This is a genomic window from Edaphobacter aggregans DSM 19364 (genome assembly GCF_000745965.1).
In the GTDB taxonomy this organism is placed as follows: Bacteria; Acidobacteriota; Terriglobia; order Terriglobales; family Acidobacteriaceae; genus Edaphobacter; species Edaphobacter aggregans.
On record NZ_JQKI01000050.1, the window covers coordinates 1 to 45,420 of the forward strand.

The window sequence follows — 45,420 nt, forward strand, 5'->3', positions numbered from 1 at the left end:
CCTAGTGCGGCTAGTTGTTCTCCATCTTGTTCGACGATGAAAAAAGCACTCTTTACTCGTGGATCGGTACTCGATTCTGCGTCCGCAGCAATCGTGACCAACCTGCCACCAGGCTTGAGAAGATCCCAGGACCTGTCCAGGGTTTCTCCGCCCACGGTATCGAAGATTACATCGACTAGGCCCGCCTCTTCAAAACGGCGCTCCCGATAATCGATGACCTCATTGGCTCCAAGCTGCCCTACAAAATCGACGTTCGCCTTGGACGACGTGGCAATCACATACGCTCCTTGCGAATTTGCAAGTTGAACCGCGAAAAGTCCCACCGCGCCCGCCCCTCCGTGTATAAGAACTCGTTCGCCTTTCTGTAATTTTGCTCGGAGATGCAGTCCCTGCCATGCCGTCAGCAAGCCAATCGGGGCTGAGGCAGCTTCGATGTGGGAGAGAGAAGATGGCTTCAGAGAAAGATTCGATGGTTTTGTTATGCAGAACTCAGCCGTAGCACCCTCTGCGAACCAATCGTTCAAGCCAAAAACAGTATCTCCCAGGCTGTAGCTGGTTGCTCCCGCACCTAACCCTGCAACTGTGCCTGAGAATTCATGTCCGGGAATCGCCTTGGATCGGGCTGTACCGTCCGCATAGTGGCTGGTGGGATACCAAAGCTTCTCCGTAGGGGTCACTCCAGCGGCGAAGACCTGAATCAAGATTTCGCCCGCTTGCGGCTCGGGAATGGGACGTCTTACCGGCTGCAGGTGCAGTTCGTCTGTAAACTCCATTGCTTTCATCTCTGCCATTGCTTCACTCCGTGGAATTCGTCGCAGAATCGCCTTCACAGGCCCTTGACCGAAATCTGAATTCTCGAAGCTGCGCCCTGCCATCGGCCTCAGTCCCATCACCTGAACGTAGTCTTTCGTCACCTGCATCCCCTGCATGGACTGACTGCCGTCATTGCGAATCAAGAAATTAAAGGTCCAGTTATACGCAGCGATTCCGTCGAATGATTTCGCTTCTTTCTGCCAACCCATCCACTGTTGCGCCGCCCAGCCGCGCGGGCTGTCCATTTTCTGCCCATCCGCGCGCACCGTCGGAATCAGCATGAGTTGCTCCGGCTTCTGGTACGGCGGCGGTGTCAGCAACACGCCCTGAATCAAGCTGAAGACCGCAGAAGTCGCGCCAATCCCCAGAGCCAGCGTCAGCGCTGCAATCAGACTAAAACCTGGCCGCTTGATCAGCATCCGAATCGCAAACCGCAACTCTTGCAACATGGATCACCTATTCCGTTTTGGGGTTCCGGGAACTGCCGTTCCGGCATTGTCGAGAGTTAAAACGTTAGTTGGACTGTCTTTGTTCCTTCATTCATCCGATTGGATGAGGGAATGGAATCCTTGTCCGGTTTGGTTGGAGCGATGCAATTGTATTTCTTTGCCAGCTGATTCATTTGGTGCCAAATCGCCAAGTCGCTCATGGAGGAACCGATTAGCTGCCGATATGTCGGCAGCGCGACTGAAATCAAGTGAGCGGACGGGATGGGAAACACAGTTGCTGTAGTGTTGAATCATGAAGAAATCGCTGAGCTTCTCAGTGCTGATTGCGGCCACGATGGCCTTCGCCCAGAGACCCGATCCCCTCACGTTTGTTGACCCGTTAATTGGTACTGGCCCAGAGGGGCACACGTTTCCGGGAGCGACTGCGCCATTCGGCATGGTGCAGCTCTCGCCGGATACGCAGATTCGGCCATTCAAACAAAGCTATAAGTGGGCGGCTGGTTATCGATACGAAGATACGACGATCCTGGGGTTCTCGCATACGCATTTTTCAGGCTCGGGCCATAGCGATCTTGGGGATGTCCTCCTCATGCCGCTGAGCGGCGAGAGCGTACCGCTTGAGCCGGGCGATCTGGAAAAGACCCGACCCGGATATCGCTCGCGTTACTCGCATACGAGCGAACATGCCGAACCGGGCTACTACTCCGTATTCCTTCAGGACTCCGGAGTGCAAGCGGAGTTGACCGCGAGCGAACGAGTCGGTGAGCACCGATACACTTTTGCCGAGGGAGCGAAACGTCATCTCCTGCTCGACCTGCGTGGCAGCATCTATAACTATCCCGGGAAAGTGCTATGGTCCCGGATAAGGGTGCGCAAAAACGGCACAGTAACCGGAATGCGGGAGACTCGCGGGTGGGCGCCAGGAAGGCAGCTATTCTTTGCGATCCGATTCTCCACGGCAATGTCGGGACATACACTCTATAACAAGGAAGAAGATCCCCCACCGTATCACGGCTTCAAAACGCCTGGAACATCACCGGAGGATACCCTGAGCGTGGAAGGACGAGGGCTGGAAGCGGTATTCGATTTTGCGCCTTCATCCGCCCCGCTGATAGTCAAAGTAGCTATCTCGCCAGTAAGCGAAGAAAACGCAATCGCGAATATGGACGCAGAGACACCGGGATTTGACTTTGACGGTATACGCGCCAAGACCCAACAAATGTGGCGTGAGGAACTATCGCGCGTCGAATTCAGTGCCTCGCCCTCGACGGAGAAGTCACTCTATACAGCTCTTTATCACGCGATGATGGCGCCCAGTACAAGCATGGATGTAAACGGCGAATATCGCGGACCCGACAACCAGGTTCATCGCGCTGAAGGATTCCGCTTCGTGTCCTCGTTGTCGTTGTGGGATACATATCGCGCGGAACAACCACTCATGACGCTTTTACAACCGGAACGGCGCACCAACGACCTGGTGCGATCCATGATTGCTTCACAGCAGGAGAGTCCCTTCGGGATTCTGCCGGTGTGGCAGTTTGAGGGGTTAGAGACTTGGTGCATGATCGGCTATCACTCGGCGCCGATTATCAGCGACGCGTATATGAAGGGAATTCGAGGCTACGATGCCGGGATCGCTCTTGAAGCGATGGTAGCGAGCGCAACCTATGCGCCCTATGGCAATCTCGCAGCTTACATGAAGCTTGGCTATGTGCCTGTCGACCACGACGACGAAGCGGCGTCCAAGACAGTCGAGTACGCCTTCGATGATTGGACAATTGCCCGCATGGCCAAAGTAATGGGCAAGAAGACGGTTGCCGCCACGTTTGAGAAGCGAGCCGCATTCTGGCGAAACAGCTTCAACGCAGTGGATGGGTTCTTGGAGCCGCGTCTGGAAAACGGGGATTATCGCAAGCCCTTTGATCCGGCCAAGGCTGGTGCAGGCAGCGGGTTTACAGAAGGCAATGCGTGGCAGTATTCCTGGTATCAACCGCAGGATGAGCGAGGACTCATCGAGCTGTTGGGTGGCAATCAAAGATTGATTGCTAAGCTGGATACCATGTTTGACCAAAAGGTGGATCCGGCGATGTATGCAAATGTCGAAGACATCTCCGGAATGATAGGTCAGTACATTCACGGCAATGAACCAAGCCATCACCTTGCTTATCTCTACATGTACGCAGGCGCGCCATTGAAGACTCAGGCACGGCTGAAGCAGATCGTCGACTCGCAATACAAGCCGTCACCGGATGGTCTTGTGGGCAATGATGATCTGGGACAAATGTCCGCATGGCTGGTATTCACTTCCCTGGGTTTCTATCCGGTAGCGCCGGGTTCAAACGAGTACGTGTTAGGCCGCCCGTTCGTTGACCGGGCGGTGCTCCATTTGCCGAACGGCAACCTGCTGACAATCAAAAGCGTGAACTTGACCGAGGCGCAGGGCTTTCTAAAGGACGTTGTGCTGAATGGCCACTCGCTCGATCGCAGCTACGTGACACATGAGGAACTGATGAACGGAGGCGAACTGAAGTTTATCTTCAGCAACGAAAAGGATGCAGAGTGGTCACGTCGCATCCTGCACGCGCCATACTCAGATTCAGCGCCCCAATAATGCAATGGGCGATACCTGCAGATTTCCACCGGGCCGAGCGTTGCCAGGACTTTGTCTGAACTGTTGCAGCGTCCCGTTTCAGCTCAAGAAGCGCCTCGCGATAGCTGGGAGGCTCTGTTCCGTTTGCATGGTATGAAGAACCCAGTCCCACTGATGTGTATGTTCAATGGATTCAACTAAGGTTGGATCCAGTTCGAACGCGATCGTGAAACAACTCTCAAAGGAATTCTCTCATTGCGCGATGTGCTGGGGATGCTCACCAGCACATCTGAATGAAGCTTTGAGGTAGTTCTGTGTCTGCAGACTCGGTTCGGTTGCCGGTTTGGATGCAACCGTTGGATATCTCATCAGTGGGATTCCCGCGGAACCGCTGTTCCACGGCAACCAACCAGAAAGTCCAGATCCGCTCCCTGAGAAGCCTGCAATACATGCTGAACATACATCTGTTGATATCCGCCATTGAGTTTCGGCAGCACAGGCTTCCACCTGGCGCTTCGTCGCGCTAACTCCTCGTCTGATAGATCCACAGTCAGACGTCTGGACTCCACGTCGAGTTCGATCACATCCCCGTCTTCGATAAGTCCCAGGGGGCCACCAGCAGCGGCCTCTGGACAAACATGGAGGATCACCGTGCCGTAAGCCGTGCCGCTCATGCGAGCGTCAGAGATCCGCACCATGTCGGTGATCCCCTTTGCGAGAAGCTTGGGAGGAAGCCCCATATTGCCAACCTCTGCCATGCCCGGGTAGCCCTTTGGCCCGCAATTTTGTAAGACGAGCACTGAGTTCTCGTCGACCTGCAGGTTTGGATCGGCTATCCGTTCCCGATAGTGTTCAATCGTCTTGAAGACGACAGCCGGACCACGGTGGCGAAGCAAGTGTGGTGACGCAGCCGAGGGCTTCAGAACCGCGCCACCAGGGGCAAGGTTTCCGCGAAGCACAGCGATACCACCCTGTTCGACAAGCGGATTGTCGAAAGGACGAATAACCTCTTCATTCCAATTCGTGGCGTCTTTGCAGTTCTCGGCGATTCCATTCCCGGTCACCGTCAGGGCGTCATCGTGCAACATGTCGCGTTCCGAAAGAGCTTTAATGACGACGGGTAGGCCGCCAGCATAGCAATAGTCTTCCATCAGGAATCGACCAGAGGGCATTAGATCGACGAGGGTAGGAGTGTCACGTCCAATCCGATCCCAGTCCTCGAGTGTCATCGGCACACCGATCCGGCCCGCGATTGCAAGGAGATGAATCACTGCGTTCGTTGATCCCCCAAGAGCCCCGTTTACGCGAATTGCGTTCTCGAAGGCCTCTCTCGTAAGGATCTTCGACAAAGTGAGGTCCTCGCGAACCATCTCGACTATGCGCCGACCCGACATTTGAGCGAGGACCGACCGCCTCGAGTCGACTGCTGGAATCGAGGAGTTGTAGGGCAAGGAGAGTCCAAGCGATTCCGACATTCCACTCATGGTGGAGGCAGTTCCCATCGACATACAGTGCCCGGCAGATCGGTGCATGCAGGATTCAGCTTCGGTAAATTCCTGAAGAGTCATCTTGCCCGCATTCAGGTCCTCACTGAACCTCCAGAGGTCAGTGCCAGAGCCGATGTCTTTACCACGGAATTTCCCGTTGAGCATCGGGCCACCCGAGACCACGATTGCAGGCACATCACAGCTTGCGGCTCCCATCACGAGAGATGCTGTGGTCTTGTCACAACCACACATGAGCACCACGCCATCAATGGGATTGCCGCGGATGCTCTCTTCGACGTCCATACTGACCAGGTTGCGGAAGAGCATCGCGGTTGGACGCAAGTTCGTTTCGCCAGTGGACATGACGGGAAACTCGAGAGGAAATCCGCCTGCTTCCCATATCCCATTCTTCACACGCTCTGCGAGGGCGCGGAGATGTGCGTTGCAGGGAGTCAATTCAGACCAGGTATTGCAAATGCCAATCACCGGACGGCCATCGAAGACATCTCCCGGGAATCCCTGATTTCTCATCCAGCTCCGGTGGATGAAGCCATCTTTGCCGGCGCGGCCGAACCACTCTGCGGATCGAAACTTCCGTGTTTCTGACGACATTTCTTAGCTCCAATGACAATTAATTTGAGGCCCGACCATTGAGCACGCTGTGATCTTCGGAGCGGCTATTAAAACTATACATATGATCTTACGGTAGACTACTGACTTATTAGGTATATATATGATCTTTACAGCCTTTTTTCATGTTGCAAGACCCGAGCTAAGCAGGCTTTGGGATCACTTCGCAGGGAAACCGACGCATGACCTCAGCCTCACCCTTTCTCATTCTTCGAGATGCTCCTCAATCCGGTCAAAGACACCCGCACGAAGGCTTTTCCTCGGTCCAGAGCCTCCAATCGAAACTTCGGAACACAGTACAGGGTGAGGTGCGCTTCGATGATGCATAGCGTGCCCTATGCCACTGACCCCTCGAACTATCGCCAGGTGCCGATCGGACTCGCTGTTCCTCGGAATTACGAAAAGTTATAGCAACCATTGCCGCCTGTCGAGTGGTTGGTGCACCGGTGTTGTCGCAAGGGGGGGACCAGCCTCGGTGGTCAATGTTGCAATGTAGCGGTCGTGATGGATTTCTCGAAGTGCATGCATTCGATCGTCGAACTGGATCCGGTCGGGCGAAGGGCTCGTGTTCAGCCGGGCATCGTGCTCGATGCGTTATGCCTCGAAGCGGAAAAACATGAACTTACGTTCGCTCCGAGCGTCTTTCAGGATGAATTGATCAGCTTCTTCCCGAACGAGGAGCGAGCGCATCGCCTGAGTAAGCAGACCATCATGCTGAGTGAAATGCTCTCCCGAAGCACTTCGAAGTGGACACATCCACTGCTTAACGGCCGTAAGATCGTCGTCCATGGTCACTATCACCAGAAAGCCCTCATGACGATGAACGACGAGATGAAGCTGCTGCGATCTACCGGCGCCGAGGTCAGCCTCCTTGATTCTGGATGCTGTGGCATGGCAGGTCCATTTGGTTTCGAGAAAGATAAATTTGAAGTGTCTCAGACACTTGCAGAACGTACTACTCCCCTCCGTTCGAGCGGCTGGTGAGGGTACTATTCTTGTCACCAACGGTTTCAGTTGTCGCGAACAAATCAAGCAGAATACCGATCGCAGAGCGGTTCACCTCGCTGCGGTTCTCGCCGGCGATTGTTAAGTAAATCTTGAGGGTGAACAAAGGATCCCGATGTCCTACGAATCAAAGAGAGCCGATGTATCGGAGCAAGTCGAACTGATCGCCGACTACGCGTGCGAGACGGGAGAATGTCCCCTTTGGCATCCGATGGAAAGCCGGCTCTACTGGACCGATATCCCTCGTGGCCGTATGTTTCGTTTCGATCCGGTCAGCCGCAGACATGAACAGTTCTATGAGGGACGACCAGTGGGCGGGTTCACCATCCAAAGCGATGGATCGCTACTGCTATTTATGGATTGTGGGACGATTGCTGTCTGGCGGGAGGGCACGCTCGTTGAGATCGTGCCGCATATCCAGTCGGAACTGGATTCGCGATTCAACGACGTCATAGCTGACCCACGGGGACGCGTTTTCTGCGGGACGATGTCGAGCGATGCTCATAAGGGGAGACTCTATCGCCTTGAACTCGATGGTTCGCTTCACCTCGTGCTCGAGGAGATCGGCTGTCCGAACGGGATGGCCTTTACCCTCGATGGCAAGGGGTTCTATTTCACGGATTCGTTTGCGCGTGAGATTTATCACTTCGACTATTCCGTCGAAGACGGGAAGCTTTCCAATCAGCGCGTGTTTGCTCGGTTTGGGGATGCGCTCGGCCTGCCGGATGGCGCTACGCTCGACAGCGAAGGGAGACTGTGGACTGCCCTCTGGGATGGCGGTGCAGTCGTTCGCCTTGGGCTCGCAGGGGAAGTCGAGTCAGAGGTAGCGATTCCTACCCGGAAGGCGTCGAGCCTGACGTTCGGGGGGAGCGACTACAAGGACATGTACATCACGACGGCCGGCGGTAACATCCGGGACGTGGATGGGCAGTTTGCAGGAGCTCTATTCCGCAAAAAGTGCGACGTCTCAGGACGTCCAGAGTTTTTCTCGCAAGTCGTAGTTTCAGCTCACAGGAATCATCAAGAGTGAGAAATCACGCTTGATCTCAAATGCAACGGCCCTCTGATCAGAGGACTGGAAAGGGATAACGATGTCAGGAATTCTTGATGGCAAGACTGCTCTCATTACCGCCGCAGGACAAGGAATCGGACGAGCGGCCGCTCTCAGTTTCGCCAAGGCTGGTGCCGCGGTATGGGCAACGGACATCAACCAGGTCGCCCTCGATGCACTCAAAGCCGAGCAGCCCGGCGTCGAGATTCGTATTCTCGACGTAACGAATACGGATGCTGTCAACGGACTGGCCCTTGAAACCGGAACGCTCGACGTCCTGTTCAATTGCGCCGGGTACGTTCATCAAGGCAGCATCTTCGACTGCTCGAAGAAGGATTGGGACTTCTCGTTCGATTTGAATGTTGCTTCGATGTATCGTACCTGTCGCGCGTTTCTGCCTGGGATGATCGCCGCCGGGAGAGGAAGCATCATCAATATGTCGTCTGTCGTATCGAGTTTGAAGGGCGCACCCAACCGGTTTGTCTACGCCACCTCCAAAGCTGCAGTCATCGGGCTCACTAGGGCGATTGCCGCGGACTTTGTTTCGAAGGGCATCCGTTGTAATGCTCTGTGTCCTGGCACTATCGAGACGCCGTCGCTGGGTGACAGGATTGCGAGTCAGGGCAACGTCGACGCGGTGCGCGCCAGCTTTATCGCTCGTCAGCCGATGGGGCGATTGGGAAAGCCTGAAGAGATTGCCGCCGCTGCCTTGTATCTGGCCTCGGATCAATCCGCATTCACGACAGGTCAAGCCCTTGTGATCGATGGGGGTTGGAGCATTTAGGCTTCAATAAAGGTAGCGGAGGTCCTATCAACGAGAGCGGCTCTGCGGAAATCTCTAGTAACCATTGACCTTGAATCGAAAGACGGCGTCGCTGAGGTAAATAGGTATACATATAATCAAACAGTGAGCCATCCCATAACAAAGAGTCCTAAACCTCTCGGCGTGTTTGCCAAGCAGAACCTGCATGGTCAGATCGCCGAGTATCTGGGAACTAAGATCGTGAGCGGCGAGCATGTGGCTGGTGAGATTCTTCCCACTGAGGCGTCCTTAGGTGCCTCTCTTGGAGTGAGTAGAACAGCCATTCGCGAAGCGATCAAGGTGCTTTCGTCGAAAGGGCTTGTTGAAGTCCGGCGAAAGACGGGTAGTCGCGTCAGATCGCAACGGGACTGGAATGCTCTCGATCCGGACGTGATCTCCTGGCAGTTCGCAGGGGATGGGATACCAACAGGCGCCATCAACGATCTGACTGAACTTCGCAGAATCATTGAGCCTGCGTGCGCTCGGCTTGCGGCCAAGCGAGCTACGGCTGAGGAACTTGCAGAGATTGAGAAGGCCTTGATCAAGATGGAGCAAGCTGCAGGGAAAACCGAGGCCTCAGTGGAGGCTGACCTGAATTTTCACCTTGCAATCCTCGAAGCTACCCATAATTCATTCATGCGGCCATTTGGCGCCCTGATACAGGCGGCACTACGAGCAAGTTTTCGGCTGACGAATGCGGACACGGCAGCGTATCGCCTCTCACTCACAAAGCATCGTGCAGTTCTTGCATCGATAAGAAATGGCAAGCCTGAAGAAGCCGATGTTGCGATGCAAGCAGTTCTGCGCGGATCGCAGCGCGACATAGAGAATGCTTTGCGTCTGCCGGCCCCATCCCGTGTCTTGGGGCAGGAAAAGAAGAAATCTCACGGACGCAAAGGGTCTTGATCTCAGAGTGATCCTTTCGCGGGCGCGCCCCCCCATGTAACGAGCAACCCCCTGAACTATACTTGGTCGCCATCTAGCGACCGAGGGAGCGGTACGGGCGTATCGGCGGTGGAAACGGAAAGTTCTAATTATTGCCCGAAGTCGGTGATGTTGGCGCAATTTTGCCTCAATTAGTTCAATATCGTGATAACCTACATTTCCATTCGCACAGGACGCTTGGCATTATCTCGATACCTGGCGTAATATGGGCTGCGAAAGATAAGTGACTTTCTGAATGACCCGTCGGTCACGATTCGGAATCCTGTGATCGTCAAGACATCTTTGCTCTTTTGCCTACGAAGTTGAGTCCGACCATTTATGAAGAAAATCGGTATGGGCATAATCGGCCCCGGATTCGTCGCGACCCATCACATAGATGCCGTGAGACGCCTGGGAAACGTCGAGGTTCTCGCAGTTGCAGGCTCGACACAGGAGTCCGCAGATGCGAAGGCCAGGGAATTGAGAATCGACCGGGCTTATGAAACGTACCAGGATCTGATCGATGATCCCGAGATCCAAGTCGTTCATAACACTACGCCAAATTACCTGCATTATGCGATCAGCATGGCGGCAATTGCCGCCGGGAAACACGTGATCTCGGACAAACCGCTCGCCATGAACTCTGCCGAAGGCCGATTGTTGCTGGACGCCGCGAGTGAAGCTGGGGTCGCCCATGTCGTCACCTTCAACTACCGCGGCAATCCGCTGATACAACATGCCCGTTCGATGGTTGCCGGCGGAGAGCTGGGACCGTTGTGCTTCGTACATGGTCATTATTTGCAGGATTGGATGACCAGCCCGAGCGTCTACTCTTGGAGGTCTGACCCCAAAAAGGGAGGCTCAAGCTCTGCGCTCACAGACATCGGTTCTCACTGGTGCGACCTCGCAGAACATGTCGTCGGCAGTAGGATCAAGGCGGTCCTTGCTGACCTGACCACGGTAGTTCCCGTCCGATACTCCGCAGGTAAGTCTGCCGAGGCATTCACCAAAGGCGACCATAAGATCTCGGCAGAGGTCCACGTGGAGAGTGAGGATCTTGCAAGCGTCCTGATTCGCTTTGAGAATGGGGCCAAGGGCAGCTTCTCCGTTGGCCAGGTTCTTCCAGGCAATAAGAACAACATCCAGTTGGAAATAAGTGGAAGGGAGTCCTCCCTCCGCTGGCAACAAGAGCGCCAGAACGAGCTGTGGATCGGATATCACGATCAGCCGAATCGTGTGATGGCAAAAGATCCAGCATTCGTCTCTGACGGCGCTCGCAGGTATGTCCACTTACCCGGAGGCCATCAGGAAGCCTGGTCGGATGCATTCTTCAACGTGATTCGTGACGCCTATGAATGGATATCAGCGGGCGCTGGACCAGAAGCAAAACCTGACGCTCTTGCGACGTTTGCGGATGGATATCGAGCTCATTGCCTGATCGACGCTATGATTGCCAGTCATGCCGAAGGTGGACGATGGACAGAGGTTGAAAGTCACTCTGCCAGAGCAGCCACTGCAAGCCTGCAAACAAAGTAAGAGCTCATTTTCTGCGTGAGGGAGGAGGAGTATTGAAGCTTGGAATCTTTACCCCGGTTTTCGGCAATCTTTCTGCCGAGCAGATGTTAGTTGAGGTTCGCAAGTATGAGAAAGTCAGCGCGATTGAACTAGGAACCGGAGGATGGCCGGGAGCAAGTCACGTGGACGTCGATGGGCTGCTGGCGAACCGGGGTAGTTTGCACGAGTTCAAGAGCAAGATCCGAGACGCTGGTCTCTTTATCAGCGCTCTCTCCTGTCACGGAAACCCGATTCATCCCCTTCCCTCAATAGCGAAGAGAGACGACGAAGTCTTTCGAAAGACCGTTGATCTTGCAGCGGCGCTTGAGGTGCCAACAGTAGTCACCTTCTCTGGGTGTCCCGGCGCCGGACCGCGCGATGAAAGTCCAAACTGGATCATTGCTCCATGGCCGCCAGAGTACCTGGATGCGCTTGCCTGGCAGTGGGAGACTAAGTTAATTCCCTATTGGCAGGAGGCGGCAGGATATGCGACCGAGCGTGGACTCAAAATAGCGTTGGAAGCGCATCCCGGCTTCTGTGTCTACAACCCGGAGACGCTTTTGAGACTCAGGGCAGCTTGTGGTCCCTCGATTGGGATAAACCTCGATCCTAGTCATCTGTTCTGGCAAGGGATCGACATCCCGGTCGCCATCGACTCCCTTGGGGAAGCTATCTTCCATGTGCATGCGAAGGATATCGCTTTCAATAATTCCCAACTGCGTAAAAATGGCGTGCTTGATGGCAAGAGCTACCTTCGGATGCAGGAGCGGTCTTGGATATTTCGCAGCGTGGGATGGGGACATGGAGAGTCGGAGTGGAAGCAGATCATTTCGGCGCTGCGTTTGGCTGGGTATGACCACGTCGTGAGCATTGAACATGAGGATGCCTTGGCGTCCGTTGTTGAGGGACTGAGCTCCGCCGTCAACTTTCTCTCGGGAGTCGTACTTACCGACCCGCCAGTCGAGGCATGGTGGGTCTAGCGGCAATATCGATCTCCGTTACCGGACTTGCTCGCTTAGCACTTAGAAGATGAGGGCCGTTTGTATCGTCAGCCTGCAACTGATGGACTTGCCAGAGCCTGATGGAATCCCTGAATGATGTCGTCTTCGTCTTGCCGACTCAAACAGGAAGGGATGGTGAAAAGAATACTGCGCCTGACCAAATCGTCGGCGACCGGATTTGTTCCTTTCTCATAGGAGACCTCCGATCCTCGATTCTCCTCGAGTGTCCAGGGAGTTCCCCGGTTGTCAGTTCCGCGCTTACGAACCAGACTGGCGATGTTGTAGTAGATGTGTAATCCGTAATCGGCGAGAACGACGTTGCTGGTGTCTGGGCTGGAGGATGCGATCCCGTTAGCTCTCATCGATCTGCACGTTTCCCGCGCCGTTGCCTCATCCGGATAGGTGGTGATCAGGAACCCTCCCGTATCTCCGGTTGGATCGATGATCTTCCTCGGACGAACCTGGGGCAAAGCTTTGAGGGATTCTAGTATGCGATATTTGCTGCTGCGCATCTTGGAGATCACCTGCGGGAGTTTACGCAGCTGCACGCGCAGAATGGCTCCCCGCAGTTCGTCTAACCGATAGCCTCTCCCCCAAGTTGTAATCTCGGCCTCGTCACAAGAGAATAGGCCGTCCGCAGTCCTGGTATATCCGGCATCGTGAGTCGCAACGGCTCGCTGGTATAGGTGCTCATCATTGCTTACAACGCAGCCGGCTTCTCCACATGTCATATTCTTGTTTGTCTGAAAGCTGAAGACGCCGATGTCTCCGAAGGTGCCGATCGACCGACCTCCGATCGTGCCGCCTACACATTGCGCGCAATCCTCTATCAAAAAAAGCTTGTGACTGAGTGCGACATCAAGCAATCGTGAGATGTCGACATGTCCACCATTCATATGGACTGCGATGACCGCCGTGGTGCGCGGCGTCACGCGTTCGCGGACGGACTCTGGATCGATGCAAAAGCTATCGTCGATGTCAGCCAGTACCGGGATCGCGCCAACATTGACCACAGCTGCGGCAACCGCTATCCACATGTAAGCCGGAATGATCACCTCTTGTCCTGGACCAACGCCAAGGGCGCCAAGTGCTGTGATCAGGCCTCCCGTGCCGCTTGTAACTGCCAAGGCGTGCTTGACACCCAGAAACGCAGAAAACTCCGACTCGAAGGCGTTCACTTCCGCCTGAGGAGTGAGCGAATAGTAGCGGTAAAGTGATTTACTTCGGATGACCCGGACTGCTGCCTCGACCTCCTGCTCGTCCATCCCATGCACGCCCGGAAACTCGCGAGGCAGAGGTTCTGTTCGGATCGGCTTGTTTGCCTGGATATGATTTCCCGCTTTCTTCTCTAGCAGCTGACTCATTGTCCTCCGCAGTCCCTGGGGCCCTTCAGCTTTCAAATTGGATCAAGTCACGGTTGTATCTTTTCGGATGTATCATAGTCAAACGACAGTTTTCATGGGGCGGGACGGTGCTCTTCGTGCTCGGCCGCGATCTCCTGGCCGCTGTTGAAGCGTACGGGTTGGGCCGTCGCATGAAGCCCAGGATTGACTCTTTGGATATTCCGATTACATGCCTACAACCACACCTGCAACAGTTCGACCACGATCAAAGAAGCACTCACCTGCGGAGCTGAACGTCCTCACGCTCATCCACGGGAAACCTGGAATATCCCGGGTTGAGCTCGCTCAAGAGTGTGGCATGAGTACAGGCTCTGTGAGCGCCATCGTTCAATCCCTGATCGACAGAAATCTTGTTTCAGAAGGCCAGCAGGTATCGTCAAAGTCTGGCCGGCGACGCATCGCGCTTCGGCTACGTTCGGAATTGGGCTATGTTGTCGGTGTCGATCTGGGCACTTTTTTTGAACGGATCGTCATCACCGATATTGGAGGCGAAGTCATCTACAGCACCGAATTAGAGAGCGGCATGGGAGCCGGGCGAGAAGAACTTCTCCGACGGACCTTTTCCGCCGTTCGAGAGGCGATTGCGGCTGCTCCAATTGATGGCCGGCCCTTCCTCGGGATTGGATTAGGACATTCTGGCGTCATTGATTCGCAGAGAGGTGTGGTCCTCGCCTTTCCAAGGCCCGGCCAGACAGAACAATGGAAAAACGTCCCGCTGCAGAAGATGCTCGAGGACGAATTTGGCGTCCCTGCACTCCTTGAAGACAGTGTGAGAACTATTGCAATGTCCGAAGCTCAATATGGAGCGGGCGCAGATTTGGAAGACTACATCTACGTGTACGTCGGGATGGGTGTAGGTTCGGCGATCTTTATAAACGGTACGCTCTATCGCGGCTCCGGCGGAAGTGCTGGAGAGTTCGGTCATATCACTGTCGCGGAGGATGGCCCTCTCTGTTGCTGCGGAAATACTGGATGTCTCGAGGCCGTTGCTTCCTGTGCGGCAATCATCGAGACTGTAAAGGCTGCCATCAAGATGGGCGTCGCGACCAAGGTCAATGAGATGGCAGAAGGGAACCTCGATCGAATCAGCATCGAGATGATTGCCGAAGCGAGAGACCAGAACGATAGTCTGGCCTTCCGCGTCATGAGCCAGGCGGCTTCTCACATCGGAGCTGCGTGCGCCGATCTGGTGAACCTGCTGAACCCCTCAGCAATCGTATTCGGCGGAGGGTTGTTTCGTGGCAAAGCAGACTTCTTCCTGGACCATCTGAGAAGAACGATACGGCAACGTTCCCTTGAGAAGCTGGCCAATGAAGTTACCTTGGTTGCGTCAGCGCTCGACACCAACGCAGGGGCACGAGGCGCTGCCCACCTCATTTCGGGTAAGTTGATTGAGTCCGTATATGCGGACAGTCTGTGAGTTAGTGCTGCACTACCTGAAGCAACCGCACTCAGCTCTCATACCCATCCTCCGTCGACGATATAGCTCTGATTCGTGATGGCAGAGCTATCCGCTGAGCCTAAGAACAAGACTGTTCGAGCAACGTCCTCCGGCATCAAGCTCCGTTTCAGAGCCTGGCGCCCCATGATCTCTGCTTCGTATTCGGGAGTCCACCAGAGCCGCCGTTGGCGTTCGGTCAGAATAGCGCCAGGAAGCACACTGTTCACCCGTATATTCGCTTCGCCGAGTTCGTGGGCCATCGCTCGGGTTAGTCCAACGATGGCAGCCTTCGCGGTAACGTAGGCCGGCAAGCCAGTGGAAGGAATCATCCATGCAATCGAACTCATGTTGATGATCGAGCCTCCTCCGGCTGCCCGCATGCCCGGAACCACAGATTGGATGGCGAAAAAATGGTGGCGCAGGTTGATGGCCATCCTGTTATCCCAGTATTCGGGCGTGACGTCCGATAGCTCATGGCGATCGTCGTTTGCGGCGTTATTTACGAGAATGCGGACAGTGCCAAGGCGGCCTTCCATCTCCGCAAGGGTGGTTCGCAATGCTGGAATATCGGTTAGATCGCAGCTCAGAAACAGTGGCGTGTGTGCGCACTGACCTTTGAGCCTTTCTATTAGCTCCTGAGCATCGTTTGCTGCAAGATCAACAAACCCGACTTTAGAGCCCTGAAGCGCGAACTGCTCGACCATTGTCGCGCCTATTCCGGTCGCGCCTCCTGTGATCAGAACCACTCGGTCTCGCAGACTGGGATAGTGAGCGAACTCTTCATGGGCATCCATCACTAATTACGCTCCGTTGGGAATGTGTTGTGCGTGTCAGTCTCACCCGGATCCGATATGACGAGTTGGTTCTGTTCACCCAGCCCCTCGATGCCAAGTCGAATGCGATTTCCAGGTCTCAGAAAGATCGGGGGCTTCTGTGCCATGCCCACCCCTGGAGGCGTTCCGGTCGAGATGATGTCTCCCGGTTGCAAGCTCATAAAGCGGCTCAGATAACTAATGAGATGAGCAACACCAAAGACCATCGTTCGTGTGCTGCCATCCTGGTATCGTTGTCCATCTTTCTCGAGCCACATCCCCAGATTCTGCGGGTCAGGAATCTCGTCGGGGGTAACGAGCCACGGGCCGATTGGTCCGAATGTATCTGCGCTCTTCCCTTTGGTCCATTGCCCGGTTCCCTCCAGTTGGCAGGCTCTTTCTGAGAGATCGTTGACCACGCAGTACCCGGCTACGTGCGACAGCGCGTCGGCTTCTGTGACGTACTTCGCAGGGGTGCCGATGACGACGCCTAGCTCGACTTCCCAATCAGTTTTGCCGGAACCGCGCGGGATAACGATTTCGTCGTCCGGACCGCAGACAGCCGAGGTGGCCTTCATGAAGATGACTGGTTCCTTCGGGACTCCCATACCGGTTTCAGCTGCATGATCGGAATAGTTCAGACCGATACAGATGAACTTTCCCACTCGGCCCACACAGGCTGCAACGCGGGGCTTGCCGGTTACGACCGGCAGACGATCCAAGTCCAGAGTCCGAAGCCGATTCAGTTCATCAGGCAGAAGCGCTTGTCCTGAGATATCCGTCAGCTCCCCGCTCAGGTCACGTATCTTTCCTTCCTGATCGAGAATGGCGGGACGCTCATGTTCCTTAGGTCCGTAGCGTAGTAGTTTCATATCTCTCTTTACCAGATCGGGTTGAATCAACAGGCCATGTTCAGGTTCACACGGAGCGAAATCTCGGTGACTAGATCGAAAGCGATCGGATATACTCGTAGTCCTTCGTAGCCGCTTCAAATGCAGTTGTTCCAATGAAAGGCGGCTCCTGCTCCACGTAGCAATGTTCTACTCCGGCCGCCTTGGCTGCCAGCAGGATCGGTTTGTACTTTATGTAGCCTGTGCCGAGAACCGTTCCCTGTGGAACTTCATCGCGCTTGAGAGACGTGCTCGGCTGCGCGGGTCGCACAAAGTCTTTGATATGGACCATGCGATAACGGTTCGGATAACGCTTGAAGTAGTCGATGGGGTTGTGACCCGCCGCCACCATCCAACCGCAGTCGAGCTCGAGCTTCACCAGATTGGGGTCAGTGGCTTCGACGAGCACGTCGTATCCGACCTTGCCCCGTCCCAGGTCTTTGAATTCGGTATTGTGGTTGTGAAAAGCAAACTGCAGTCCAGCTTGCTTTGCCTTCTCGCCTAACTGGTTACAATACTCCGCCAGCGCCTTATAGCCTTCGACACCCATCTCCGAGCCGGATGGCTTGTTGGGAAAGTTACCCATCATGGAGCTCACGGTGTAGTGCACACCCAAAGCGTTGGCTTGTTCAAACAAGGGGCCTGGGTCCGAACCTCCGAAATTGAAGAAGTGCGTACTGGCACACTTCAGCCCGGCACCATCTAAAGCTACTCGGAATTGCTTCGCGGAGAGTCCAGCGAAGCCTGCCGCTTCAACCTCCTCGTACCCGATCGCTTTGACCTTCTTGAGGGTTCCTTCTACATCTGCCTTGAGTTCTTTATCGACTGTGTAGAGTTGAATTCCTGAAGACGTGACTAGAGGTTTGGCCCACAGAGACTTCGGGAATACTTCGGTGAAGATTGCTGCTGTAGCGGTTGCAATTCCAGTCTTGATTGCCTTCCGGCGAGATATTGGTCGCATGATCCGGTCAATTCCTTTCTTGGTGAACTTGCCCGCTGTTGACTCGCTGTCTGAGGTGAAAGGAGGGCAGACGGAATTGATCTGCGCCTTCTATTGAGGTCACGGTAAGGCGAAGGCGACGTAGATACCGCGGGCCGGTGCGATCTGGTATCTTCCTCCTCCGGTGGCTACGACGATGAATTGCTTTCCGTCGACCATGTAGGTAGCGGGCGTTGCACGCCCCGCATACGGAAGCTTCGTCTCCCACAAGAGCTTTCCATTACGGCTGTCGAATGCGTGGAATTTATAGTCATAGAGGCTGGCTCCGATGAACACGACACCGCCAGCGGTAACGATAGGTCCGCCGTAATTCTCGGAGCCCGTGTTCTTCATTCCTTTGGCCGCAAGCGCTGGATACTCACCCAGAGGTATCTTCCACAGATACTTTCCGGTGTTCAGATCGATTGCATTCAAAGTTCCCCAGGGCGGTGCGATTGCCGGATAGTTCTCAGGATCCAAGAACTTCCGATAACCAGTGAAGCTGTACTGGGGGGGCGCCTTCTCCGCGCTTGCCTGCGCAGTCTCGGAGGCGATATCAGGCACGCCAAGGAACCGGAGAAGAGAATCGAGCTCGTCAGCGCGGAGTTTCGGGAAGGCGGGCATTCTGCCTCGGCCCTGATGAATGACTCCAATGAGTTGATCTTTTGAAAGACGTTGACCGGCACCGATCAACATTGGAAAAGAAGGAGGAATTCCTTCGCGATGCTCGCCGTGACAAATGGCGCAATGCTCCTTATATGCGGCCTCCCCTTTCGGGTCGGTCAAGGCCGTTTCCGCCGTCGGAGGCGATCCCATCTCCTGCTTGTCGCTTGCTGTCGAAGTCTTTGCGACAGTGCTGTCGTCCTTCAGATATCGTAATAGATCCATGAGTTGTGCAGCGTTCAAATTCGGGAATGTTGGCATTCTGCCCTTTCCCTGATGAACGATGGTCGCAATCTGCTGGTCGGACAGGCGCTTGTCGATCCCAACCAGAGACGGGAATCCTGGGGGTGAGCCGCTTCTGTCTGCTCCGTGGCATACACTGCATTGACTGCGGTAGGAGGCCTCACCGGGGCCTTTGGATGGAGCGTCCTCGGCGAGGCCTCCGGTCCATGCCATTTCGTTGGCGTTGATATAGATGACGCCGGTCTTTATGTCGACGGCCGGCCCGCCCCATTCTGCGCCTCCATCGAACCCAGGAAACACCACCGTCTGCTTGTTCAGACTGAAGGGGACAAATAATCCTTCACTTCGGAAGGCACGGAACTTGTCTAACGCCCACGCGTGCGCTTCTGGCGTCCGCTTCGTAAGCATGTCTTCCGTCAGAAGCTGCCTCGCATACGGCTCCGGGGTTGTCGGACGAGGCTGGGTGGGCGACGCTATCTCACCTGGGACCGTGCTCGCTGGATATTGGTGTTCTTCAATCGGAAACAGAGGCTTTCCCGTAGTGCGGTCGAACAGGTAGAGGAAGCCCTGCTTTGTTGTTTGAGCAATCGCATCGACTCGCTTACCGTCGTGCAAGACAGTCATGAGCGAAGGGGCGGATGGGAAATCACGATCCCAGATATCGTGATGGACGCCTTGGAAATGCCATATACGTTTGCCAGTATTCGCGTCCAGGGCGAGGAGCGTGTCTGCGAAAAGATCGTTGCCGAGCCTATCACCACCGTAGAAGTCGAATGACGTGGAGCCCGTTGGAACGTACACAATCCCTCGCTTCATGTCGAGGGACATTCCGGACCAGTTGTTTGCGGCTCCTGAGTGTTGCCAAGCATTCTTGGGCCACGTTTCATACCCGAATTCACCGGGATGTGGGATGGTATGGAAACTCCAGCGCATCGATCCTGTGTGCACGTCGAAGGCTCGGATATCTCCCGGAGGTGCCGGCAGAGTCTCGGGCATCTCTCCTCCGACGATGATGAGATCCTTGTAGACGATGCCGGGAGTGGTGAGCGCGATTGATTGGAGCTCGAAATCTCCACGCAAGTTTTTACGGAGATCGATTCTCCCGTCTTCGCCAAAATCCTTGATAGGTTTTCCGGTCTTCAAATCGAGAGCGTAGAGGTAGCTCATGACCCCGGCAAACAGTCTGCTCTCTTTCCCGTCGGTCCAGTAGGCAACTCCACGGACGGGCTGAGCACCGACAATCCCTGAGTCAAACTTCCAGAGTAGCTTCCCGGTCACAGCATCGAGCGCGATGACTTTCTGCGATGGAGTATACGCGTAAAGGACACGCCCGACGATCAGAGGGCTGGTCTCCATCCCGCCTGCTTCGCCGGTATCGTAGCTCCACGCAACCTTGAGTTTCGTAACGTTCGTTCGGTTGATTTGAGACAACTGTGAATAGTGATCATTCGAGGGTTGCCCTCCATATACGGGCCAATCAACCGACGGGCCTTTCTCTTTGGTCGCCTCACGAGTAGCTGCGGCCAGGTTTTTGGTATGAACGCCGACCGAAATTCCGAGCAACGAGATCACCAGCAGGGTTGCGGTAGTGCTCTTCGTTACCATTTGACTGTCATTCCGCAATTGATCTCCGTCATGAAGATTTGCCTCAACGTGGGGATGGATGCCCTTCGGACACCGTGTCTGGAACGCTAATCAATATACTTAATGAGCTGCATAAACCCGTAGTCCATGTGCAATTGCTGATGACAGTGCATGAGAGTATCCCCTGGGTTATCCGCAACGAAGTCGACTGCAACAGAGTCCAAAGGCATCACATTCACGACATCCTTGAGCAACCCGCTCATCTCCGTTTTTCCAATCTTGCTTATCTCGAACGTGTGCCTATGAAGGTGCATCGGATGTTGATCTCCGCTGCCGTTGCGAAAGATCAGACGATACCGTTTCCCTTGCCGGACATGCAGCGGTTCTATATCGGGCCAGGATTTGTTGTTGATCGTCCAAGAGTCGAATTGAGATCCGTTGACGGAACCGATATCACGGAAGGTAAGCACGTACGTCTCATCCGGCTCCTTTGCTTTCGTCCTCTGGGCAAACTGGCTGTAGTCCCAATCTGCGGGCGAAGGGTCTCTCCAAACTGGTTTTCCACTTTGCCCAGCGTACTCGACGACGATGCCGAGGCCCATGGCACGGCTCTTCTCGAGCGTCGAGCCCAAGATCCAAACTCCAGGATTGTTCATCTCCACGATCGCGTCCACGCGTTCGGCCACCGCTAGTGAAAGCATCTCGACTGATCGGGGATTTGGCACCGGATTGCCGTCCATGGCGATGATCTTGAATGTATGACCTGGAAGTGCAAGCACGACATTCTCTGTGGCGCTGGCGTTCAGCAATCGCATCAATACACGTTGTCCTTGCTTCACCCTGAGGGGCTCGCCATGTCCGAGCATGTGTTGGTTAAAGGTTGCGTACCGATACACTACGTCTGAACCAGTCGTGAGTGGCAGATTCGCGGATTGGGCACGCATCGTTTCAACCATGGGTGCAAATGAAGGTTCCCAATGACGAACGGCGAGATTGACCTCCTGATCGTAGTAACCAAGATCGTGTGCTCCATCGATCAGAAGGAATCCGAACTGACCGCTGTAGGTCCCGAGTGTCAGATTTGCGCCGGCTACAGCATGTGTGTGATACCAGCGAGTCCCGGACGGTCGAGGCGTGAAGCTATAGCGAAGGGTCTTTCCGGGCTCAATCATCGGTGATCCCTCTTCCATCGCGCCATCGCTCAGTGAGCCAATCGCCAGACCATGCCAATGAACCAAATCAGGGCTGCTGGTAGCGTTGGTCACTTCAATCGACACCGGCTTGCCCTCGGTTAGACGAAGCGTTGGGCCCGGAACCTGGCCGTTGTAGGCGACCGTCTTGACATTGATCCCTTTGCCGATTTCGAGCGAGCATGCTTCGATCCGCAACCGGACATCTGCATGTGAGGAGCCTGACACGGGACCCGGGATGAAGGTTGGGAGCGTGGACGCAAGAACGTGATGGCCGGCAGCAGCCCCGGCTAGCGACAAGAAATGTCTGCGCCTCATTCAATCACCTTATCTGACCTCAGACGGCAATCTCGGTCAGGTCGGAATCCCGATATTGTTGGCCTACTTCTGAGGTTGTCTCCCCAGAATAAGTTCGATTATGACACAACTATCCTCTTATATGGATGATTGTAGGAATGTATTTCGTCATAATCGAACATAAGGCTTGACATTGAGCCGCCGTCTTACCTAATCTTCCGGCCATCAGAGTTTTCGAAATATATGGAACGTTGAGACTCGCGATCGCTCTCCGAGTCCTCTTCCGAGACAGCGTCACGGTCGAAATCACCTTGCAGTTCATTCTATGGAGGAGAACACGATGTTACGACGCAACAGCCTTTGGTCGGCGGTCATTCGCCTGATATCCCCGATGTATTCTTCCCAATCCGCAAACGGTTCAAAAGCAGCTGCCGTTTGCCACCCCTCGAAGGCGGCGGTTCCGCGTGCGCAGATTAATGGCTTGCGAGGCTGGCTGCGCCCTTACCGCGAGGTCGGGTTTCTTCTGATGGCGGTTCTTGCCCTGCCGTGCGGCAACGCGTGGGCTCAGACCACCGGAGCTCTGCTCGGCATAGTAACCGATCGAAATGGGGCTGTCGTGCCGTCAGCCACAGTGCGAGCCACCAATACTGATACGGGTTTTACTGCAACTGTAAAGCCTTCCGCGGAGGGATCATACCTAATTCCTTCGCTGCCTGTTGGCCACTACACGATTTCCGTTGATGCCAGCGGATTCAAAACGTACAGCGCGTCAGGCGTCCTGGTTCCGGTTGCTCAAAACATTCGCTTGGATGTGATGTTAGAAATTGGGGGAGTGACTGAAACGATCAGTGTCACTGGTAATGCAATCAACATCGACACATCGTCCGCGACGCTGGGAACGACTGTGGACACCGCTCGCTTAGAGGGCCTTCCGTTGAACGGACGGAATGCCGTTGCCCTTATCCAAACGCTCCCAGGCGTCGCCACCGAATCCGCGCCACTTGCTGTTACCTTCCGCTCTGGACCGTCATTTAGCATTTCGGGAAGTCAGAGCAATGCGGGCAATGTGATGCTCGACGGTGCCACGTTGACCGACGCACTCTCAAACACCAGCCAGCAGCTCCCTTCCGTCGACTCATTGGAGGAATTCAGGGTACTCGAAAGCAGCTACAGCGCAGAATATGGCAGGGCCGGCGGGAGTGTCATGTTGGCTGTCACCAAGTCGGGCACCAACCGCTTTCACGGCAGCCTTTGGGACTACTTGCGCAACGATGCATTTGATGCTGCCAACGCATATACGCCAGCGGTCAACGGCGTCGTAAAGAAGCCCTTGCTGCGCCAAAACCAGTTTGGAGGCGCCCTGGGAGGACCGGTCCTTTTACCTGGATACAACGGTCGGAATCGAACCTTCTTCTTTGTAAGTTACCAGGGGCTTCGAGTCCATCAGCAAGCCATAGCGCTTACTACTCCGCTGACGGCGGCCGAACGGACCGGAGATTTTTCCGATCTTCTTCCTGGGAAGGTCGTCACGGATCCGACCACGGGTCTGCCCTTCCCCGGTAACATCATTCCAAAAAGCCGCATAGACGCTTATGCGAGTAGTTTGATTACCAAATTCATGCCCCTGCCCAATCAACCTGACGGCACCTATCGTATTTTGCAACCCACGCCGAGCACGAGCAACCAAGTTTCGCTCAAAGTGGACCAGAAACTGGGAGCGTCCGATAGGCTGTTTTTCCGTTACTACAGGTTCCTGGACTCGAATACCGGGGTCAACCCCTATTCGGCTTTTAGAGCCCCTGTCAATGGGAGCCTCAAGAGTTTTACCGGAGGCGAAACTCACACTTTCACTGCCAATCTCATTAACGAGTTCGACGCTTCCTACACCAACCCGCACGGACTAATCGCTGTGGCAACCTTACCTTCAGCGAGAGAACTTGGGATCAACATGAATCAGGAGCATCCCATGCCCCCCGAAGTGTCGACGAGCACCTTCAGGTTCGGCGGTAATTGGCTGATAGATGAGCCTTCGACCTTCCAGCAATTCGACGATAAGATCCTATGGACCCACGGGAGGCACTCCATTACAACGGGGATTATGATCATGCGAATGCATCATAAAGACCTTGCGTATCCAGGGTGGAGTTTCGGTTTTAGCGGGCAGTATACGGGAGACTCGAGGACGGACTTCATGATCGGTCGCCCCAACTCGTTCGGGGGATTGACCACAATCAACGACGACTGTACTTCCGGTCTGTACCAACCATTCATTCAGGACGACTTCAGGATCAACAGCAGGTTGACCTTAAACGTGGGTCTTCGTTATGACCTTCAGACGACCTGGACGCAAAAGCGCGGCGGTTACGCCGCCTCGAATTTTGTTCCGGGGCTACCGCAATCCCAAACCTTTCCTCAGGCGCCTCCCGGCTTTGGGGTTCCTGGGGACAAAGGGGTTCCGGGGGGTATCTACAATATCTTCAAAACCCCCTTCGCGCCCAGGCTTGGCATTGCATGGGATCCTACGGGCAGAGGAATAACTGCGATTCGCGCGGGGTGGGGTATATATCACGCTGTCGTAAGAGAGGAAATCATTGCCTTCGCAACCAACAACGAGCCTTTCTTGGTCTCGTTCAATTTCACGCCTCCCAGCACGAGCGATCCGTGGGTCGGGCGTGGAGACCCATTGCCTTACGATCCGACAACCCCGCGCTTCACTTACACAACGACCCAAACCCATCTCGACCCGAACTACAGGCAGGCGGACACACAACAATTCAATGTCAGCATCCAGCACCGGTTAGGCACCGATCTTTTTGCTCAAGCGGCGTATGTAGGGAACGTGTCACATCACCTCGACCAGCAGCGTGAGTTTAACCAGCCCAAATACTACAGCCCCAACGTCGACCCGCAATCCAGGCGGCCGTGGTACCCGCAGTACTACGACAGCATGCCCTCATCGTTTTCCGCTGCCAATTCCAACTACCACTCTCTCCAACTTGAGATGCAAAAGAGAATGGCCAAAAGCTATACCTTGCAAGCCTCCTACACTTGGAGCAAGCTGATCGACAATGTGGCTCCGCCACAAGATTCATATAACCCGGGAAGGCCCGAACGCGCGCTCTCAAGTTTGAATAGAGCCCACGTTTTCGGCGTTAACGGTTTGTGGGATCTCCCAATGATGAAGGGTCGAGGGATACTGACCTATATCGCCGGAGGGTGGCGACTGTCTGGCATCGTGCGTTATAACACCGGCGGCCCTTCAAACGTTCTCTTAGGCTTTGACAACGCTTTAATCGGCCCAAGTCGTTTCAACGGTAGTAGTCAGAGACCAAATGTTAACGGAAATCCCAACTCGGGAAACCGTTCACGGAGTGCGTTGGAATCTGGAGCTCAATACTTCAACACAGCGGCATTTTCACAACCTGCTCAAGGGACGTTCGGTAATTCTGGGCGGAACACGGTTATTAATCCGGGTTTTTTCACCAACGATTTTTCGCTCCAGAAGAGTTTCACCATGCCTGGCGAGATGGGAAAGGTTACGTTCAGGGCCGAGGCGTTCAACGCGACGAATTGGACCAACCTAGGTGCGCCTGTAACAACTTGGAATTCTCCTCAGTTTGGTCAGATCAACTATTCTGGCGACGCAAGAATTGCGCAATTTGCGTTGAGGTACGATTTCTAGTCATCGAGAACCAACTGCAGCCCGATATACAGCGCGCCACTCCTAGTTAGTGGCGCGTTGTGTGAACTTCCAGAACCGAAACAGTTCTCCACATGGCAGCCAGATGGGCAGTTCGTACTGTTTGCTTCAGGATTTCTCGGAAACGACTTACCGAGATTGATATTTCTCGAGCAGCGCCAGCGAATCTCTGGATGACTCGGGTCAGGTGATACGGCTCCTGTTTCGGCACGGTAAACTGGGTATCCATGCAGTATGTTCATATCCTCGCTCTGATGATGCTGATCTCGAACGCCTTAAAAAGGTTCGGCTACTTCTAACCACACTTGACACTCCCCCGAAGGGAACTCAGAAAAGAGCACGGAATCCTCCGGTCCGCTCAAAGACGCTCAGGACCGCCGAAGGACAAAAGCCAGCTGCGCCTGCGCTTCAGATCGATGAGCACGAGGTCTCGCAGCGCAAGAACGCAAGGCCCGCAATGAGGTTGAAGAAACCGGCGGTGAGCAACCTGGGTGCTGCTAGTCTCGCGAAAGCCCCAGCACCCGCGGCTTCGGAATCGGCTCTTGTTCTGGACGACCAGATTCGCCAGGAGCATCCTCAGGGACAACGAGCGCAGGTGGTAGAAGAGAGCGCTTTCGGCCAAATAGCTCCCATCCCTCTCGTGGCCAGAGTGCAAACACAGCGGAAGAGGCGTGCACTCAGCAAACTGTCTGTTACGCCACTTGCAACGCCACTGGGTGGACTCGTGCCGACTGGACCGATCTTTATTCCGGCCGAACTGATTCGCCAGAAGCAATCTCAGAGCCGACAAGAGTCGGGGATGGAGCGCGGTGCTTCTGGCCCATCGGCCATTGTCCCTCTTACGGCTGAATTACTCACACAGCGGTGGAGACAGAGCCGGGTTTCTTGAGCTTGAGTGTTCTCGTGCACGACGCACCCTGTTGCGGACTGGCCCGGGTCCCCTGCAGTGGCGTGTTATTACCGAAATCCCGAACTTTACGGGAGCTTGGCCAGAGAACGGCAGCTGACAGTGGACGACTGTTTTATCCTGCCCTGGGTGGGTATCGTTTAGCGAGGAGCATGGAATGCCTTGGACGGTTCGACTGGAAGATGAGCACGGCATACCGGAGACGAACGAGTCCCTTGTCATTGAGTTCGGGTCTTTGCCTTTGGGAGAGGAATACCCCATCTCCAGCCTCATCGAGTCAGCTCCCTACTATGACACGCTACTCAATCCGGTTCAGGTAAAAGCCTTCATTGCAGAAATTGATGCTGGTGATCCGAACTGTTCGGAGGCGTTAGCACGTCTGCGTAGCCTGGCTCAACGAGCGACAGCTCCCCACATTTATCTTCGCTTCATCGGGGATTGAGCAATGGCGAAGAGTGAGCACGATTTGCCAAAACTGACTGCCGACCAAGTGCACGCGCACGAGCGATTCGCATGGATGGAGATCACTGTCGAGGAACTTCACGAGCCGATCAGTTGACCTCGAAAGGCCTAGGCGTGCTATGGCAGCTTTGCGGCTAGCTTCGTGGCGAACGCGCGGAGTCGGTCCGAGGTGTCGTTGAACTTGAGCGGATCCGCCCCACCCTGGAGCTGGACGCAGATCGCGTCCTTGCAGAAGAAGAGCAACTGGCCGTCCGGATTCATCATCGCCTCGTCGCCGATCCCGCTCACGCTGTTGAGCTTCTGCGGCATGGCTTCGAGGATCTGTTTCCTGGCTTGAAAGGCTTGGTGCGCGACGGCGGCCGAGGACACGATCTCGAAGTTGATCGACAGTGTGTCCGGGATGGCGCCCGGGGTCGAGAATTTGCAGCACTGTAGCTTCGCCGGGTTGCCGGGAGTCGACGTCGGCGCCTTGTCACCCTCCAGCGTCGTCCTCGACGCGTGCAGCTCGGCGGCCGCGTCCTGCGTAGCGATCAGTGCGCAGTAGTGGTCTGCGCCGACAATCGCGCCGGCGTCATCGTGAGCGCGGTCGCCGCGACGACGAGGAGCGACAGGTGGTTCGAACTGATCGTAGACAATGGGTATTTCCTCCGGTAACCAAGGAATATCGTTTGCCGATTCATAATAGCAGTACCGACCGCTGAGACCGAAGCCGATGCGCGTCTCGTAAAGGAATTGCTGAGGCTCAGCGGAACTTGATCGAGGTAGGTAGTGAATGCGGCTGAAGCGCAGATCCCAACGCTCGTGAAACGCTGGATCTTGGGTCAGGAGCCAAACATGATCCAAGTCATCCTGGATCTCGATCTCTACGTATATGCCCGAAGAAGTCCTCATGGATTGGCTCTCCTCCATTGGACAACCAGATCCTGTGCGGCCTGAGGCCACGTCGGATACTTGAATTGAAAGCCGGCCTCGAGCAAGCGATCAGGAACAACCTGACGGCTCTTGAGGATCAGTTCGGATTCGGTACGCAGCAGGAAAGCGCCCAGCTCCAGGATCCACCTTGTGGTCGGCAGACCGAAGCGCGTGCCCCACGCTTTTCGAAGAACGCCAAGAAACTCGCGATTCGGCAGTGGGTGGGGGGAGGCCAAGTTTACGGCTCCGGTGATCTCTTTCCTGTCGATGAGGAACTCAACTGAGCGAATAAAGTCGACCTCATGAATCCACGAGACAAATTGAGTGCCAGGCAGCGTGGTTCCGCCGAGACCGTGGCGAACAAGATTCAGAAATACATCGAAGACGCCACCTCGATCAGCGCTGAAGGTCATGGCGCTCCGGAGGGCAACCTTTCTGATTCCAGGAGTCGGAGTGGAGAAGAAAGCGTCTTCCCACGCCTTCGCAACCTGAATCGAAAAGTTCCAGGTGTCCGGGGCTCCTGCCTCGTTACCGCCAAACTCTCCGGTCGCTTCATCCATTGGCCGGTCAAGAGCGTGGCGGTAGATGGTTGCTGTACTAGCATTGAGCCAAACTGCAGGTGGGTGTTCGATCTCGGCAATCGCTTGATGGAGGACCTGCGTAGACAGCACACGGGAGTCAAGAATTGCCCGGCGATTCCTCTGGGTGTAGCGGCAATTGACGCTTCTACCTGCGAGGTTGATCAAAATGTCGCTGCAATCGAGTTCGTCGAGCCACGGACCCAGCGTGGAGCCATCCCAATGAACCACGCGCCAGGGCGTCTTTTGCAAGCCACGGCTGAGAACAACCACACTATGCCCATTCTGGTGAAAGTGCCGAGCGAGGATGGTTCCAACCTGCCCGGTCCCTCCAGCAATAATGATCTTCATAGCGCAGCGTCCTTGCTCCGCTGCGAAGTGCCCGGTAGATACTGTTCCCACTCCGAGGACTCCGCAACACGCTTGATGACAGCATTGCGTTCACGCAGCAGAGCCAGCATGTAGCGTCGTAGGAAAAGAGCCTCGGCAAGCGGACCGAGCAGCGGAAGAGGAGCGCCAATCAAGAAAACGTCTTTCATCTCAGTCCCGCCGGATTCCAGACTCTCAAATACGTGATCCGCCTGCATAAAGCGGAAAATTCCGCGAACCATTGTGACCTGGAAGTAGCAGGGCGATTCCATCGCGGTGATCTTGCTGGTCAGGTTCTGCCAGATCCCGAAGTGTTTGGCACGCCAGGTGACCTCTTCAGACAGGCCGACGAGGCCAGAGGTAACGCCTCCGACCGCTAGCGCTTGTTCTCCAGAATGAACGTTCGAGAGCAGATGCACTTCGACACTACGGGATAGGTCGAAGCAACGTTCGATTGGGGCTTCAATTATTGTGGTCTCTTCGAGTCGAATCATAGTTAGCCTTCATTCCCAGGAAGAAGGTCTGCCTCTCGTAGGAGCACGAGAACTTTTGTCCTGATTGGCTTCAAAATTGCGAGCTTCGTGAGTTTTCGGCAAGGGTGCGTGACGCGATTTAGCTGACCTTGTTACGTTGAATCAGCCGCCGAGGTCGGCTGGTATTGAATAACAAAAGTACATCGCCGATCCCCGAGTCAATCATACAGTTACAACGCCAGTTGGATCAGTTTCGAAGCACTCAGCCGCATCGGACCAGGTTGCCTGAGTCGCTTTGGCAGGCTGCCGTGGAACTGGCGCGGGTACACGGTTTGCATCCGGTTGCCCAGCCTTTGCGGCTGGACTATATGGGGCTGAAGAGGCGGCTTGAGGGACTTCCGGCCGCTCAGAAGAAGGCAGCCGCGCCAGCATTCGTTGAATTGATCGCTGCGCATCCTACGGCGGTGGCAGAGTGCGTGATCGAGTTCGAGTCTTCGATTGGAGGCAAGATGCGGATTCAGTGGAAGAATTCCTCTGCGCCAGATTGGGCAACCTTGCTTCGCGCCTGGCGGGAGGCGGAACGATGATCCATATCAGGGCGCAGATGCGCGTGCTGGTGGCGATCGAGCCGGTCGACGGACGAAAGGGGATAGATTCATTGGTTCGCGTCTGTCAGGGCCAGCTCTGTGAAGACCCAATGACGGGTTGTGTTTTTGTGTTCAGGAGCCGGAGAGGAACGTCGATTCGTTTGCTCAGCTATGACGGCCAGGGATATTGGCTCGCGCAAAAGCGTCTTTCCAGGGGCGGTTCACATGTGGCCGGAGTCGACCTCGGCGGCCAAGCAGTTGGAGGCTTACGAGGCCCAGCTGCTGATGGTGGCCGGGGATGTGTCGCGAGTGCGTGCAGCGCCGATGTGGCGACGAGTAAGCGTACTGAAATAAGAATCAAAAAAGTCATCAATACCCCTTGCGTTCCAAGAAGAGTTGGATCCATACTTCTGGGCAATGGCAGAGCTCAGATATCGCGGGCGTGAAATCCGAGAAGAAGACATCCTCTCTATCCGTGCGCTGATCGAGCGTTACCCGAAGGAAAGCCGCCGCAAGCTATCGACGCGCATATGTGAAGCCTGGCAGTGGCGGCAGTCGAATGGCGCGTTGCGCGACATGGTGTGCCGCGGCATGCTGCTAATGTTGGAGCGGGCCGGCCACATCGCGCTACCTCCAGTAAGTTATGTGCGGCACAATCCGCTGGCACACAGAGCCCGTCCGGAACCGGTTCTGATCGATAAGACTCCCATCGAAGATCCGTTGCGCAAACTGCAACCGCTCGAGTTCGAGCAGGTGCGGCGAACCCCGCAGGAGCCGTTGTTCAACAGCCTGATGGAGGAGCATCATTATCTTGGCTATGAGCAGCCGGTGGGAGAGCACCTGAAGTATCTGGTGTGGGCCGCAGGCCGACCCATCGCGTGCCTGGCTTGGTCATCGGCTCCGCGACACATCGGCAGTCGCGATCGCTACGTCGGCTGGGATGCCGCGGCGCGACGCAGCAAGATCCGTTTCATCGCGTACAACACGCGCTTCCTGATCCTGCCGTGGGTGCGGGTCGAGCATCTGGCGTCGCATATCCTGGGCCGGATGGCGGCGCGGATCTCCGATGACTGGCAGCAGATGTACGGGCATCCGATCTACTTCCTGGAGACGTTCATAGATCCGGAGCGGTTCCGCGGAACCTGTTACCGTGCGGCCAACTGGGTGCTGATGGGCAGGACGACGGGACGAGGCAAACAATCCAACAGCTATGTTCCGAACCGGTCGATCAAGGAGGTTCTGGGTTATCCGTTGACGAAGCGTTTTCGTGAGCTGCTGGGGGGCTTAGCATGAAGGCTGCCAGCCGCCGCATCGATGTGAACCTGGAGGAACTGGATCAGGTGCTGGACGGAGCGCTCGAAGCGCCGTTGAGCGAGGCTGATCACGACAAACTCAAAGATACGTTGCATGCCTTAGCTGCGATGCCGGTGCGGGCGCGCAATACGGAGAAGACCAGCGAAGTGCTGGAGAAACCGGAAGCCCCGGAAACCGGGAAGCAGCTGGACGACAGCACGCCACCGCCTGGGCACGGCCGCAATGGAGCAGAGGGCATTTGGTGGTGCGCGGAAGGTGGATATCAAGCATCAGAAGCTGACCCACGGGGACCGCTGTCCGGAGTGCGGCAAAGGCAACGTGTACGGGCAGAAGGAGCCGAAGGTGCTGGTGCGGATCATCGGTCAGGCACCGCTGGCGGCTACGGTTTACTCACTGGAGCGGTTGCGTTGCGGCCCTGCGGGCAGGTGTTCACGGCACAAGAGCCGGAAGGAGTGGGGCCGGATAAGTACGATGAAACGGCGGCGGCGATGATCGCCCAGCTCAAGTACGGTGCCGGGACACCGTTCTACCGGCTGGAACAACTGGAAAGCCAGCTGGGTATCCCGCTGCCGGCGGCCACGCAGTGGGAGATCGTCGAGGAAGCTGCGCAGGTGATCAAGCCGGCGCGGGATGAGTTGATCCGGCAGGCAGCGCAAGGCACGGTGGTCCATAACGACGACACCAGCATGCGAGTGCTGCGGCTGCAACGCGACCCGAAGGACGAGCGCACGGGTGTGTTCACCAGCGGCATCGTGTCTGTCGACCAGGGCTGGAAGATCGCGCTTTACTTCACTGGCGGCCGGCATGCCGGCGAGAACATCGCCGCGGTGCTGAAAAAGCGGAGCGTGGAACTGCCGAGTCCGATCCAGATGTGCGACGCGTTGTCGCGCAATGTTCCGAAGTTGCCCGCGGGGGTGGAGATCCTGCTGGCTAACTGCCTCGCGCACGGCCGCAGGCAGTTCGTGGATGTGGCGGAGAACTTCCCGAATGAATGCCGCTATGTGCTGGAGATGCTGGGCCAGGTGTATGGCCACGATGTCGAAGCGCGTGAGCGCGGCCTGACGCCGGACGAGCGGCTGCGGCTTCATCAGGAACGAAGCCGGCCGGTGATGGACAAACTGCATGCCTGGCTGGAGGCGCAGTTGGCCGAGCGCAAGACGGAGCCGAACTCCGGACTGGGGCAGGCAATCTCGTATCTGCTGCGGCACTGGCAGCCTCTGACGTTGTTCCTCCGCAAAACTGGGGCTCCGATCGATAACAACCTCGTTGAGCGCTCGCTGAAGCGCGCGGTTCTCCATCGAAAGAATGCGTTGTTCTATCGCACTCTGAACGGAGCGCAGGTCGGTGATCTGTTCATGAGCCTGATCCACACATGCCAGTTATGTGGCGTGAACTCCTTCGACTACCTGGTCGAACTGCAGTGCCACGCCCGCGAACTGGCCGCCCGGCCCACGGAATGGATGCCGTGGAACTATCGCGAGACTCTGCGAGAACTGCGCCGCTCCCCGATTCGGCACAGCTATGATGAATCTTGATGGCCAGAAAAGATAGTCTCCCGCCGTCGTCGAAGAGCATCGTGAAATTAAAGGGCTGAAATGGCAACGAAGAAGTCCGCAAGTCCGCAGCATATTTATCAGATCAAGGTCACTCTGCGGGGCACCAAACCACCGATCTGGCGCCGCCTGCTTGTACCCTCGTCTCTGACTCTGGCGCAGTTACACGATGTACTGCAAACTGCGATGGGCTGGGCAGGAGGACATATGCACGAATTCCGCGCCGGCGACCGACACTTCGGGACACCCGACCCTGAGGATCTAGGCATGGGTTCGTCCTATGTAGAAGACGAGCGCACCATTAGACTCTCCAAGGTGCTGTGGAGATCGAGCGCCAAGCTCATCTACACCTACGATTTCGGCGATAACTGGGAACACGCCGTCGTCTTGGAGAAGATACTTCCACTCCTTCCCGATCTCAGGTACCCAACCTGCATCGATGGAAAGCTCGCGTGTCCGCCGGAAGACTGCGGAGGCATCCCCGGATACTACGACCTTATCGGGGCCATCGCTGACCCCGGACATGAACGCCACGAAGAAATCAGCGAATGGATGAGCGATGACTTCGATCCCCAGGCCTTTTCAGTGGACGACGTCAACCGGATGCTCTCACCCACGCTCAGTCCCGGCAAAGCCGCCAAGAATTAGTCCAGGTTTTTGAGTACGCAGGCTTGCCGAAAACTCACTCCTAACTGATCTTCTTGTCCTTCGCGGTAGTGCTGGCGCAGCTCGCCGCGCTTGCCGTGGAAGACGGCACGGCCGACGCTGTGGCGACCCTCGCCCCGGTTGAGTTGGGTGAGCGTAGCCCTACGCTTGGCTTCGTCGTCGATGTAGGTCAGCGTGTGCAGCGTCTTGTCGATGCGACCGTACTCGGCGATTGCTTGTGCCAGCCGGGTAGGCCGATCTCCTGCCTGAAGTGTACGCATGATACCGGTGGCGGGCACCCGGCCCAGCTTGAGCGAGTCGGCCAGACGGAGCATGTCGTCCCAGTGTGGAGCTATCTTCTGCAAGTTGATGGGGTGCCGAGAGGGGATTGAGCAGACCGTAGTCAGCTTTCGGATCGATCCGCCAGAAGAGTGTACCGCCGACATCGGCCAGACGCGGGCTAAATCGATAGCCGAGCAGGCGAAACAGACCCGAACACCACATCGCTGTAAGCGCCGGTATCGGTCAAACCTACAGACCTTAACCCGGTTTTCCGTTCCACTGCGCCTCAAACCCCAACTACGCCAAGGCCCTCGATGACCTCTTCGCCTTCTGTGCCAGCCGGCCTCTCTCCCGGTCCTTATTAATGGCGTGGCGGGCGGGCATGGAATCCTTATCTCCCTCGACTATTAATGTCCGGCTCTCGGCGGTGCGCAAGCTGGTGGGCGAGGCCCGCCGCGCCGGGATGATCGACCAGGAGGAGGCGGCCAGCCTGACCGACATCCCCAACCTCCGGCAGAGGGGAACCCGGCTGGGCAACTGGCTGACTCGGGAGCAGGCCAAAGAACTGCTGGCCGTTCCTGATCGCTCTACCCTGAAAGGGAAGCGCGACTATGTCATCCTTGCGCTTCTGGTCGGCTGCGCCCTGCGGCGGAACGAGCTGGCCGAGCTCGAGGTCGAGATCGTCCAGCAAAGGGAGGGGCGCTGGGTCCTGGCCGACCTGGAGGGAAAGGGCCGGCGTATCCGCACGGTCGCGATCGGTCTCGAAGAGCGGGAAGATCAACGGTGACACGCTGAGCGACTGGGCGGTCTGGTCGGTAGTTGAACAGTCATCCAAGCAGATCGGGATCGAACACTTCGGCGCTCACGACCTGCGTCGGACCTGCGCCAAGCTGTGCCGGAAGAACGGCGGCGATCTCGAGCAGATTTAATTCCTGCTCGGGCACTCGTCGATCCAGACCACGGAGCGCTATCTCGGGTCGGAGCAGGACATCGAGATCGCCGTGAACGACAACCTGGGACTGTAGTGGGGTCACCAAACGTCAAGAATCGTACGCTAGTACTAAAGGGCGAGCCGAATCGCGGGCTTCTCAGCTCAGCTAATTGTGGGCGGAGAAAACCTCGATTTCAACTTGGGGTCTGAGGTGCAGTGGAACGAAAATTGGGTTAAGGAATCTCTTTAGTGGCACTTGGTTCGACGACGGTGATGAACTTGACAGCGATGGAACCTATGTCATCGACGCGCTAATAGCCCTGCCAGCTATTTTCGATTATCCTGTATAACGCTAATAGTGAATCGGTGCTATTTGCGCGCCCTTGAAACCTATGAATGAGCCTAACAAGTTGCCCGGCCAGAAGGTCTCACAAGGCGCTTACAGCGCCTTCATCCCGGCACCTCTTCCTCCGGCCTTTGATTGGACGCCCCGGCTCATCCGGGCGCTCTCCGACGCGGATCGTCTGATAGGCAGGCTGGCTGGTGAAGGTGGACGACTGCCGAATCCCCACGTCCTCATCCGCCCCTTCATCCGGCGAGAGGCTGTCCTGTCGAGCAAGATCGAAGGAACTCAGGCCACCTTGGGTGAGTTGCTGGCTGCTGAGGCAGGGGCCGTCGTGGATCGCAGCCCAGAAGATCTCCGTGAGGTCAGAAACTATATTGTTGCGCTGGAACATGGAATGGCCCAGCTCAACAAACTGCCTCTATGCGTCCGTCTCATCCGGGAACTGCACGGCAAACTCATGACGGATGTGAGAGGCGATCAGGCGACACCGGGCGAGTTCAGAAGATCGCAGAACTGGATTGGGAAGCCGGGGAGCACGTTGGCCACCGCCTCCTTCATCCCACCTCCGCCCGGTGAAGTCGAACCCTGTCTCGCGGCTTGGGAGAAGTTCCTTTACGAATCCGATCTGCCGCCCCTGGTGACGATTGCCCTAGCTCACTACCAATTTGAGGCTGTACATCCATTTCTGGACGGCAATGGCCGGGTGGGACGCTTGTTGATTACGCTGTTCCTGATCGAGCAAAAGATTCTGCCCGCTCCCCTGTTGTACCTGTCTGCGTTCTTTGAAGCGACACGGCGCGACTACTACGAGGGGTTGCGAGGCGTGAGTGAGCGCGGAGCCTGGAACGATTGGCTGGAATACTTCCTGATCGGAGTCGCTCGTACATCTCAAGACGCGCTGAGCCGTGCAAGTCGTATCAACGTAATTCTTGCCCAATGGCAACGACAGGTCGCTGGCGAGTCCACCAATACCCCCTTGCGGATCGTCGATCTGCTGGCCGCCAATCCCTTCATTACCGCCACGGGCATCGCCGGCGAACTCGGTGTCGCCTTCACAACGGCACAGAGAGCAATCGGGCGGCTGGAACGCGTGGGGATTCTGAAGCGGGCGACAGATGCCAAGCGCGACCGCGTTTACTGCGCGCAAGCGTTGCTCGATATCCTCGAAGAGCCGGCCAACCTTACCGGCCCTATTGCCGAATGAGTTAATGGGGTAGTAGCCACATCCAACCGAAAACCTCCGTTAAGGGGTCGCTTCAGAAAACAGATCACAGCGTACCTAAGAGAATATCCGCGTTGACAATAAACGGTTTACAGAAACAACAGACAGTGATCCGGATTGTCCATATTCATCTCGCAAGTAGCTGATTTTATTGAGTCAATTTTGCGCTGTCCCGACGATCTCGGCGCTCGATTTGCGGGTGTAGAGCGCTGCGAACCCCTCTTCTTCACCATCGATAAAGGCCCGCTCCACTTTGGCAAGTTCGAGGCGGTGGGTCTCCAGGGCGATGCCCTCCTCGGTCGCTCGAATCGGGGTCAAACCGACGGTGGCCACCTCGGGATCGGGTAGGTGCAGTGGGGGACCACCAGGTCCCGCGCCCGGCGGTTCGCCCCATTGAGGGCGTTGGCCACGCACAAGCGCGCCGTCGCCATCGCGGCGTGGGTGTACTTTTCCGGGAACGCCACTTTGCGCATAGTGGGCATCTCCGACAAGAGGTTCTTGGCCGTCAGCCGCTCGAATAGATCTGGCAAACCGACCGCCCCGAACCCAAATAGCCATATACCCACCCAGCGGCCAAACCTCCTCCGTCGCGCCTTTGCCCTTCGCAATGAGTCGGTCTTCGCGCGGCTAACTTCGCTTGGACCTTCTGCTACTCCGATTTCTCGGGGAACAACGCTGGAGTAAATTCGAGTGGATGGGCACTGGTTCGGACCGCATGCTACAGAATACAAACGTGCCGGGAAATAGTCAGCGAATAGGGGCTGGGATGCCTGGAGTGGTGACGTGGGGTGTGATCGGCGGAGGCGATTCCGCAACGCGCTTTGCGGCCGGACTCAGGTATGTGACTGGAGCAAAGCTCACCTCTGTATGGACACGTAAGCGGGAGGTGGCCGAGGCTTTTGCGGCGCACTTCGGCGCAGCGACCACTTGCACACTCGAGAAGATGTTGAGCCGCCCTGTCGACGCCGTGTACATTGCCACTCACCCCGACAGTCATCATGCCTACGCCCTAGCGGCCCTGGCAGCCGGGAAGCATGTGCTCTGCGAGAAGCCGTCCATGTTGAATGGACAACAGCTGGACGAGGTGTTGGTAGCCGCGAGCATACGGGGCCTGCTCTTCATGGAAGCAATGAAGCCTCCATTTTTCCCTTTTTACCGCAGGCTCCGGGAACATCTTGAGCAGGATCCAATCGGACAAGTTGCCTTCGTCCGTGCAGGGTCCTCCATCGCCGATGTCCCGCTGAATCATCCGATCTACAACCTGGATGTGGGTGGCGGCAGCCTCCTCGGCATTGGCCCCTATGAAGCCTTCCTCGCACTCGACTGGCTGGGCCCTGTAGAACGAGTCCAGACCTTCGGCCAAATAGGCCCAACGGGCATCGACACGTTTGCCACACTGCAAACCAAGCACCTCAACGGGATGGCCCAGCTTTATTGCGGTCTTGGGCTCCACGGCGAGGGCGACGCTTTGCTCGCCGGGCCATTAGGAAATGTCGCGATCCCGAGCAAGTGGTGGAACCCTGTCCATGCGACCATCCGGTACGTCGATGGACGCACCGTTGAACTTGATGAGCCCTTTGAATCCACCGGCTTCAACTATGAAGTTGGTCACTTTTGCGATCTCCTACGCAGCAGCCGCACAGAGAGCCCAATCATCACACACGACATGTCGCGCCAGATGATGAGCATCCTCGATCATGCCCGAGTTGCGATCGGCCTCGTGTACCCCCAGGAGCTCTAGGACTTTGTTGAACATGGTGTTTGGCTCCGTTTCTTTTGGTTTGTCCGCTGGATGCGGTACATGCTTGCCCGGAGGGTGTGCCGTCGCGACCCACTCCCTCGGCGACTAAACAAAATCTGCGGAAGGGGACCACAGCTTGTCTGGGGGGAGGAGTCCGCACCTCGCAGAAGCGCGCAGCGGATTTTGGGAAGGAGAGCGTGCGTCCGAAGGGCGGGGGTGTTTTGAGCGCGGCACGCTGAACGCAGATAGAAAGGCAAACCGGAACGGAGCCGCCCTGTTCAACGATCTCTCTCATGGCGCGAGTTGCAAAAGCCAGCTCAGAAACTAGAAGTGTCATTTCACAAGCAGGAGGAAAAATGACAAGGGCAAGTGCGGCACCGATACTCATCGTCCGGTCCATCTCCTCGCCTTCTCCATCGTCCTTCGGATGTAGGCAGCTCGTTTTGTAGGGCTGGTATCGCGGGATAGATAGTCGTCTTCAAGGGCACGTTCGATCCGGTCGTCGGTCATGCCATTGGCAAAAGCGGCGACACAGAAGGCAATGTCCTGCGGCGGCGGGGTTGGTCCTAGTACTTGATCGAGCCTCGGAATCGCTCAAGGGATAGGTTCGACAACCTCGGTCCCCATGGGGGAGAAAGAGAACTTTGTAAACGCCCTCGCCTCGTTCCTGCTCGCGGGCCTCGTAGAGTGTCGTTATCTCTTGCTCGAAGGCTTCCGCCATCGGCTACTGTTGTCCACTGTGGCTGTGCAAGCGTACTAAAGGAAAGAGGCCGTCAGACTTTCTGTATTTAGGTTTGCAGTTGGTGAAGCCGGCAAGCCGTCCAAACCTCCTCCAGTCCGCCGCGCTGGGGTCTGCGTCGTACCGCTCGGCCAATGTCTGCGCGGCAAAGGTTCCGAGGAGCTTCGAGAACGTTCTTGGATGCTTGAGCCAGGCTTGAAAATTGCCGGCGCTGGTCTCGACAACAGCACATGGATTGAAGCCGTCGGCCGAGAGCCTCGCAAGCGAGGTCTCGCTGAGATCATCGAGCGTGGTGAAACGATGCTCTCGCCCGGCGGGCGAATGTAGATGTGCGAGCTATGGGGCATTGCAGTACTTGAGCAGAGAAAGCCTGTCGAGGACCGCCGCGGCCGTGCATGCGCTTGGCCTCCACAGTGTCAGGTTGAAGTCCAAGTTGTGTTCTACAGGTCAAGAAATTTTTCTACCGGCTAAGGAAAATTTCTACAGGTTTAGGAATTGCATAACTTTCCTAGGTTCAACCGATCTCCTCTACAGGTAAAGGAAAACCGACACCAGGCATTCCAGTACCGGAAGGACATCAGGACCTTGTGACGTCGAGGTTGCCGGGCAGCGACCGCGGCGCAAAAAGAGGCCGGCTCTTGCGGGCCGGCCTCGGAGGATAAACTCTCGGGCTAGAAGCTAAATCGTCCGAGAAGCTGAAGCTGGCGGGTAGGCCACGCGGAGGTGATCTGCCCGAAGCCGGCGGCGGAGAAGCCAGCCACAGGGGCCGCTGCCGTACCTACATTGGTAACCGTCAGCGAGGTGTTGGCACCCTGCAGGTTTGTGTGGTTCAGGACGTTGAGAGCATCGACGCGGATCTGGAACTTGAGCCCCTCTTTGATGGAGAAGGTCCTGGAGGCTGCCATGTTGAGCGTCTGCTCGCCGGGTTGAGAGGTGGTGTTGCGGCCAGCAGTACCAAAGGCCGGAGTGGCGTACTGGGTACGCTTGCCGCCGGTTGGGGTGGCGTAGAACGGGCCAGCAACGGTAAAGGGGAATGCCGAATCACCTGGAGGAGTGAAGTACTGAATGGCGTTACCGGTGTGAACGCGAGTTTTCTCCTTGATGAGGGAAGCGTTGCCATTGGGACGCTGCGAAGATGCGCCCGGAACATTGGCCCCTGACTCGGTGATGGTCTGGGGAATTCCCGAGTGTGCGACGAAGATAGCGCTGATACGGAATTCCTTCGTCCAGACGTTGCCATGTGTGGTGTATTGAACAGCGATGTTGGCGGCGTTGCGTTGGTCGAACGAGCTAAGACCAACATCATAACGACGGCGGGAAGCTGTGTTCCAAGGCGCAATACCGTTGATACCGCTGGGCTGCGAGAAGCTGTAGATGCCGCTGCTGTCGTCAATGCTCTTCGACCAGGTGTAGCTGGCAATGAAGGCGATGCTGGAGGAGAACTGACGGCGTCCGCTGACCTGGAGCGCGTCATAGTGGGCCCCGCCATAGTTGCCCTGACCGGAAATATTGGTGAGGGTGGGGAAGGGCAGCTGCGATTGCGTGAAGGTAGTGGTGTTGGTGAGGCCGATCTGCGTCGCCAAGGCTGTGTTGATGTTTCCCTGATCGTCAATGACCTTCGATTGATTGAGGCTCAACGAGACGGGCAGGTGAATGGAGTGTGCATGGATGTAATTGGCCTCAAGCACGATAGAGTGGCCAAGGTCCTGCTGAATACCGATGTTGGCCTGCTGGTTGGAGCTGAGCTTGCTGACACTGATGAACTCAGGACCTCCGGCCTGAATCGGGTTCTGAGTGGTGCCGGTTCCAAGGCTGCTAGCAGGATCGTTGAGGTTTTGCACGCCGGTCAACGGAATGCCCTGAGAGAGAGTAAAGGGTTGGGCGATGCCGGTGCCAAGGTTATTCGTGTTTGTCACCACGTCAAAGCCGGGCGAATTTACTTGGCTGCCGAGATTGGAGAATATCTGGCCGTAGACGATGGAGAATCCGCCGCGAACAACGGTCCCGGGAGCTGGCGTATAAGCAAATCCAAAGTGTGGGCTGAGGTTCCATAACGGAGTCGGCAAGTTAAGCGAACGTGAGGCGTTCTTGCCGGCGACGAGGAGAACACCAGTCGAAGGATCGAAGCGGCTGTAGATGTTGTGCGCGACGGTGAGAGGAGACTCATACTCCTGACGGATCCCGAGGTTCAAGGTTAGGTTGTTGCGAGCCTTCCAATCGTCCTGCGCGAAGAAGGAGAGGTTGTAGTTGCGACGGCCCTGCTCGGGCTGAGGCAGCTCGTAGCTGGTGTTCTTGATGGCACCGAGAAGGAAGTCCGCCTGAGCAGCGACAGCGCTGCCACCAGCGTGCGTCGAGTTGGAGATGGTACCGTCGAAGTTAAACATGCCGTTGTTGTAGGAGGTAGGTGCCAGACGGTTGAACTGATTCCAGCGATTCTCCTCGCCGGCCTTGATGGTGTGAGGGCCGAGGATCTTAGTGACAGAGAGGTACTCGCTGAAGGTCTGGGTGGACTGATCGAGCAGAGAGTTGATGGGAGGTCCAAGCGAGGAGTAGCCACTAACCGTGAAGGTGGGAGTGATCGCCGCGGGCGTGCTCTGAATACCGAGAGCGTCGGCGTTGTTGATGCCCTGGCTTGTGGACTCCGAGGTGCTGGCAGTGCGGTAGAAGCCGAAGTGACCCTGCACGATGAGAGTCGGGGTGATGACTTCATTTCCACCAATGGCTGCTTCCCATCCCGAGGTAGGAGCTGCGGGCTTGTTGTTATTGAGGGTTGGATTGAAGACTATCTGGGATGGACTATTCGGAGTCCAGTGATTGACGCTGCCGAAAAGAGTCAGGCGAGTGCCAATATTCTCATCGAAGCGGCCGGTGTAGAGCGGTGTAACGCTCGACAGGTTGTCCTGCTGGAAGTAGTTGTTGGTGAAGCGGGCGTTGGTTTTATCCAGACTGCCGCCCTGATTTGGGGCGGGCAGCAAAGCCATGATCTTGGCTGCAGCGGGATCGATACGGCTGCAGGGGATGATGTTGTTCGGAAAGGGCTGGCCAGTCTTGGGATCGATGATCGTGACTAAGCCTGCGGCTGCAGCGAAATCTCCACCGCGGAATCCGGAGCCAGCTCCGCAGGTCACATTGGGATTAGAGCCGATGCCTGGGATGGTCTGTGTGGAGTTGGCGGGCGACTTGGTCCGGGTGACGTCGTAATTAAAGAAGAAGAAGGTGCGATTGCGGCCGTTGTAGAGATGCGGGATCAGGATCGGGCCGCCGAAGGTGCCGCCGTACTGCAGAAAGCGATCCTTAGGACGTGCTGTTCCGGTCTGCTTGTTTACCCAGGTGTTCGCGTCGAGATCTTCGTTGCGAAGTAGGGTATAGAGACCGCCGTGGAACTGATTCGTACCGGATTTGGTGGTGAAGAGTGCGGTGGCACCCGAGCTGCGGCCATATTCTGCCGACGGTGACGTGGTGATGACCCTAACCTCAGACAAAGCATCAGGCGAGGGAAGTTGGTCGATCTGGCCTGTGGAGGCGTTGATGACCGAGGTGCCGTCGAGGAGAGGATTGGTTCCGAGGACGCGGCCGCCGTTGAAGACGAGTTGAGCATTGTTCTGGCTGTTGGTATTGCCGCCCTGTGCAACGCCGGGAGTCAGCAGAAAGACTTGGGTGATGTTACGGTTCTGAAGCGGCAGGTCCTGAATGGCGCTGGGGGTAACGAGAGTGGAGATGGTTGCGTCGGACTGATTGAGGACAGCTTGGGCATCGCTGGTGACAGTGAGGACCTGATCGACGTTGCCCTGCATCATGGCGAAGTCCAGAGTGATGTTCTGCGCGAGAGAGACGTTGACGTTTTCTTGCTCTTGCTTCCTGAAGCCGTTGGCCTCGGCGGTAACGGTGTATTTGCCGGGGGGGACGGTGAGTGCATGATAGACGCCGGCGGCGTCTGTCTTGCCGTCGAAGGCGACGACATTTGTGTCCACGTTACGGATTGTGACGTGCGCATTGGGAATCACTGCACCGGTTGGGTCGGTGATAGTGCCTTCGATACGGGCATTGACGGCCTGCGCCACGGCTGGGGCTGGCTGCAGCAGGGTGGCTGCCACGGGCACGAGTGCCGAGATAGACGAAGCCATCAGCGAGGCGGTAAAGCACACGCGGCGTAGACGCCGGGATGCAAGGGACAGGGGGTTAGGCATTGGCTCTCCTTCAAAGAGTGGTGCAACTTCCAAGGTCATGCGAAGGGTCAGCCTGAACGGGACAAACCTGTCGTAGACGCATGCAATGTATTTAGTTTCAACCGACAACAAGGACGATGTTGTCTATGAGAAAGCCTTAAAAAGACGACTGTCAAGCGCGTCCCAAGTAAAAGACAAAATAAAGACAATCGTTAGTCTTAGGAGAAATACGAAGAAGAAACTGCAACGCCCTCTGGTCACCGTGACTGGAGTTGTGGAATTTTTGGGGGCGATTGGCCTGATGCTGACGAAGGTGGCGCCTTACGCCGCGTTGGGATTGGCGATCATGCTACTGGCAGTCTTCCCGGCAAACATCCATGCGGCTCGACAGCGCCTAACGATTGCAGTCGGCCCGTGGAATCGTTGCTTCCTCGAATGCTCCTGCAGATCGTGTTCTTGGCGGCGACAATTGCGGTTTTTTTTGCTGGTAAGTGAAGCCTGGCGCTGGCTCACTTTCGATGGACACCTTGATATTCGCTCGAATCGTATTCGCGAGAATTCCCTGGAGTACCTGGCAAGCGCCGCGAGTTCCCACAGGATTGCGGCGATCACGGGTAAACCTTCCACAAGGTGGCAGAGAAAGAGTAGCCGACCACCCACCCGGAAACCAGCCTTACGAATCCCGCGTTTCGATTTCCTCGAAGATTTGGAGAGTGATGCAATGTGCTTTGCCCGTGGAATGGCCGTTCTGATGCAAATCTTCATTCAATGCCCGGTGGGTCTTCCCGGAGATACGAGCCCTCAAGCGCCTGTGGTGATCCAAAGATTCTGTACGTATCCTTAAGACGATTCGCTGCGTAGAGATAGATATGGACAATCCACACGACATGGAAGCCTCTGGCCCCTTCGAAGCTCGCTATCTCGCTTTCCTTGAGACCATCACTCAACGACGCCCTCGCCTGCACCGCTACTGCTCGCGCATGACCGAATCGGTGATGGATGGCGAGGATGTTGTTCAAGATGCGTTATTCGAGGCTTATCGGAAGCTGGACCAGTACGATGACCGCCGTCCTCTTGCTCCATGGCTGTTCCGCATTGCGCACAATCGATGCATCGGCTTTCTGCGCAGGCGTGGTGTCCGGGTCGAGGCCGAAACTGCTGCCATGAGTCCAGAGTCCGTAATGCCTGCCGATCCCCCTGTTCTTGGTGTGGGTCGAGCGGTGGAACAGCTGGTGATCAGTCTGCCTCCCATGGAACGCGCCTGCGTCCTGCTCAAAGATGTATTTGACTACACGCTCGAAGAGATCGCAGAACTGGTCAGCTCCACCGTCGGCGGCGTCAAGGCCGCGCTCAACCGGGGCCGAATGAAATTGGCTGCCTCGTCTGGGCCCGTGACATCACGCCGCGAAGTGAGCCCAGAGTTGTCACGGCTTTTGCATCTCTACGTCGACCGTTTCAATAAGCGTGATTGGGAGGGACTGTAGCTTCGATCGCTATGTGGCGTAGTGTTTCAGAGGTATTTGGCGTATCCGTAGAGTCCAGAGGGGCGACGGGGGAGGAGGAGCGGCCTCTTGCGAGGAGCGAGAGATGCTCAAATTACGGGGTAAGTGTCTGATTTTGTAGTCATCTTGGTCGGGTGGCCTGTCTGGCTCGTGTTGCAGCGGCGCGCCGACACTACGCCAAATAATTCTGAAATAATGCGCCATATAATTCTGAAAACAACATTTCAGCCGGTGCCCCGGACTCTTGGTCTCGTCTTCAACTCGGGTCAGCATGGACGGAGCACTCCTCATCTGCAGATACGCCGTATCTCGCAAGTTCTACAGTCGCAACGAGGAAGGTGGCGAAAGACTCGGTACCCCTGTGCGACATCAAATAACTTTCGAGGGCCTCGAGGAGTTCGAGTTTCGTAAGCAATTGGCTATGAAGCGACACAGCCGTAAATTTATGCTTTTTGTGTGTCTCTGCTGCTTGCGTCAGCAATTTCAGGATTTTCTTCCGTTCCTTCAGAGCCTCTTCAAGGAGGGAAGCAACATTCGTCGATAGAGTGTAATTTTTTTAGTTGTTAGTGAAGCTCGACAAGACTTTCAAGAGAGAGCTTTCAGTCGCTTCGGAATTGCTGGGGTTGAGCAAATCAGTCGCATCAGTCCAACGTTGTTTATGTTTGTCTTTTTCTCGCTCGTCAAACAACTTTGGGTCAGAAAAAATGATCGTCCCTTCGGTGTGCATTCCAGCCCTTCCGGCTCTGCCCACCAAGTTCTGAAAATCCTTGGTGCGAATTTTCTCCATACCTTGAGAGGTACCGGAGATGACCAGATAGCGGATGGGAAGATTGACGCCCTGAGCAAGAGTGGAAGTACAAAGCACGAATTTAGCCAATCCCTCCTTCATTGGGCTCTGTTGCATTAACCGACGTCGTGTATGGTGAGAGGCGAGTCAGGAGGCCCGCAGATGTCCGTGTTCAAGCGCCGTCGTTTTCCGGTCGAGATCATCCTGGTTTGCGTGCGGTGGTACTGCAGTACGGAATCACCTATCGCGACCTCGCGGAGATGATGCAGGAGCGCGGAGTTGAGGTCGACGCCTCGACGATCTTCCGGTGGGTGCAGCGCTACGCGCCTGAGCTCGAGAAGCGCATTCGCTGGTATCAAGGCTACCGCTCGAGTTCCTGGCGGGTGGATGAAACCT

The 45,420-nt window shown here is 56.1% G+C and carries 36 protein-coding genes and 3 pseudogenes; 21 read left to right on the forward strand and 18 right to left on the reverse strand.

All coding sequences use genetic code 11. The features are described 5' to 3' along the window. Positions 1–1,232, reverse strand: a 1,232-nt coding sequence (locus Q363_RS44295; protein ID WP_245632307.1) for an NADP-dependent oxidoreductase, incomplete at its 3' end; no start/stop codon positions are given. A 322-nt stretch (positions 1,233–1,554) separates the two neighbouring features. Between Q363_RS44295 and Q363_RS18350 the strand changes: the two genes are divergently transcribed. Then, on the forward strand, positions 1,555–3,873 hold the full coding sequence (locus tag Q363_RS18350; RefSeq protein ID WP_035353095.1) for a GH92 family glycosyl hydrolase: 2,319 nt from the start codon (positions 1,555–1,557) through the stop codon (positions 3,871–3,873). 347 nt (positions 3,874–4,220) lie between these two features. On the opposite strand, the gene Q363_RS18355 is transcribed toward Q363_RS18350, so the two are convergent. Then, positions 4,221–5,951 carry an IlvD/Edd family dehydratase gene (locus Q363_RS18355; protein ID WP_035353098.1) on the reverse strand — a complete coding sequence of 577 codons (1,731 nt, stop codon included), beginning with the start codon at positions 5,949–5,951 and terminating at the stop codon, positions 4,221–4,223. 522 nt (positions 5,952–6,473) lie between these two features. On the opposite strand from Q363_RS18355, the gene Q363_RS42890 reads away from it, so the two are divergent. The 6 genes from Q363_RS42890 (at position 6,474) to Q363_RS18385 (ending at position 12,285) form a co-directional block, all read left to right on the forward strand. Then, the gene (locus Q363_RS42890; protein ID WP_035353101.1) at positions 6,474–6,953 is read left to right on the forward strand and encodes a (Fe-S)-binding protein; all 480 of its coding nucleotides are present in this window, start codon (positions 6,474–6,476) and stop codon (positions 6,951–6,953) included. A 136-nt stretch (positions 6,954–7,089) separates the two neighbouring features. Beyond that, the gene (locus Q363_RS18365; protein WP_051978962.1) at positions 7,090–8,004 is read left to right on the forward strand and encodes an SMP-30/gluconolactonase/LRE family protein; all 915 of its coding nucleotides are present in this window, start codon (positions 7,090–7,092) and stop codon (positions 8,002–8,004) included. Between the two features lie 61 nt (positions 8,005–8,065). Beyond that, on the forward strand, positions 8,066–8,809 hold the full coding sequence (locus Q363_RS18370; RefSeq protein ID WP_035353104.1) for an SDR family oxidoreductase: 744 nt from the start codon (positions 8,066–8,068) through the stop codon (positions 8,807–8,809). A 123-nt stretch (positions 8,810–8,932) separates the two neighbouring features. Continuing rightward, complete coding sequence (locus Q363_RS18375; RefSeq protein ID WP_084080511.1) at positions 8,933–9,733, forward strand: FadR/GntR family transcriptional regulator; 801 nt, start codon at positions 8,933–8,935, stop codon at positions 9,731–9,733. 357 nt (positions 9,734–10,090) lie between these two features. Further along, positions 10,091–11,287: a Gfo/Idh/MocA family protein gene (locus tag Q363_RS18380; RefSeq protein ID WP_051978964.1), complete on the forward strand. Its 1,197-nt coding sequence runs from the start codon at positions 10,091–10,093 to the stop codon at positions 11,285–11,287. A 32-nt stretch (positions 11,288–11,319) separates the two neighbouring features. Further along, the gene (locus Q363_RS18385) at positions 11,320–12,285 is read left to right on the forward strand and encodes a sugar phosphate isomerase/epimerase family protein (protein ID WP_035353106.1); all 966 of its coding nucleotides are present in this window, start codon (positions 11,320–11,322) and stop codon (positions 12,283–12,285) included. Between the two features lie 68 nt (positions 12,286–12,353). Here Q363_RS18385 and Q363_RS18390 read toward each other — a convergent pair whose 3' ends face one another. Beyond that, positions 12,354–13,571: a DegT/DnrJ/EryC1/StrS family aminotransferase gene (locus Q363_RS18390; protein ID WP_169747033.1), complete on the reverse strand. Its 1,218-nt coding sequence runs from the start codon at positions 13,569–13,571 to the stop codon at positions 12,354–12,356. A gap of 307 nt (positions 13,572–13,878) precedes the next feature. On the opposite strand from Q363_RS18390, the gene Q363_RS18395 reads away from it, so the two are divergent. Then, a complete protein-coding gene (locus tag Q363_RS18395; RefSeq protein WP_084080512.1) occupies positions 13,879–15,129 on the forward strand; it encodes an ROK family transcriptional regulator in 1,251 nt (416 codons plus the stop codon). A 38-nt stretch (positions 15,130–15,167) separates the two neighbouring features. On the opposite strand, the gene Q363_RS18400 is transcribed toward Q363_RS18395, so the two are convergent. The 5 genes from Q363_RS18400 to Q363_RS18420 all read right to left on the reverse strand — a co-directional run bounded on the left by Q363_RS18400 (position 15,168) and on the right by Q363_RS18420 (position 21,829). Then, positions 15,168–15,944: an SDR family NAD(P)-dependent oxidoreductase gene (locus tag Q363_RS18400; protein ID WP_035353110.1), complete on the reverse strand. Its 777-nt coding sequence runs from the start codon at positions 15,942–15,944 to the stop codon at positions 15,168–15,170. A 2-nt stretch (positions 15,945–15,946) separates the two neighbouring features. Continuing rightward, positions 15,947–16,834 carry a fumarylacetoacetate hydrolase family protein gene (locus Q363_RS18405; protein WP_051978966.1) on the reverse strand — a complete coding sequence of 296 codons (888 nt, stop codon included), beginning with the start codon at positions 16,832–16,834 and terminating at the stop codon, positions 15,947–15,949. Positions 16,835–16,904: 70 nt separating this feature from the next. Continuing rightward, a complete protein-coding gene (locus Q363_RS18410) occupies positions 16,905–17,813 on the reverse strand; it encodes a sugar phosphate isomerase/epimerase family protein (protein WP_051978967.1) in 909 nt (302 codons plus the stop codon). Between the two features lie 99 nt (positions 17,814–17,912). Continuing rightward, entirely contained in the window at positions 17,913–20,342 is a 2,430-nt protein-coding gene (locus Q363_RS18415; protein WP_051978968.1) for a c-type cytochrome, read from the reverse strand. Between the two features lie 86 nt (positions 20,343–20,428). Beyond that, a complete protein-coding gene (locus tag Q363_RS18420) occupies positions 20,429–21,829 on the reverse strand; it encodes a multicopper oxidase family protein (RefSeq protein WP_035353113.1) in 1,401 nt (466 codons plus the stop codon). Between the two features lie 319 nt (positions 21,830–22,148). Here Q363_RS18420 and Q363_RS18425 point away from each other — a divergent pair, with 319 nt between their 5' ends. Further along, positions 22,149–25,490 carry a TonB-dependent receptor gene (locus tag Q363_RS18425; RefSeq protein WP_035353117.1) on the forward strand — a complete coding sequence of 1,114 codons (3,342 nt, stop codon included), beginning with the start codon at positions 22,149–22,151 and terminating at the stop codon, positions 25,488–25,490. 1,082 nt (positions 25,491–26,572) lie between these two features. Next, the gene (locus Q363_RS18435; RefSeq protein ID WP_035353122.1) at positions 26,573–26,857 is read left to right on the forward strand and encodes a hypothetical protein; all 285 of its coding nucleotides are present in this window, start codon (positions 26,573–26,575) and stop codon (positions 26,855–26,857) included. A 137-nt stretch (positions 26,858–26,994) separates the two neighbouring features. On the opposite strand, the gene Q363_RS18440 is transcribed toward Q363_RS18435, so the two are convergent. The 3 genes from Q363_RS18440 to Q363_RS18450 are packed head-to-tail and all read right to left on the reverse strand — an operon-like array spanning position 26,995 to position 29,230. Further along, positions 26,995–27,768: a hypothetical protein gene (locus Q363_RS18440; protein ID WP_035353125.1), complete on the reverse strand. Its 774-nt coding sequence runs from the start codon at positions 27,766–27,768 to the stop codon at positions 26,995–26,997. Next, on the reverse strand, positions 27,765–28,718 hold the full coding sequence (locus Q363_RS18445) for a TIGR01777 family oxidoreductase (RefSeq protein ID WP_035353128.1): 954 nt from the start codon (positions 28,716–28,718) through the stop codon (positions 27,765–27,767). Before Q363_RS18445 ends, Q363_RS18440 begins: the two co-directional genes overlap by 4 nt. After that, positions 28,715–29,230 carry an SRPBCC family protein gene (locus Q363_RS18450; RefSeq protein WP_035353131.1) on the reverse strand — a complete coding sequence of 172 codons (516 nt, stop codon included), beginning with the start codon at positions 29,228–29,230 and terminating at the stop codon, positions 28,715–28,717. Before Q363_RS18450 ends, Q363_RS18445 begins: the two co-directional genes overlap by 4 nt. A 260-nt stretch (positions 29,231–29,490) precedes the next feature. Here Q363_RS18450 and Q363_RS18455 point away from each other — a divergent pair, with 260 nt between their 5' ends. Genes Q363_RS18455 through Q363_RS18475 form a run of 5 tightly spaced genes read left to right on the forward strand, consistent with a single transcriptional unit; the run spans position 29,491 to position 33,311 of the window. Next, entirely contained in the window at positions 29,491–29,796 is a 306-nt protein-coding gene (locus tag Q363_RS18455; RefSeq protein ID WP_157467123.1) for a hypothetical protein, read from the forward strand. Positions 29,797–29,813: 17 nt separating this feature from the next. After that, complete coding sequence (gene tnpB, locus Q363_RS46435; protein ID WP_169747034.1) at positions 29,814–30,242, forward strand: IS66 family insertion sequence element accessory protein TnpB; 429 nt, start codon at positions 29,814–29,816, stop codon at positions 30,240–30,242. After that, complete coding sequence (locus Q363_RS18465) at positions 30,214–31,089, forward strand: DUF4338 domain-containing protein (protein ID WP_035353137.1); 876 nt, start codon at positions 30,214–30,216, stop codon at positions 31,087–31,089. The genes tnpB and Q363_RS18465 overlap by 29 nt, the downstream gene beginning before the upstream one ends. After that, positions 31,086–32,645 carry an IS66 family transposase gene (gene tnpC / locus Q363_RS38460; protein WP_084080515.1) on the forward strand — a complete coding sequence of 520 codons (1,560 nt, stop codon included), beginning with the start codon at positions 31,086–31,088 and terminating at the stop codon, positions 32,643–32,645. Before Q363_RS18465 ends, tnpC begins: the two co-directional genes overlap by 4 nt. A gap of 60 nt (positions 32,646–32,705) precedes the next feature. Continuing rightward, a complete protein-coding gene (locus Q363_RS18475) occupies positions 32,706–33,311 on the forward strand; it encodes a plasmid pRiA4b ORF-3 family protein (RefSeq protein WP_035353140.1) in 606 nt (201 codons plus the stop codon). Between the two features lie 41 nt (positions 33,312–33,352). On the opposite strand, the pseudogene Q363_RS18480 reads toward Q363_RS18475, so the two are convergent. Beyond that, positions 33,353–33,837: pseudogene (locus tag Q363_RS18480) on the reverse strand (Tn3 family transposase); the annotation flags it as partial. 135 nt (positions 33,838–33,972) lie between these two features. Between Q363_RS18480 and Q363_RS44300 the strand changes: the two are divergent. Beyond that, entirely contained in the window at positions 33,973–34,377 is a 405-nt protein-coding gene (locus Q363_RS44300) for a tyrosine-type recombinase/integrase (protein ID WP_051978969.1), read from the forward strand. Between the two features lie 40 nt (positions 34,378–34,417). Here the strand turns inward: Q363_RS44300 and Q363_RS44305 are convergent, their stop codons facing one another. Beyond that, a complete protein-coding gene (locus Q363_RS44305; RefSeq protein ID WP_245632309.1) occupies positions 34,418–34,627 on the reverse strand; it encodes a hypothetical protein in 210 nt (69 codons plus the stop codon). Between the two features lie 286 nt (positions 34,628–34,913). On the opposite strand from Q363_RS44305, the gene Q363_RS18490 reads away from it, so the two are divergent. Beyond that, positions 34,914–36,071 carry a Fic family protein gene (locus Q363_RS18490; protein ID WP_035353146.1) on the forward strand — a complete coding sequence of 386 codons (1,158 nt, stop codon included), beginning with the start codon at positions 34,914–34,916 and terminating at the stop codon, positions 36,069–36,071. Between the two features lie 174 nt (positions 36,072–36,245). Here Q363_RS18490 and Q363_RS42100 read toward each other — a convergent pair whose 3' ends face one another. Both Q363_RS42100 and Q363_RS42105 read right to left on the reverse strand, forming a co-directional pair. Next, on the reverse strand, positions 36,246–36,422 hold the full coding sequence (locus tag Q363_RS42100) for a hypothetical protein (RefSeq protein WP_169747035.1): 177 nt from the start codon (positions 36,420–36,422) through the stop codon (positions 36,246–36,248). Continuing rightward, entirely contained in the window at positions 36,404–36,619 is a 216-nt protein-coding gene (locus tag Q363_RS42105; protein WP_169747036.1) for a hypothetical protein, read from the reverse strand. Before Q363_RS42105 ends, Q363_RS42100 begins: the two co-directional genes overlap by 19 nt. Positions 36,620–36,783: 164 nt before the next feature. Here Q363_RS42105 and Q363_RS18500 point away from each other — a divergent pair, with 164 nt between their 5' ends. Further along, the gene (locus Q363_RS18500) at positions 36,784–37,830 is read left to right on the forward strand and encodes a Gfo/Idh/MocA family protein (protein ID WP_245632310.1); all 1,047 of its coding nucleotides are present in this window, start codon (positions 36,784–36,786) and stop codon (positions 37,828–37,830) included. A 724-nt stretch (positions 37,831–38,554) separates the two neighbouring features. Here Q363_RS18500 and Q363_RS44310 read toward each other — a convergent pair. Both Q363_RS44310 and Q363_RS18505 read right to left on the reverse strand, forming a co-directional pair. Then, positions 38,555–38,827 (reverse strand): annotated as a pseudogene (locus Q363_RS44310) (DNA-primase RepB domain-containing protein); the annotation flags it as partial. 413 nt (positions 38,828–39,240) lie between these two features. Continuing rightward, positions 39,241–42,756, reverse strand: coding sequence for a TonB-dependent receptor (locus Q363_RS18505; RefSeq protein WP_051978970.1), 3,516 nt, complete (start codon positions 42,754–42,756; stop codon positions 39,241–39,243). Between the two features lie 85 nt (positions 42,757–42,841). On the opposite strand from Q363_RS18505, the gene Q363_RS36305 reads away from it, so the two are divergent. Further along, entirely contained in the window at positions 42,842–43,579 is a 738-nt protein-coding gene (locus tag Q363_RS36305; protein ID WP_051978971.1) for a DoxX family protein, read from the forward strand. A 25-nt stretch (positions 43,580–43,604) separates the two neighbouring features. After that, positions 43,605–44,219, forward strand: coding sequence for an RNA polymerase sigma factor (locus Q363_RS18515; RefSeq protein WP_035353179.1), 615 nt, complete (start codon positions 43,605–43,607; stop codon positions 44,217–44,219). A 574-nt stretch (positions 44,220–44,793) separates the two neighbouring features. On the opposite strand, the gene Q363_RS18525 is transcribed toward Q363_RS18515, so the two are convergent. Beyond that, positions 44,794–45,114, reverse strand: coding sequence for a hypothetical protein (locus Q363_RS18525; protein ID WP_211256243.1), 321 nt, complete (start codon positions 45,112–45,114; stop codon positions 44,794–44,796). Between the two features lie 72 nt (positions 45,115–45,186). Here Q363_RS18525 and Q363_RS18530 point away from each other — a divergent pair. Next, positions 45,187–45,420 (forward strand): annotated as a pseudogene (locus Q363_RS18530) (IS6 family transposase); the annotation flags it as partial.

Bases quoted from the DNA above. Each gene is read 5' to 3' on its own strand.
- Q363_RS18350 (WP_035353095.1), top strand. From the start codon at position 1,555: ATGAAGAAATCGCTGAGCTTCTCAGTGCTGATTGCGGCCACGATGGCC.
- Q363_RS18355 (WP_035353098.1), bottom strand. From the start codon at position 5,951: ATGTCGTCAGAAACACGGAAGTTTCGATCCGCAGAGTGGTTCGGCCGC.
- Q363_RS42890 (WP_035353101.1), top strand. From the start codon at position 6,474: ATGGATTTCTCGAAGTGCATGCATTCGATCGTCGAACTGGATCCGGTC.
- Q363_RS18365 (WP_051978962.1), top strand. From the start codon at position 7,090: ATGTCCTACGAATCAAAGAGAGCCGATGTATCGGAGCAAGTCGAACTG.
- Q363_RS18370 (WP_035353104.1), top strand. From the start codon at position 8,066: ATGTCAGGAATTCTTGATGGCAAGACTGCTCTCATTACCGCCGCAGGA.
- Q363_RS18380 (WP_051978964.1), top strand. From the start codon at position 10,091: ATGAAGAAAATCGGTATGGGCATAATCGGCCCCGGATTCGTCGCGACC.
- Q363_RS18390 (WP_169747033.1), bottom strand. From the start codon at position 13,571: ATGGACGAGCAGGAGGTCGAGGCAGCAGTCCGGGTCATCCGAAGTAAA.
- Q363_RS18395 (WP_084080512.1), top strand. From the start codon at position 13,879: ATGCCTACAACCACACCTGCAACAGTTCGACCACGATCAAAGAAGCAC.
- Q363_RS18400 (WP_035353110.1), bottom strand. From the start codon at position 15,944: ATGGATGCCCATGAAGAGTTCGCTCACTATCCCAGTCTGCGAGACCGA.
- Q363_RS18405 (WP_051978966.1), bottom strand. From the start codon at position 16,834: ATGAAACTACTACGCTACGGACCTAAGGAACATGAGCGTCCCGCCATT.
- Q363_RS18410 (WP_051978967.1), bottom strand. From the start codon at position 17,813: ATGCGACCAATATCTCGCCGGAAGGCAATCAAGACTGGAATTGCAACC.
- Q363_RS18415 (WP_051978968.1), bottom strand. From the start codon at position 20,342: ATGGTAACGAAGAGCACTACCGCAACCCTGCTGGTGATCTCGTTGCTC.
- Q363_RS18420 (WP_035353113.1), bottom strand. From the start codon at position 21,829: ATGAGGCGCAGACATTTCTTGTCGCTAGCCGGGGCTGCTGCCGGCCAT.
- Q363_RS18425 (WP_035353117.1), top strand. From the start codon at position 22,149: ATGTTACGACGCAACAGCCTTTGGTCGGCGGTCATTCGCCTGATATCC.
- Q363_RS18435 (WP_035353122.1), top strand. From the start codon at position 26,573: ATGCCTTGGACGGTTCGACTGGAAGATGAGCACGGCATACCGGAGACG.
- Q363_RS18440 (WP_035353125.1), bottom strand. From the start codon at position 27,768: ATGAGGACTTCTTCGGGCATATACGTAGAGATCGAGATCCAGGATGAC.
- Q363_RS18445 (WP_035353128.1), bottom strand. From the start codon at position 28,718: ATGAAGATCATTATTGCTGGAGGGACCGGGCAGGTTGGAACCATCCTC.
- Q363_RS18450 (WP_035353131.1), bottom strand. From the start codon at position 29,230: ATGATTCGACTCGAAGAGACCACAATAATTGAAGCCCCAATCGAACGT.
- tnpB (WP_169747034.1), top strand. From the start codon at position 29,814: ATGCGCGTGCTGGTGGCGATCGAGCCGGTCGACGGACGAAAGGGGATA.
- Q363_RS18465 (WP_035353137.1), top strand. From the start codon at position 30,214: ATGGCAGAGCTCAGATATCGCGGGCGTGAAATCCGAGAAGAAGACATC.
- tnpC (WP_084080515.1), top strand. From the start codon at position 31,086: ATGAAGGCTGCCAGCCGCCGCATCGATGTGAACCTGGAGGAACTGGAT.
- Q363_RS18475 (WP_035353140.1), top strand. From the start codon at position 32,706: ATGGCAACGAAGAAGTCCGCAAGTCCGCAGCATATTTATCAGATCAAG.
- Q363_RS44300 (WP_051978969.1), top strand. From the start codon at position 33,973: ATGGAATCCTTATCTCCCTCGACTATTAATGTCCGGCTCTCGGCGGTG.
- Q363_RS18490 (WP_035353146.1), top strand. From the start codon at position 34,914: ATGAATGAGCCTAACAAGTTGCCCGGCCAGAAGGTCTCACAAGGCGCT.
- Q363_RS18500 (WP_245632310.1), top strand. From the start codon at position 36,784: ATGGGCACTGGTTCGGACCGCATGCTACAGAATACAAACGTGCCGGGA.
- Q363_RS18505 (WP_051978970.1), bottom strand. From the start codon at position 42,756: ATGCCTAACCCCCTGTCCCTTGCATCCCGGCGTCTACGCCGCGTGTGC.
- Q363_RS36305 (WP_051978971.1), top strand. From the start codon at position 42,842: ATGTATTTAGTTTCAACCGACAACAAGGACGATGTTGTCTATGAGAAA.
- Q363_RS18515 (WP_035353179.1), top strand. From the start codon at position 43,605: ATGGACAATCCACACGACATGGAAGCCTCTGGCCCCTTCGAAGCTCGC.